This window comes from Acinetobacter sp. YH12200, from assembly GCF_013418175.1.
In the GTDB taxonomy this organism is placed as follows: Bacteria; Pseudomonadota; Gammaproteobacteria; order Pseudomonadales; family Moraxellaceae; genus Acinetobacter; species Acinetobacter pseudolwoffii.
Genome location: NZ_VPCO01000025.1, coordinates 1 through 41,861, shown reverse-complemented (window position 1 = coordinate 41,861; position 41,861 = coordinate 1). Strand labels below are relative to the sequence as shown.

General features: G+C 45.1%; 34 protein-coding genes and 1 pseudogene. 10 read left to right on the top strand and 25 right to left on the bottom strand.

What is annotated here, in order from left to right:
* On the bottom strand, positions 1-923 hold a 923-nt coding region (locus tag FTU90_RS13760), incomplete at its 3' end, for an ISNCY family transposase (protein ID WP_180072887.1).
* A gap of 800 nt (positions 924-1,723) precedes the next feature.
* Here FTU90_RS13760 and FTU90_RS13755 point away from each other — a divergent pair.
* Entirely contained in the window at positions 1,724-2,593 is an 870-nt protein-coding gene (locus FTU90_RS13755) for an SDR family oxidoreductase (protein ID WP_074382801.1), read from the top strand.
* Positions 2,594-2,777: 184 nt separating this feature from the next.
* Positions 2,778-2,948 carry a hypothetical protein gene (locus FTU90_RS13750; RefSeq protein WP_005096870.1) on the top strand — a complete coding sequence of 57 codons (171 nt, stop codon included), beginning with the start codon at positions 2,778-2,780 and terminating at the stop codon, positions 2,946-2,948.
* A gap of 89 nt (positions 2,949-3,037) precedes the next feature.
* Here the strand turns inward: FTU90_RS13750 and FTU90_RS13745 are convergent, their stop codons facing one another.
* The 6 genes from FTU90_RS13745 to FTU90_RS13720 all read right to left on the bottom strand — a co-directional run bounded on the left by FTU90_RS13745 (position 3,038) and on the right by FTU90_RS13720 (position 10,267).
* Positions 3,038-4,099, bottom strand: coding sequence for an enoyl-CoA hydratase/isomerase family protein (locus FTU90_RS13745; RefSeq protein WP_005096872.1), 1,062 nt, complete (start codon positions 4,097-4,099; stop codon positions 3,038-3,040).
* A 20-nt stretch (positions 4,100-4,119) separates the two neighbouring features.
* The gene (locus tag FTU90_RS13740) at positions 4,120-4,893 is read right to left on the bottom strand and encodes an enoyl-CoA hydratase (RefSeq protein WP_005096874.1); all 774 of its coding nucleotides are present in this window, start codon (positions 4,891-4,893) and stop codon (positions 4,120-4,122) included.
* 19 nt (positions 4,894-4,912) lie between these two features.
* A complete protein-coding gene (locus FTU90_RS13735) occupies positions 4,913-6,040 on the bottom strand; it encodes an acyl-CoA dehydrogenase family protein (protein WP_180072885.1) in 1,128 nt (375 codons plus the stop codon).
* A 59-nt stretch (positions 6,041-6,099) separates the two neighbouring features.
* On the bottom strand, positions 6,100-7,749 hold the full coding sequence (locus tag FTU90_RS13730) for an AMP-binding protein (RefSeq protein WP_180001365.1): 1,650 nt from the start codon (positions 7,747-7,749) through the stop codon (positions 6,100-6,102).
* Between the two features lie 86 nt (positions 7,750-7,835).
* Positions 7,836-8,726, bottom strand: coding sequence for a 3-hydroxyisobutyrate dehydrogenase (mmsB, locus tag FTU90_RS13725; RefSeq protein ID WP_180072883.1), 891 nt, complete (start codon positions 8,724-8,726; stop codon positions 7,836-7,838).
* An 11-nt stretch (positions 8,727-8,737) separates the two neighbouring features.
* Positions 8,738-10,267 (bottom strand): CoA-acylating methylmalonate-semialdehyde dehydrogenase, encoded by a 1,530-nt coding sequence (locus FTU90_RS13720; RefSeq protein WP_180072881.1) that lies wholly within the window; start codon positions 10,265-10,267, stop codon positions 8,738-8,740.
* A 176-nt stretch (positions 10,268-10,443) separates the two neighbouring features.
* Here FTU90_RS13720 and FTU90_RS13715 point away from each other — a divergent pair, with 176 nt between their 5' ends.
* Together FTU90_RS13715 and FTU90_RS13710 are read left to right on the top strand one after the other, a co-directional pair.
* A complete protein-coding gene (locus FTU90_RS13715) occupies positions 10,444-11,328 on the top strand; it encodes a LysR family transcriptional regulator (protein ID WP_005096883.1) in 885 nt (294 codons plus the stop codon).
* Between the two features lie 168 nt (positions 11,329-11,496).
* Complete coding sequence (locus FTU90_RS13710) at positions 11,497-12,174, top strand: type 1 glutamine amidotransferase domain-containing protein (protein ID WP_180049442.1); 678 nt, start codon at positions 11,497-11,499, stop codon at positions 12,172-12,174.
* An 86-nt stretch (positions 12,175-12,260) separates the two neighbouring features.
* Here FTU90_RS13710 and aliA read toward each other — a convergent pair whose 3' ends face one another.
* The 4 genes from aliA to badH all read right to left on the bottom strand — a co-directional run bounded on the left by aliA (position 12,261) and on the right by badH (position 16,751).
* Entirely contained in the window at positions 12,261-13,916 is a 1,656-nt protein-coding gene (aliA, locus tag FTU90_RS13705; protein WP_180072879.1) for a cyclohexanecarboxylate-CoA ligase, read from the bottom strand.
* A gap of 52 nt (positions 13,917-13,968) precedes the next feature.
* Entirely contained in the window at positions 13,969-15,126 is a 1,158-nt protein-coding gene (aliB, locus tag FTU90_RS13700; RefSeq protein WP_180072877.1) for a cyclohexanecarboxyl-CoA dehydrogenase, read from the bottom strand.
* Positions 15,127-15,138: 12 nt separating this feature from the next.
* Positions 15,139-15,921 (bottom strand): 2-ketocyclohexanecarboxyl-CoA hydrolase, encoded by a 783-nt coding sequence (gene badI, locus FTU90_RS13695; protein WP_005096888.1) that lies wholly within the window; start codon positions 15,919-15,921, stop codon positions 15,139-15,141.
* 62 nt (positions 15,922-15,983) lie between these two features.
* Positions 15,984-16,751, bottom strand: coding sequence for a 2-hydroxycyclohexanecarboxyl-CoA dehydrogenase (gene badH / locus FTU90_RS13690; RefSeq protein WP_180072875.1), 768 nt, complete (start codon positions 16,749-16,751; stop codon positions 15,984-15,986).
* Positions 16,752-17,176: 425 nt separating this feature from the next.
* Between badH and FTU90_RS13685 the strand changes: the two genes are divergently transcribed.
* The gene (locus FTU90_RS13685; RefSeq protein ID WP_180072873.1) at positions 17,177-17,665 is read left to right on the top strand and encodes a MarR family winged helix-turn-helix transcriptional regulator; all 489 of its coding nucleotides are present in this window, start codon (positions 17,177-17,179) and stop codon (positions 17,663-17,665) included.
* An 81-nt stretch (positions 17,666-17,746) separates the two neighbouring features.
* On the opposite strand, the gene FTU90_RS13680 is transcribed toward FTU90_RS13685, so the two are convergent.
* Positions 17,747-19,018, bottom strand: coding sequence for an MFS transporter (locus FTU90_RS13680; RefSeq protein WP_180072871.1), 1,272 nt, complete (start codon positions 19,016-19,018; stop codon positions 17,747-17,749).
* 332 nt (positions 19,019-19,350) lie between these two features.
* On the opposite strand from FTU90_RS13680, the gene FTU90_RS13675 reads away from it, so the two are divergent.
* Positions 19,351-20,574: a CaiB/BaiF CoA-transferase family protein gene (locus FTU90_RS13675; RefSeq protein WP_005096893.1), complete on the top strand. Its 1,224-nt coding sequence runs from the start codon at positions 19,351-19,353 to the stop codon at positions 20,572-20,574.
* Positions 20,575-20,652: 78 nt separating this feature from the next.
* Here the strand turns inward: FTU90_RS13675 and FTU90_RS13670 are convergent, their stop codons facing one another.
* From FTU90_RS13670 to FTU90_RS13635, 8 genes are all read right to left on the bottom strand, one after another.
* The gene (locus FTU90_RS13670; protein ID WP_180072869.1) at positions 20,653-22,335 is read right to left on the bottom strand and encodes an AMP-binding protein; all 1,683 of its coding nucleotides are present in this window, start codon (positions 22,333-22,335) and stop codon (positions 20,653-20,655) included.
* Between the two features lie 76 nt (positions 22,336-22,411).
* A complete protein-coding gene (locus FTU90_RS13665; RefSeq protein WP_005096896.1) occupies positions 22,412-23,908 on the bottom strand; it encodes an NAD(P)/FAD-dependent oxidoreductase in 1,497 nt (498 codons plus the stop codon).
* 15 nt (positions 23,909-23,923) lie between these two features.
* Positions 23,924-24,763 (bottom strand): alpha/beta fold hydrolase, encoded by an 840-nt coding sequence (locus FTU90_RS13660; protein ID WP_005170949.1) that lies wholly within the window; start codon positions 24,761-24,763, stop codon positions 23,924-23,926.
* A 135-nt stretch (positions 24,764-24,898) separates the two neighbouring features.
* A complete protein-coding gene (locus tag FTU90_RS13655) occupies positions 24,899-26,701 on the bottom strand; it encodes an acyl-CoA dehydrogenase C-terminal domain-containing protein (protein WP_180072867.1) in 1,803 nt (600 codons plus the stop codon).
* Positions 26,702-26,911: 210 nt separating this feature from the next.
* The gene (locus FTU90_RS13650; RefSeq protein WP_005096900.1) at positions 26,912-27,892 is read right to left on the bottom strand and encodes a nitronate monooxygenase family protein; all 981 of its coding nucleotides are present in this window, start codon (positions 27,890-27,892) and stop codon (positions 26,912-26,914) included.
* Positions 27,893-27,903: 11 nt separating this feature from the next.
* Positions 27,904-28,692, bottom strand: a complete 789-nt coding sequence (locus tag FTU90_RS13645; RefSeq protein ID WP_005096901.1) for an enoyl-CoA hydratase-related protein — start codon at positions 28,690-28,692, stop codon at positions 27,904-27,906.
* A gap of 34 nt (positions 28,693-28,726) precedes the next feature.
* Positions 28,727-29,650, bottom strand: coding sequence for a glyoxylate/hydroxypyruvate reductase A (locus tag FTU90_RS13640; RefSeq protein WP_005096902.1), 924 nt, complete (start codon positions 29,648-29,650; stop codon positions 28,727-28,729).
* Positions 29,647-30,402, bottom strand: coding sequence for a class II aldolase/adducin family protein (locus FTU90_RS13635; protein WP_180072865.1), 756 nt, complete (start codon positions 30,400-30,402; stop codon positions 29,647-29,649). Before FTU90_RS13635 ends, FTU90_RS13640 begins: the two co-directional genes overlap by 4 nt.
* Before the next feature lie 110 nt (positions 30,403-30,512).
* Here FTU90_RS13635 and FTU90_RS13630 point away from each other — a divergent pair, with 110 nt between their 5' ends.
* Positions 30,513-30,950 carry a PaaI family thioesterase gene (locus FTU90_RS13630; protein ID WP_005170934.1) on the top strand — a complete coding sequence of 146 codons (438 nt, stop codon included), beginning with the start codon at positions 30,513-30,515 and terminating at the stop codon, positions 30,948-30,950.
* A 126-nt stretch (positions 30,951-31,076) separates the two neighbouring features.
* Here FTU90_RS13630 and FTU90_RS13625 read toward each other — a convergent pair whose 3' ends face one another.
* Genes FTU90_RS13625 through FTU90_RS13615 form a run of 3 tightly spaced genes read right to left on the bottom strand, consistent with a single transcriptional unit; the run spans position 31,077 to position 34,610 of the window.
* The gene (locus tag FTU90_RS13625; RefSeq protein WP_159138115.1) at positions 31,077-32,288 is read right to left on the bottom strand and encodes a 3-oxoadipyl-CoA thiolase; all 1,212 of its coding nucleotides are present in this window, start codon (positions 32,286-32,288) and stop codon (positions 31,077-31,079) included.
* A gap of 25 nt (positions 32,289-32,313) precedes the next feature.
* Complete coding sequence (locus FTU90_RS13620; protein ID WP_100535109.1) at positions 32,314-33,834, bottom strand: 3-hydroxyacyl-CoA dehydrogenase; 1,521 nt, start codon at positions 33,832-33,834, stop codon at positions 32,314-32,316.
* A gap of 2 nt (positions 33,835-33,836) precedes the next feature.
* The gene (locus FTU90_RS13615; protein WP_005170924.1) at positions 33,837-34,610 is read right to left on the bottom strand and encodes an enoyl-CoA hydratase; all 774 of its coding nucleotides are present in this window, start codon (positions 34,608-34,610) and stop codon (positions 33,837-33,839) included.
* Positions 34,611-35,057: 447 nt separating this feature from the next.
* On the opposite strand from FTU90_RS13615, the gene FTU90_RS13610 reads away from it, so the two are divergent.
* The 3 genes from FTU90_RS13610 to FTU90_RS13600 all read left to right on the top strand — a co-directional run bounded on the left by FTU90_RS13610 (position 35,058) and on the right by FTU90_RS13600 (position 39,066).
* A complete protein-coding gene (locus FTU90_RS13610; RefSeq protein WP_005170921.1) occupies positions 35,058-36,356 on the top strand; it encodes an MFS transporter in 1,299 nt (432 codons plus the stop codon).
* A 227-nt stretch (positions 36,357-36,583) separates the two neighbouring features.
* A complete protein-coding gene (locus tag FTU90_RS13605) occupies positions 36,584-37,849 on the top strand; it encodes a DcaP family trimeric outer membrane transporter (protein WP_005170918.1) in 1,266 nt (421 codons plus the stop codon).
* 17 nt (positions 37,850-37,866) lie between these two features.
* A complete protein-coding gene (locus FTU90_RS13600; protein WP_005170915.1) occupies positions 37,867-39,066 on the top strand; it encodes an MFS transporter in 1,200 nt (399 codons plus the stop codon).
* Positions 39,067-39,090: 24 nt separating this feature from the next.
* Here FTU90_RS13600 and FTU90_RS13595 read toward each other — a convergent pair whose 3' ends face one another.
* Entirely contained in the window at positions 39,091-41,676 is a 2,586-nt protein-coding gene (locus tag FTU90_RS13595; RefSeq protein WP_180072863.1) for an EAL domain-containing protein, read from the bottom strand.
* A 57-nt stretch (positions 41,677-41,733) separates the two neighbouring features.
* A pseudogene (locus tag FTU90_RS13590) lies at positions 41,734-41,861 on the bottom strand (IS481 family transposase); the annotation flags it as partial.

Below are 41,861 nucleotides of genomic sequence, written 5' to 3'. Positions count from 1 at the left end.
GATTCGGTTAATGGTCGATGCAGGTTCTTTGAGTTTCGCGCACATTTGGCGAACTTCTGATTGAACTGCTCAATAAAGCAGGGCAACCAGGCATTTGCTTCTGCAATCGAACAGATGCCTTCCAGGCGCATCTCCTTGATCAAACGGTCCTGAAGGGTTCTATTCGCTCGCTCTACGCGACCTTTGGCCTGGGGTGAATTGGCGAAGATAATATCAATGTTTAACTCATTCAGAATCCGCCCAAATTGCGTGATCTCGCTGTCCTGGCTCGATTTCTGGTTCATTCGGAATACCGAATGTTTATCGCTATAAAAGGCCAGAGGCTTACCGTATTGTTCAATGTAGGCTCGGGTTGAAAGCATATAGTCAAAGGTCGTTTCCGCCTCACAAAAGCGCAGATGCAACAGCTTTCCAGTGGCATCATCGATATAAACCAACAAGCAGCATTTGGGGGCTCGACCTTCAAACCAGTCATGATATGAGCCATCAATCTGGATCAGCTCACCGAAGCAATCACGGTTATAGCGTGGCTGATATGGGCGTTTAAGGCGCTTGGATCGCGGAATCCAGAGGTCATTTGCAGTCATCCAGCGCCGAAGCGTTTCTACCGGGATATTCAGGTCAAATATGCTGCTGAGCTTCTCATGGGCCAAGGTGGGTCCAAATCCAAGCAGATGTTCAGAAATAATGGAAAGACATTTTGATTTTAATAAATCATCATGGCGACGATGACCTGGTTGACCACGACTGGCATGCGCCATACCTGAGACACCATCTTGATTGAGCTTTTGTAATAACCGGGTAATTTGACGGGTTGAAAGATTGAGGATTTCAGCAGCACGGACTTGGGTAATACGTTGATCTCGAACGTCTTGCAGAACAGCAAGACGTTGAATTTCTTTGTCAGACATAGTGATCAGCATCTATATTTCATATCCAGTCCATGATGTTTAAACCATCATAAACTAGACATTTTTATTGGTGAGAATATAGACATTTTGAATGGTGAGTAACAGACTGATTTCGTATAATGTATATTATGTTAAATTGAGTACATGATACTTTAAGTTCATCTATCTTCTACTGTTCATAAAAGTTAATTTTGAAATTTTCAGCTTCATTACTTTTTAATGTCAACAGCTCATTTCTTTATAGAGATATGCCTCAAAATCTTAATGAGGTAAATCTCATATTTCCTTTTTTTCAAATGAAATTTCTCATACGCTATTACGTTAGCTATTACATTTAGTGTGATCATGTTAGTTTGGCTGCTTCAACACCTTCATGTAATTTTACTGGTGTATCTTCTTGCTAATATATTTATTGACCCTGCCAAACTTGGTAAAGGCCTATCCTTATCTAAAGCATTTTTCTGCTATTTATTAATCAGATAAATTTTGATGAATATCATAATTATTAATTTATTCAATAATTTTAGATGCTTAATTAAATCTAGAGCCATATCCTAAAAGGACATAAAAACTCTGATAGAAATGGTTGCTCAAAATGTGAGAGATAGAATGCTGTAAACCATAGGCGGTATTCTGTTCTATTAAGATTTAGACAATGGCGGTATCTAGTTTTACTTAAAATCATGTCAATCACAGCTCTATGAATAATTGATAAATCTCGAATGCATTCTGTTATTAAATGTTGAGACCGAATGCATAAAGCTAGAAAGCCTCTAAGATATTTCTAAACTTTGTACAGAAAAAGGGAAAACATGAATAACTATCCTGAAACCCCTGCTTCAACTGAAACTCAAGATCATCAACCTGGTGTGCAAACCAAAATGGATCCTGCACCGGAAGTCATCAAACCGAATTATAAAGGTAGCGATAAACTTAAAAGTAAAATCGCCCTGATCACAGGTGGCGATAGCGGTATAGGTCGGTCAGTCTCGGTCTTGTTTGCCCGTGAAGGTGCTGATATTGTGATTTGTTATCTGGATGAAGATCAGGATGCTCAAGATACCAGAAAGATGGTAGAGGATGCAGGACGGCGTTGTTTACTGATCAAGTGTGATTTACAAGATCAAGATGAAATCAAGAAAATGGTTGAGCAGACGCTTCAGGAATTTAAAACCATTAATATTCTGGTCAATAATGCCGGGGTTCAATATCCGCAAAAAAGTATTAGCGATATTTCTCCTGAGCAACTTTTTAAGACCTTTAATGTGAATATTCTGTCGATGTTTCACTTGACTCAGGCTGTGATTCCGCACATGCAAGAAGGTGACAGCATTATTAATACCACCAGTATTACCAGTTATCATGGACATGATGAACTGATTGATTACTCAAGTACCAAAGGTGCCATCACCACATTTACCCGCAGTCTTTCCACCAGTTTGTTAAAAAATAAAACCGGGATCCGGGTCAACGGCGTAGCACCCGGCCCCATCTGGACTCCCCTCATTCCAAGCAGTTTTGATGAAGAACAGCTCAAAGAGTTCGGTAAACAGACACCCATGGGTCGGATGGGCCAGCCTAGTGAAGTCGCACCAGCGTATTTATTTCTAGCGAGTGAAGAAGCCAGTTATATTTCCGGTCAAGTCATTCATGTTAATGGAGGCAGTATCATTAACGGTTAATTAGAATTTGAAGATAACAGTCAGTGAGAACCGTTATCTTCATTCATTTATTCTTCAGGTTTTCTATCACTTAAAAGATGCTGGTTTTATAAAATAATTTCAACAAATACATGACAGATATTTACCGCCATAGAAACAGGTTATTGTTATAGTAATTTCAGCCAACCTTGATGAGGACAGCAATATGCCTAGAGGTGACAAATCAGCCTATACCGATAAACAAAAACGGCAGGCCGAACATATTGAAGAAAGCGAAAAAGAACGCGGTCATTCTGAGGAGGAAGCCGAACGTATTGCCTGGTCTACTGTCAACAAGCAAGATGGCGGTGGCAAGAAAAGGAAAAAATCCCATTAAGAATAGAAATTTAGGGTAAAATCCTATGTTGAAAGCTCGGCGAAAAACCCTCTCATTACTGCGTATGAGAGGGTTTTTAATCTGAATCTTTAATATGTATTTTCTACGCGCTGTTGAGTCCAAACCGGCCAGAGTTTTTCCAGCGTTTTTTCAAATTTCGAATTATCGGTTTGCCATTGTGGATTTTTATCTTTATCAATAATCAGTGCACGTACACCTTCAATAAAGTCGCCTTGCTCCAACCAGACATCCTGTAGATCTCGCTCCAGTTGCATACATTTTTCCAGCGATAAGTTTTGTCCGGCCTGCTGTAACTTCAGACTCGTTTGCTTGGCCATGACTGGACGTTGCTGCAAGATGACCAGCATTTTATTGGCCCACTCCTGATCGGTGGCGCTACTTGCATGTGCCAAACTCTGTTCGATCTCATCGAGGTTTGGATGGCCAAAATGCTGACTAATCAGATCTGCACGTTTTTGCAACTCGCTTTCTACCGGATGGGTAATGTACGCACTGATGATTTTTTGGATTTCAATCTGATTTAATACCGGTGCAGCAATCAATGCGGTTTCCAGTTCAGCAAAATTTTCACTCGGTACATGATAATCGACCAGATCCAGATATAGCGCATCACTGCTGCTGATCTGCTCCCCTGTCAACGCCATATAAATGCCTACATCATCCAGTCGGGAGAGAAAGTGGGTGGCTCCCACATCCGGGAAAAATCCAATCGCGGTTTCTGGCATGGCAAAGCGTGATTTTTCACTGCTCACTTTAATATGACAGGCTTGAGCCAGACCAAAGCCACCGCCCAGAACATAACCATCCATCATCACGATGACAGCCTTTGGAAAATTGCGCAGTGTGCTCAGCATGCTATATTCAGTGGCAAAAAAATCCTGATATTGGGTATTGCCTGCCTGATAGCTGTCATACAGATAACGGATGTCTCCTCCGGCACAGAATGCCTTGGGACTGTTAGAATTGATCAGAATCGCTTGCACCGCTGGATCATGGCGCCACTGATCTAGTTGTGACTGAATCCCTTGAATCATCCGCAGGGTTAAGGCATTTAAATGACTGGTGCGGTCCAGGCTGATAATGCCTAAACGTCCTTGTACCCGAATCGCTAAATTATTTTCATCACTCATTTTATTTTCCTATTTTTGTTTTATTGATGGGTGAATTTGGCTGGGCGTTTTTCGACAAAAGCCTGCATGCCTTCCTTTTGATCAGCACCGGCAAAAATGGAATGGAATATCCGTCGTTCAAAGCGTAGACCTTCGGCCAGACTGACTTCAAAAGCCCGATTAATTGATTCTTTAATCATCATCACGGCCGTAAGCGACTTTTCAGCAATTTTTTCGGCAGCTTGCAGAGTTTGTTCTAGTAACTCTTCTTTGGCAAAGACACGTGCCACTAACCCACTTTGCTCGGCTTCTTGCGCGCCCATGTGACGTGCAGTCAGACACATTTCCATGGCTTTGGCTTTACCAATCGCCAAGGTTAAACGTTGCGTTCCGCCAATGCCGGGCAATACCCCTAAAGTGACTTCAGGCAAACCAAATTTTGCATTATCAGCGCAGTAAATAAAATCGCACATTAAGGCCAATTCACAACCACCGCCCAAGGCATAGCCACTCACCGCAGCAATTAAGGGCTTACGGCGCTGGGCAATCCGGTCGGCCAGACTGAAAAAATCATCCAGATAAATTTGCGGAAAGTTTAAATCTGCCATTTCTTTGATATCTGCACCTGCAGCAAAGGCTTTTTCCGAACCAGTGATGACAATACAGCCAATCTGCGGGTCTTTTTCCAGCTGATCCAGCGCCTGATTCACTTCAACGATCAATTGATTATTCAAGGCATTTAAGGCTTGTGGACGATTTAAAGTAATCAGCCCGACCCCGTTACGCTGTTCGAGTAAAATAGTTTGCCATTGCATGATAAAAATCCCTTTAAAATTATAAACTACGTGCAATTACCAGACGCTGAATATCGCTGGTGCCTTCATAAATCTGACAAATACGCGCATCGCGATAAATGCGTTCAATCGGAAAGTCTTTCAGATAACCGTAACCGCCAAAAATCTGCAGCGCTTTGGAACAGATACGTTCTGCCATTTCCGAAGCAAAGAGTTTGGCCATAGAGGCTTCGGTTAAACAGCTTTCACCTGCTTCCTTTTTACGTGCAGCAAAATGGACCAGTTGTCGCGCCGCTTCAATTTCGGTGGCCATGCTGGCCAGCCTGAACGAAATCGCCTGCTGTTCAAAAATCGGTTTGCCAAAGGCCACGCGATCATGTGCATAAACAGTCGCTTCTTCCAATGCAGCGCGGGCCAGACCCACTGCTTGTGCGGCAATGCCGATCCGTCCACCTTCCAGATTGGCCAAGGCAATTTTTAAGCCTTCACCTTCTGCACCGAGTCTTAAACTTTCATGAACGCGGACATCGGTTAAAGCAATCTGACAGGTATCCGAAGCATGCAGACCGAGTTTTTCTTCGACCCGAATCACTTCATAACCGGGCGTGTCGCGCGGCACTAAAAATGCACTCATGCCTTTTTTTCCCGCAGTTGGATCGGTCACGGCAAAGACAATAATCATCCCGGCATTATGACCCGAGGTAATAAACTGTTTGGCGCCATTGATAATGTAGTGATCGCCATCTTTCACGGCCCGGGTTTTAATCGCTGCAGCATCCGATCCGGTATGCGGTTCGGTCAGGGCGAAGGCACCAATCATTTGCCCTTGAGCCAAAGGTTTTAGAAACTGCTGCTTTTGCTGTTCCGTTCCAAACTTCAGAATCGGCACACAACCCACCGAGTTGTGTACGCTCATGATGGCGGACGTTGCACCATCTGCCGCTGCCACTTCTTCGAGGGCCAGTACATAAGCCAGCGTGCCTGTACCTGAACCGCCCCACTCTTCTGGAATCAGCATGCCTAAAAAACCTAGCTCACCCATTTGAGACAAGGTCTGTTTAGGAAATATGCCTTTTTGATCCCACTCGCCGGCAAAAGGTTTAATCTGTTCCTGAGCGAAGCTTTTGGCCATATCCTGAATCAGTTGTTGCTCTTCCGTAAATTGCATGGATGCTTCCTTCAATCTCTTTATTTAATATTTTTATTCAATCTGCTGGCTTTGGCTAGTTATGCGGTCTTTACCTGCTGCTTGTTGATTTCCTGATTACGCAGTAAGAAACGCTGAATCTTGCCACTCGGGGTTTTTGGCAATTCTGTGACGAATTCAATCAGGCGCGGATAGGCATGCGCAGACAAACGCTTTTTCACAAACTGGCCTAGTTCTTCTTCCAGATGAGATGAAGCTGCAAAGTTATTCGCCAGAATCACAAAGGCTTTAATCACTTCGGTACGTTCAGGATCAGGCACGCCAATGACTGCTGCTTCAATCACGGCATCATGTTCCAGCAAGGCACTTTCCACATCAAATGGCCCCACGCGATAGCCTGAGGTGGTAATGACATCATCACTACGTCCAACAAAGCTCATACTGCCATCAGCATGAATTTCCGCGGTATCACCGGTTAAATAGTAATGTCCAACAAAGGGCGATTTACGGCTTTCTTCATAACCCGAGAACCACATCATGGGTGATTGACTGATATCCACTGCCAGGACGCCCGGAACGTCAGCCGTTAATTCATGACCTTGTTCATCGACGACTGCAATCCGGTAACCCGGGCTGGCAAAGCCTGCCGAACCTGAACGGACCGGATGTTGTAGCGCATGATGATTACACACCACCATCCCGACTTCAGTCTGGCCATAATGGTCATAAATTGGCACATCCAGCACCTCTTTAAACCAGCGGATCACTTCCGGGTTTAAAGGTTCTCCAGCACTGCTGACCACGCGCAACTTGCCCCGTAGCTGTGCCATCTGTTCAGCATCTGCTGCCATCATCATGCGGTAAGCGGTCGGCGCACCGGCCAGATTGGTAATACCATATTGCTTGACAATGTCGCAGACACTTTCGGCATTGAAACCACCCTCATAAAACAGGGTCGAGTGTCCGAGCAATAACGGGCCGGTAATCCCATAGTACAAACCATAAGCCCAGCCCGGATCAGCAATATTCCAGAAAGCATCATTTTCGGTTAGACCGATGGCATTGTGCATATAGCCGGCAAAAGCAATCAGGGCTTTAAGTGGAACTTTTAAGGGCTTGGCCGGTCCAGTGGTTCCAGAGGTAAACATCAATAAAAATGGCTCATCGATACTGAGCATTTCCAGTTCACAACCTTCAGCCTGGCGGTTTAACACCGTCCAAAAACTGAGGTCTTGTGGATAACGCTCTGCCTCGGTTTCGACATGTACAGTGACGATCGTGGGACAAGCGCTAAGATCGGATAGTTTCTCCCGATTCGCCAGATCAGTCACTACCAGCTTGCTTTGCGCCAGCTGAATGCGATGTTCAATAGCTTTGGGACCAAAGGCCGTAAATAAAGGTTGATACACTGCACCAATCCGCCAGGTCGCTAAAATGGTAATGATCAGCTCCGGAGTCCGCGGTAATAATCCGGAAACGCGGTCGCCTTTGCCAATGCCTTGAGATTTTAAGAAATTTGCAAACTGGCTGGAATATTTCTTGAGTTCGCGAAAGCTATACTGTTCTTTACGGCCATCTTTACCGTACCAGTGTAAAGCAATTGCATCGGAATCTGCATGGCGGTCGCAGCATTCATAACAGGCGTTCAGCGCCTGCATCGAACCGGACAGATACTGCTTTGCCACTGCATCTAAATCAAAATTTTCAATTGTTTTTTGATAATCTAACATGTTAAACCTCAGCCTGAATTTATCGTTATTACTGACAAGGTATTGTTGATGAAGCGAATCCTTGCTCCATCTGGATATTTTAAGTATTAAGCATTTGGCGTGGTGTATTGATGCATAATACTGGAGAAGTCCAGATGAGCATCGCCTTCCTGACACAGTTGTTGATAGAGTTTCTGCACTATGCTACCCAGAACCACCGGTTGGTCCACCTGTTGCGCTGCATCGACAGCCAGGCCCAAATCTTTAAGCATCAGCTGTGCTGCAAAACCATCGGTATAACCCCGTGATGACGGTGCATTGGCACAGATATCCGGCCAAGGATTATAGATTTCAGAACTCCAGCAACGTCCGGTGGAACTATTGATTACCCCGGCTAGTGCTTGCGGATCAATTCCCAGTTTGGCTCCAAGTGCCATGCCTTCTGCAACGGCGGTCATGGAAATACCCAGAATCAGGTTATTGCAGATTTTTGCGACCTGTCCTGTTCCTACAGCGCCACAATGCACCAGATTTTTGCCCATACAGTTGAGGACCGGTTTTACGGCCTCAAAGGTGGCATCGTCTGCACCCACCATAAAGGTCAAAGTTCCGTCTTTGGCGCCCAAAGTCCCGCCAGAGACTGGCGCATCACAGACACGAATTTGTCTGGCCTGCGCTGCTGCAGCAACCTCCTGAATGGTTTGCGGGTCAATGGTACTGCTGTCGATACACAAACTGCCCGCTTGAAGCACGTTCAGAATACCGTGCTCACCAAGATAAACTTCACGTACATGCTTGGCTGCAGGCAACATGCTGACCACAATATCTGCCTGTTTTGCGGCAGCTTGTGGACTGTCACAAACGATACCGCCCGCTTCGGCAAAATGCTGTAAAGCGACTTCACTCAAGTCATAACCAAAAACCTGATGCCCTGCCTTGAGCAGGTTCTGCGCCATCGAGCCGCCCATGTTGCCCAAACCAATAAATGTAATCTTCATGCTGATGCTCCTTAGCGCAGGCTAATCGTGGTATTGACGCCTGTGGTTTCCTGATCATCTTCAAACCAGCGGCTGGTAATGGTTTTGGTCTGGGTATAGAACTGCACTGCCTGCTTGCCATAAGGACCTAAATCCCCCAGTTTTGAACCACGCGAACCGGTAAAGCTGAAGAACGGCACAGGTACAGGAATTGGAATGTTAATGCCGACCTGACCGATATCAATCTGGTGCTGGAATGTGCGTGCAGTATTGCCATTTTGAGTAAAGAGTCCAACGCCGTTACCGAATGGATTGGCATTAATCAGTGCAATGGCTTGTTCTAAAGTATCAACATGTATGATCGCCAGTACCGGACCAAATACTTCTTCCTGATAAATGCGCATATCGGTCGTGACCTGATTAAAAATCGTTGGTCCGACAAAATTGCCTTTTTCATAACCCTGAACATTCACATCACGACCATCCAGCAGCAGTTCAGCGCCTTGTTCAACACCACTATTAATCAGATCGATGACACGCGCTTTGGCACGGGTCGAAATCACTGGCCCAACATCAGTATTCGGTTCATGGCCTGCATTAACTTTCAAAGTTTTGGTTTTATTAACCAGTTCATCGACCCAGTGCTTGGTGTCCCCGACCATCACGGCCACCGAAAGCGCCATACAACGCTGACCGGCTGCACCAAATGCTGCACCCACCAACGCATTCAGGGTTTGTTCTTTACTGGCATCCGGCATCACCACGACATGGTTTTTCGCGCCCATCATCGACTGTACACGTTTACCGTGCTGGCCGGCCAGATTGTAGACATGCGTACCGACCGCGGTTGAACCGACAAATGAAATGGCTTTGATGTCACGATGGGTACACAGCAGATCCACCACTTCTTTACCGCCATGCACTACATTCAGCACACCAGCAGGTACGCCTGCCTCAATTGCCAGTTCCACCAGCATCATGGTCGATAGCGGATCCTGTTCCGAGGGCTTTAAGACAAAGGTATTACCGCAGACAATCGCCATCGGGAACATCCACAGTGGAATCATCGCCGGAAAGTTAAACGGCGTAATTCCCGCACAAACACCGAGTGGTTGCTGCAAGGTATAGGTATCGACCCCACGTGCCACACCTTCAACATATTCACCCATTTGTAGTGAACCAATAGAACAGGCATGCTCCACCACTTCTAAGCCACGCTGAATGTCACCTTCGGCATCAGCCAGGGTTTTGCCCTGTTCCGCCGTTAATACTTGGGCAATACTTTTTAAGTTAGTACGAATCAGATCCTGCAGCTTCAACATAATCCGCATACGTGCCTGAATCGGGGTTTGGCGCCAGCTGGCAAAGGCATTTTGTGCGGCAGCAATCGCGGCATTGACTTCTTCTGCAGTTGCAAATGGCACCTGACCCAAAACTTCTTGAGTGGCAGGGTTGATAATATCTTGCCAATGACTGGTTTTTGATTCGACAAATTCACCATTAATGAGGAGTTTTGCGGTGGTGAATCCGGTACTTTGCTGTGGATGATGAATGGCGTTCATGGTCGCTCCGTGCTGGTTTGTTATTGTGGTTGTGTCTGCCTTTACTGGCTGTTTTAAACGTATTATTTTTACGCTGTTTCAGCAGACTAACAAAGAACACTTTGACCACCAATAGAAATTGATGCACGATAGATGTGCAAATATGCACAGGGATTTAACAGGATGTTAAATAGAAGATGAAAGTAGATTGGGATCATTTACGTTTCTTTTTGGTTTTGGCACGTGCCAAAACGCTCACCAATGCAGCACGCTTGATTGGGGTGGAACACAGTACCGTGGCACGGCGGATTCAGGCGCTGGAAAATACCCTCGGCACGCAACTGTTTAAACGCGAAGCGACAGGGTATGAGCTGACCTCGGAAGGTCTGGCCTTGGTGCCGCGTGTGGAACTGATGGAACAATCCTTTATCCAGATTGACAAACGCAACGATCCCTTGCAAGGCCGGGTGCGGATTGGTGCACCAGAAGGTTTTGGTACGGCATTTTTAGCGCGCTTACTTGCCGAGTTCTCCCAGCACTACCCTTTACTGACCATTGACCTGATTCCGGTGCCGAAAGCGATCAAACTTTCGCATCGTGAAGCCGATATTGTAATTGCGATTGACCGGCCCAAATCGGGCCCCTATATCATTACCCGTCTGTCGAATTACTGTCTAAAACTGTATGGCAGTCAGCATTATTTACAGAAAAATCCGCAAATTAAAAAACTGGAAGACCTCAAGCAGCACCGTTTTGTCGATTATATTGATGATCTGGTCTATAGCTCGGCCCTGTATTCGCTGGAACGTTTACCGCTGCAATTGACTGCCTGTTTTCGCAGTAACAGTATTCTGGCCCAGCAAATTGCGGTCAGTGCCGGTGCCGGGCTAGCTATTTTACCGAAATTTTTGGCCCATGATAAAAGTGAACTGCAACAGGTTCTGGGCGATCAGGTCAGTTTTACCCACACTTTCTGGATGCTGACGCTGGTTGATCTGCAACACGAACCGAAAATTAAACTGGTCTGGGATTTTCTGCGTAAACAGGCGGACCTTCAGCAAGACCTGTTAATGGGCAGATAATTGCGCTTAAAAAACTGTTCGCTTCATAAATACAGCCTTAAGTTAATTCAACTCAAACACAAACGTATCGATACAGCAAATGAACGTATCACAACATTCCTGATGCCCGCGACTTGTTAAATTAACAAGCAGCCATTCGCAATATTTAATGAGATACAGGAAAATAACATGAAAATTCTGATCGTTCTGACTTCACATGACACGCTTGGCGATACCGGCAAGAAAACCGGATTTTGGCTGGAAGAGCTGGCTGCACCTTACTATAGCTTTGTTGACGCAGGTGCAGAGCTAATTCTGGCTTCTCCTGCGGGTGGCCAGCCGCCCTTAGACCCAAAAAGTAACGAACCGGATGCACAGACTGAAACCACCAAACGTTTTGAAGCAGATGAAGTGGCCATGCAGCAGCTTGCCAATACATATAAATTAAGTGAAGTCTTAAATCAGGATTTTGATGCCGTGTTCTATCCCGGTGGTCATGGTCCATTATGGGATCTAGCCGAAGACCAGAACTCTATTTCCTTGATTGAGCAGACTTTGCAGGCCAATAAACCTGTGGCATTGGTTTGTCATGCGCCGGGCGTACTTCGTGATGTTAAAGATGCTGAAGGTCGTTCGATTATAGAAGGCAAGACAGTTACTGGCTTTAGTAATAGCGAAGAAGACGGCGTGGGCCTGACCGCTATTGTGCCATTTTTAGTTGAAGACATGCTCAAAGAAAAAGCTGGCCAATATTCCAAAGCTGATGATTGGCAGGCTTATGTCCAAGAAGATGGTCTGCTCATTACCGGACAAAATCCTGCCTCTTCGGCTGCGACAGCTGAAGCTTTATTGAAGTTATTAAAATAACGCGATAAATCAATTTAAGGTTTGGCTTCCCATTTCAATCTATAGCAAAAACTCCTGAATATATTTCAGGAGTTTATCTTTAACGATCAATTGGCTGAGGCAAGATGACTGGCCAGCAGTTCACGAAGTTTAAACTTCTGGATTTTTCCAGACGGCGTCATTGGAATATCTTCCCAAATCTCCAGGCGTTCTGGAATATATTGCATCGCGAGATTATGGGTTTTTAAAAAGTTGACGATATCATTCAGTTCTAATGGCTGACTTGGATCTTTAAGCTTGATAATCGCACAGGCTCTTTCACCAAGTCGTTCATCGGCATAAGCCACCAGCGCCACGACGGCGATATTCGGATGCTTATACAGCAGAGATTCAATTTCTGCGACCGGAATATTTTCTCCACCGCGAATGATTACATCTTTTTTACGTCCCCATATCCGGATATAGCCTTGCTCATCCTGATAGGCAATATCTCCGGTATCAAACCAGTCATCTGCATCGGTATCATTTAAATGTGCACGTTTTAAATAACCGCCAAAACTTGAACAGGCACGAATCATTAAGCGTCCCGGCTCATTCAGCGGTTTAATTTCTCCCGCTTTATTGACGATTTTGATCTCTACACCGGGCAAAGCAATCCCATCCGTATTAAAGGAACGTTCATCCTCATCTTCAGGTCGTGTGGTGGTAATTGCGCCGCACTCGGTCATGCCCCAAGCAGAAATCACTTTGACACCTAAGGTTTCCCGTGCTTTTTGTACCAATGAGCCTGGAATCGGTGCACCTGCACACAAGAAGGTTTTCAGGCTGCTGACCTGATTCTGCTGCTCCGCAACGGTGGTAGACAGGTCATTCAGGAATGGTGTGGACGCCATGGTGAAACTGACCTGATGCTGGTGAATTAAATCGACAGCTTGTGACACATCCCAGACATCTTGCAACACCACTTTGGCATTCAGTTCAATCGGCATCATCAGGCCATACATAAAGCCGGTTTGATGCGCCATCGGTGAGGCCATGAGTACCACATCATTTTGATTTAAATGTAGCCGTTCTGCATAGGGAACAATATTGGAAAATAAAGTGTTGGCGGTATGCATCACCCCTTTCGGCTCACCGGTAGTGCCTGAGGTAAAAATCAGCTGGGTAATATCATCAGGACGAGCTTCAAGCTGATCTAGGTTTGTAACGGCGGAAGAATCTTGCTCAAGACCATGATTGACCAAAACGCGATCAAAATTATTCTCTTCAAGACCATTGACCACCACCACATGTTGCAAGGTCTCAATTTTAGTCTTTAAGCGATTTGCCAGCTGTTCATGATCAAAATTACGGAAGCTTTTTGGTACGATAAATACTTTGGCTTCACCATGTTTCAGCATGAATTCCAGTTCCCGTTCTCGGAAAATCGGCATCAATGGATTCAGTACGGCGCCGATGCGGCTACAGGCCAGATACAGCAAGGTAAATTCCCACCAGTTCGGCAACTGACACGAGACCACATCATTTTTAGCCACACCCAATTGCTTTAAACCTAAAGCAATTTTATTGGTCATGTTCCAGAGATCCTGATAGCTAAACACTTGCTCCGTTTGATCTTCCACTTTAAAACTGACCAGTGCGGTTTTATCTGGATTCTTGTCGATGGTCTGACGCAGAGAATCAATAATGGTTTTATTTAACCAGTAGCCATCTTTCAGCATCTTCTCTTTTCTGGAAGCTATAAGAACCGCATCGAATTCCATTCGTTCACTCCTAATTTTAATTATATGGGCTGAGTCTTTACTGAATAATGCACTAAGCCGGAACAGCCTTTCGACCTGCTTTTTTACGCGCAATAATAGTTTTCATAATTTGTGCAGTACCATCGCCAATCTGGAAACCCAGTACATCGCGCATGCGCTGTTCCATGACACCACGATCATATCCGGCATGACCAAAGGTCAGCAAACATTGATGAATTACATCATAGGCCAGCTTCGGTCCCCACCATTTACACATTCCAGCCTCGGAGGTGTGTGGCAGATGATTGTCTTTCAGCCATAAGGTTTGCAGACAGAGTAAACGTGCGGCTTCTACCTGAGTTTCATACTCGGCCAATGGATGTGACACCCCTTGAAAAGCGCTTAAGGGCTGGCCAAAGGCTTCACGTTGCGCTGCATATTCCCAGGCTTCATCCAGACTGACACGAGCCACGGCCAAAACCTGTAAACCAATCAAGGCACGTGAAAAGTCAAAGCCTTGCATGACCTGCACAAAGCCTTTGTTTTCATCACCGAGACGATGATTGACCGGTACACGGACATTATCAAAGAAGATTGAACCGCGACCAATGGCACGTTGCCCATGACAATCAAAACGCGTGGTGCTAATGCCCGGTAAATCCATTGGAACCAGAAGTGCTGTCACGCCATGTGCGCCGTCTTCATTGGCACCGGTACGGCCAAATACCACCGATGCATCGGCCTGATCGGCAGCCGAAATCGAAGTCTTTTCGCCATTAATGATATATTCATCGCCGTCACGTTCGATTTTTAAACGCAGGTTGGCAGCATCTGAACCGCCACGCGGCTCGGTCAAGGCAATCGAAAAAATTGCTTCACCGGCGGTCAGTTTCTTCAGCCACGGTTCAACCACTTCGGGTTGACCATGTTCCGCCAGAATCTGGCCATTTAGCGAAGCGAGCAGATTGATATAGGAAAAACTTAAATCCGCTTTGGCTACCGCTTCATGAATAATGCCTGCTGCCAGACGTCCCATGCCTTGGCCGCCATATTGTTCCGGAAGTTCCGGTGCAATAAAGCCCATCTCTCCCATTTTTTTGACCAGATCACGATCAAACACCCGACTTTGATCGCGTTCTAAAAAACCGGGGGCAATATATTTTTGCGCAAACTTTTCAGCAGTTTCTGCTAAAAACTCTAAGTCTTCCGTAATATAAGGATTTTTAGTCATGCTGTATCTTCCTTATTTATAAAATTTACGAAATTCAGGCTGGCGCTTTTCTTTGAGTGCATTGACGCCTTCACGCGATTCTTCCGTGTCGTAATACAGTTTTAGTGCATACATGCCCATGCCGGCAATCCCCGCCTGATGTGCGGTATCCATATTGAAGCTACGTTTGGCAATGGCGATGGCTGTCGGACTACGCCGACAGATTTCTTCGGCCCAAGCCTGTACTTCAGCATCAAGTTGATCGGCAGGCACACATTTATTGGCAAGACCCATTGCAACCGCTTCTTGGCCCGTATAGCGACGGCACATATACCAGATTTCACGGGCTTTTTTCTCACCGACTACACGTGCTAAATACGCTGTGCCATAACCCGGATCGACTGAACCCATTTTCGGGCCCACCTGACCAAAAATGGCATTCTCTGAACAAATGGTCAGATCGCAAATGGTGGCTAATACGTTTCCACCACCTATCGCATAACCTTGTACACGAGCGATCACCGGTTTAGGCACATCACGCATTGCCGTATGTAATTCTTCCATCGGCAAACCAATGGTGCCACGGCCATCATAGTTTCCATCATGCGCGGATTGATCCCCGCCGGTACAGAAAGCACGATCACCGGCGCCAGTCAGTACAATCGCACCGACTTCACGGTCATAGCCGGCCTTGTTTAAGGCTTTGATTAATTCATCACAGGTCGTACCACGAAAGGCATTCATTTTTTCTGGACGGTTAATCGTAATCCATGCCACACCGTTTTTTACTTCGTATAAGATATCTTCAAAAATCATTGTTATTACTTCCTGTATTTCTCTGTCTGACTTTATTTTCCATATTTTCTAGCAGTTTTTGCTTAACCACTCATGGTTAAACCACCCGAAACACTGAGTACTTGTCCAGTAATAAAACTGGCATCATCACTTAAAAAGAAGGCAATCGAAGAGGCTAAATCTTCAGGTTGACCTAAACGACCGAGTGGAATAGCACGAGTGAAAGCCTCACGTAATTTTTCTGGATTCGATGCACCTTCGGTGACACCTGCCAGTAAGGCTGTATCGGTTGGTCCCGGACAAATCACATTAATTTTAATGTTATGACGAGAATGTTCACGGGCCAGTGTTTTTGAGAATGAAAGCAGTCCGCCCTTACATGCAGCATAAACCGCTTCACCTGAAGAACCGACTCGGGCAGCATCAGAGGCAATATTGACAATACTGCCAGAATTGCGCTCGACCATACCTTTCAGAACGGCAAAGTGCATATTCAGCATACCGACCAGATTGATCTGAATCAGTTTTTCCCATTCTTGCGGATTGGTTTTGATAAAAGGTTTGAAAATATCCCAACCGGCATTATTGACCAGTCCATCAATCGGCCCAAGCTCGGCTTCTACTTGCTGTACAGCCTGCTCGACCACATCGCGATCGGTAATATCACACTGCACCGCCAAAGCTTGATTATTGTGCTGATTAATGTCCTGAGCCAACTGTTCAGCGGCTGCAATATTCATATCAAAAATCGCAACTTTGGCACCTTCTTCCGCCAGACGGCGACAGGTTGCCGAACCAATTCCACCTGCGCCACCAGTCACGATGATTACTTTGTCCTTTAAGCCTTTCATTTAGCTCTCCCTGGTATATTTTTATCTGATTCTGATTAACTATTGTTCATATATCGCCTGTTCTCACTAAAATAGGATTAGAATATTTTTATGTCAATATATTTACATAAATTAAAATTAAATATTTATTTAATCATTTAATATCAATAAATTAATTTTTTAATAGAATAAATACATTGACATATATTGGCTTTGATCTTAACGTTTAGCATTAAAACACAGGCATGCGACAGCATAAAGAAAGATGTTAGAACGCTTACAAAACCCAGAGAATGGAATGCTAAAAATGTAGACAATAAGCAACCTAAGCCTATATCGAACGTCTCCTCATCATAGAGCGATATAAACCGGAATTTGATTTCTAGCAGATACCTTTTAGGTATAATGCTTCTTATTTAAACGCTTTGATCAGGGTGATCTTTAAAATGAGTGCTGCTCTACCAGGTAATTATGATCAATCTTTGTACTCTGCCCACAATAGACTTTTTTTTAGACTGTTTCAGGTGGGGAATACGCTGGATCGCAAATGCTCGAATGAACTGGGAATTTCTCCTGTGCATTGGGCGGTATTGGGTGCCTTGTCTCGGCCACGAGTGCAATCCGGAATGTCCTTTTCTGACCTGACCGAATATCTTGGCGTGAGTCGTCAAAATCTGGATGCTGTTCTAAAACGGCTGGAACGCGATGGGCTGGTGCAACGCATTATTAGTGAACATGATCGACGTGCAAAGAATGTCGCCCTGACCAGCGAAGGCCTTAAAACCTGGGATAGTCTGCAAGATGATTTCTTTAATTTTTATGGACAGGCATTAAACACTTTAGCTTTTGATGATGTCATTACACTGATTCATCTTCTCAATAAAGTAAATGATGGTTTAAAAAGTATTTATCTGCATCAACAAACAGATCAATAATAAAAAATAGAAATACGGTTTTAAAAGATGTAGATAAAAATGAGCCTGTATCCAGGCTCATTTTTTTGCATTTAAATTAATTTAGGCCTTTTGAGGATCGTATTGACGGTCTTTGATAAAGATCCCGGATACAGCACCACATAAGAAATATGCACCGCCCATAATCAGGAAGCCCAAACCGATAGAGCCACCACTTGCAGCCGCCCCGATAATTGCAGGTGCAAACATGGCGCCAATACGCCCGGCATTATAAGCACCACCAACCGCAGTACCACGAATCGGGGTTGCAAAGCTTTCGGTCATGTAGGTGGCATTAATCGCATAAGGAATACCGTACAGGAAACCAAAGAAAATCAGCAGATAGGCAATATTGTCAGGGCTATTAAACAGTACAATCACCGGCAGGAAGATCGCTGTGCCAATAGCACCAAAGGCAAAGACAAAACGGCGTCCTAAACGGTCTGCTGCAAAGCCAGCCAGAACCTTGCCGAAAATCATGGCGACATAAGTCCCAATCATATAACCTGCCATCGATTTAAAATCCATATGTAATTCAGATTCTAGATAGGCCGGCATCCAGTTGTTGACGCCGTAATAACCAAACTGTAAAAAGCCAGCGGTTAAAATCCACAGGATAAACATTCTGCGGTTTCTAGGATCGGCAAAAATTTCCTTGGTGGTACTTTTTTTAACAGGTCGATTTGCCGTTACATCTGCAGGCGCATATAAACGTTGCAGTCTGGCCCGCTGCCAAGACTCTGGTTCTGGCACCAGTTTCTGGATAAAAAATGCCATGGCGGCTGGAATAATCGCGACAAAGAACAGCATCCGCCAGCCGTAGTCTGGAATAATCCAGCCAGCAAGCAAGGTCGCCACAATATAACCGACTGTCCAGCCTGCCTGTAAGGTTCCCAAGACTGTTGTCCGATATTCAGTAGGTACATATTCTGCCATCAATGTATTGGCTGCAATATATAAAGCGCCAATTCCGAATGCAGACAGAAAGCGTAATAGCGCGAACTGTTCAAAATTCTGGGTAAAACCCAGTGCCGCAGTCAATGTAGAAAAAATCAGGATGGAAATGACCACGGTGCGTACCCGGCCTAAATGGTCACAGGCCCAACCGCCCATAAATCCGCCAATGGCCATCCCGGCCAAAGTGAAACTTCCCAGTGCTCCTGCCTGTAAATTGCTTAAGCCAAACTCAGCTTTGAGACTGTTCAAGCTAAATGACAGCAATAACATGTCTGCGCCATCGACCAGTAAGGCCAGAAAAGCAAATATAAAGGCAATTTGCTGGGTTCTTTTGGTCGTGGGCTTGATTTTTCCTAATTCTGTTGCGAGATCCGTCATTGTAAATATCCTTGTTATTGCTTATTTCGTATTGATGTTTTAATTGCCATCTTGCACATAGACGGGTTGCTACAAATGCAATCCTGACAATTTTTAGCTCCTGTTTTTCTTGGTTTCTCTGAGAGATTTTCAGATCTCCTTTTATTTTTGCTGTTCCTGTCGAGCCCAATCAAGGTAATTAAGATAAGTTGAATTTTCAACAATATTTGATATTAAGTTTTGTTATACGAAATTAGTTATCGCTAATTTGATTATTAAATCATTTTAAGATATTTTGATATGAGGATTAGAAATTAGATGATATTGAATACAATAAAACAGGGAGTGTAAGGATGGGTGCTTTAACAGGCTTTCGCGTACTGGATTTAAGCCGTATTTTAGCCGGCCCGTGGTGCAGTCAAATTTTGGCCGATTTAGGCGCCGAAGTGATTAAAATTGAAAAACCTAATCACGGGGATGACACGCGAATCTGGGGCCCGCCCTGGCTAAAAAATGACAAGCAGGAAGATACGCATGAATCGGCATATTATCTTTCTGCCAACCGCGGTAAACATTCAGTTGCCGTGGATCTGTCTACGCCTGAAGGTCAAGAGATCATTAAAAAAATTGCCCAGCAAAGTGATGTGGTCATCGAGAATTATAAAGCGGGTTCTCTAAAAAAATATGGTCTGGATTATGAAAGTCTGAGTCAGTTAAATCCGCGTCTGGTGTACTGTTCAATTACCGGCTTTGGTCAGAACGGCCCACGTGCACACGAACCAGGTTATGATTTTATTATTCAGGGCATGGGTGGCATGATGAGCGTCACCGGTGAACGCGATGACTTGCCGGGAGGCGGCCCGCAAAAAGCCGGTCTGGCTTTTGCTGACCTGACCACCGGTTTATATTCTGCAATTGCCATTCAGGCGGCATTATTGTCGCGGGAAAAAACCGGTGAAGGCCAGCATATCGATATGGCACTGCTGGATACCCAGGTGGCTTCCCTCTCCGTTCTGGCAATGAATTATCTGACTTCAGACAAAGTGCCGGGCCGCTTTGGAAATGCGCATGCCAATATTGTGCCTTATCAGGTGTTTAAGGCACAGCAAGGTGAGTTTATTATCGCCTGTGGCAATGACCTGCAATTCAAGGCCTTGTGTCAGGCAGTGGGCTTGGCTGAGGTCGCCGAAGATCCTCGTTTCCTAAAAAATTCAGGACGGGTGATGCATCGTGAAGAGCTGACCACAGTGCTACAGGCACATTTCTATAAGCAACCCGCACAAACCTGGGTGGATCTGATTCATGCAGTCAAAGTTCCGGTTGGTATGATTAATAACCTGAAGCAGACTCTGAAAGAAGAACAGGTATTGGCACGTGAGATGGTCATCCAGATGCCACACACTTTACGTGAAGATTACACCTCGATTGGCTCACCGATTAAACTTTCCAAGACCCCGGTAGAGTATAAAAAAGCGCCACCCTGTTTAGGTGAAGATACCGATGTAGTCTTAAGCCAGTTTTTAAGCCCGGATGAAATAGATGAGCTGAAAAGCAAAAAAGTCATCCAGCAGCGATAAGCTAGCAAGCAATAAAAAAGGAATCTTTATGATTCCTTTTTTATTTTCACCGTAATTAGCCAGATTTTCTATTCTTTTTTAACAGGCTTTGGTATTGGGCTGAACAGTTCGAGGCAGTTCACGACGCAAAATTTTGCCGACCGTAGACTTTGGCAATTCAGATACGAATTCTATATATTTTGGCATTTTATAACTGGTCAGTTGCTGTTTCAGGAAAGCCATGACCTCGTCCTGAGTCAGGTTGGCGTCCTGTTTCACAATAAATGCCTTGGGTACCTGTCCGGATTTTTCATCCTCAATCCCGATCACGGCACATTCCAGTATTTTGGGATGTTTGGACAGTACGCCTTCCAGCTCATTCGGATAGACATTAAAACCGGAAACCAGAATCATGTCCTTTTTACGGTCTAGAATGGTGATATAACCCTGCTCATCCATACAGCCGATATCGCCTGTCAGAAAGAAGCCGTCTTTCGTAAATGCCTGAGCCGTTGCTTCCGGTTGCTGCCAGTAACCTTTCATCACCTGAGGTCCTCGAATGGCGATTTCTCCAGCCTGCTGAAACTCAACCGGCTTGGCCTCATCGTTTAAAATCAGGATTTCAGTTCCTGCCAGTGGCAAACCAATGGTGCCACTAAAGCGTCGGCTCAGCGGTGGATTAAAGGTCGCAGTAGGTGATGTTTCAGAAAGTCCATAACCTTCATAAATCTGGCAGCCTGTGATTTCATGCCATAACTCGGCAGTGCTTTTTAAAATAGACGATCCACCACCTGTGGTGGTTTTAAGACGTGAATGATCCAGCTCACGAAATCGAGGATGATGTCCCAGCGCGTTAAACATGGTATTCACGCCCGGAAAAACAGTCGGTGGGTGTTTCTGATATTGATCCAGCAAAGCATCCAGATCTCTCGGGTTCGGAATCAGGACATTGGCGAAACCGCGACTCAAACCATAACTGAACAGGCAGATAGTAAAACCATAAATGTGATACAGCGGTAAGGCACAGAACACATATTCATCTTCGGTAGCATAGCGATCTCCGAAATGACTGATAAAGACCGTACTGTTCTGCGCGATATTAAAAAGAATATTGCGATGGCTCAGTTCAGCACCTTTGGATACACCCGTTGTTCCACCGGTATATTGCAGAATGACCGTATCTTTCTGATGCTGTACAGGCGTCTTGAAATCGATCGTTTCGACTTGATCAATCGCCTGTTTAAAGTCAAAAAACCGTTTATCTGGATATTCTGCAGCCTGACGAGAAACTGTCACGGGCTGATCCTGAATAAAATCCATCGGATGCGTTGAAATCACATATTTGAGTGCAGGACATTCATCTAGTGCTGTTAATTGCTCCAAAGTCTGTCCCAGAATAATCAAGGCTTCTGCCCCTGAATCCTGTAGCTGATGATACAGCTCGCGCTGAGTGTACATCGGATTGACATTGACCAGCACATAACCGGCACGAATAATGGCAAAGGTCGCAATCGGGTACTGAATAATATTCGGCAACATTACTGCAATACGGCCACCAGCTGCCAGCCCCAACTCCTGCAAATAGGTGGCGAATTTCTGGCTATATACGTCGATGTCTTTATAGCTGAACTTGCGATTCCGATAGATAAATGCAGTTTTATCCTGAAATTTAACTAAATTATCAGCAATCGTCATGCTCAGGGTTTTCTCGGGATCTGGCCGGGTAAATTCCGGATTGATATTCCACTTTTTATATTCTTCCATCCATAGCTGATTTTTCATTACAGCACTCCTATCTTTGCTTTAAATTTATTTCGTATTGTTAAAACTCTAAGGTTTCAATTTTCCTAGCAGGCTTTTACACCAGTTTTTGCTGCATTTGCTCCAGATACTGGTAGTGATAACCGCTACGAATAAAATGCTGATTTTTATTTCTGAATGAATGCGCATAATCTGGCCAGACCAGAGTCAACTTGCGGCTGACCGGATCCAGATACCAGCTTTTACAGCTTTCCGATAGCCAGACACTGCCTTGAGACAGTTGCTGCAGCTCCTGCATATAACTATTTTCAGCATGCTGATCAGCCTCGAAAACCTGAATCTGATTCAGCTCAAAAAATTGCAAGGCATCCAGCACCAGATCAAATTGGGTTTCCAGAAAATAAAGCGCTGAATTATGACCACTGCCGGTATTGGGTCCATTCAGGATGAACAGGTTTGGAAAATTATGTACGGTCGTTGACTGATAGCCCTGCATGCCGCTAGACCATTGTTGTTCCAGACTTAGGCCATGTTTACCGACGACCTTTGCCGCATAAGGTGGACGTGCTGCTTCAAACCCAGTGGCAAATACAATGATATCTGCAGGAAATTCATGGCCGGATTTGCTTATTACGCCATCTTGGCTTACTTCTGCCAAGGCCGAGTCTTCAAGCGTGACATGCGCTTTTAAAAAGGTTGGATAATAATCATTAGAGAGCAATAAGCGCTTGCAACCCGGCTCATAATGCGGAGTGAGTTTATGCTGTAACTCAGGGTCTGAAATCTGATGTTTTAAAAATTGCAGACAATTTTTCTTGACCCGCTCGATCTGGCTTTTCAGATTACGACGCTGGGCAAAATTGTATTCATTGCCCCAGAACAACGAGTGTCTGAGTGCTGACATACTGTCCGGATCTTTGCGGAAAAGCTGTTTTTCTGACTCAGAATAAGCCCGGTCTGGCCGCGGTAATATATATGGCGCACTACGTTGCAAGACGGTCAGGCTTTTGGCCATTTTGGCAATTTCCGGCACAAGCTGAACTGCTGAAGCTCCAGAACCGACCACAACCACGCGCTGATTATCCAGATTCAGCTGATGATTCCAGCGCGCGGAATGCATGACCTGGCCCTGAAATTCTGCCAGACCCGGAATTTGCGGGAGATGTTCATCCGCAAGATGTCCGGTTGCTGTGATTAAAATTTCTGCCTGATACAGACCTTGAGAAGTCTGAATTTCCCAGATACGTGCTTTGGCATTCCAGCTAGCTTTTTCCAGTTGAGTTTGAAAGTCGATATGTGGCCGGATATTTTCCTGATCACAGCACTGGATTAAATAACGCTGAATTTCTGCTCCTTGCGGAAAGACACGCGACCAGTCCGGATTTTTAATAAAAGAAAAAGAATATAAATGAGATGGCACATCACAGGCGACACCGGGATAGGTATTATCACGCCATGTTCCACCGACTTCTGCGGCACGTTCAATGATTTTAAAGTCGTGAATGCCCTGCTGTTTCAGACGGATTGCCATGCCCAAACCACCGAAACCGCTGCCTACGATTAAAATCTTGCTGCGCTGTACTGGAGCTTGCATTATTTTTCTCCTGTTTTAAGGCATCGACGGCTGGATTTTTTGATTTGCCGGATACTGCTGTGGATGCTGGCTAAACTGGTTCACCAGTTGCAGCACTTCTGCAGGCGCTTCGATATACAGTGCGTGTCCCGACGCAATTTCGATATAACGACTGTCCTGTATTGAGGCAAACAGCAGCTTTGCTTGAGCCAGAGGTATCATGCGGTCTTCATGGCAAGCGACGATTAAGGTCTCCGCACAAATGTCCGGCAAGATCGAGGTAATATCAATGCGATAATTCAGTTCACGTTGTTTGGCTGCATCTTGGGAAGGTTTAACAAAGCGTGCCAGATCAAGCACCTGTTGTTCGCTACGGGCACATAGATAATCATCGCTATACAGGCAATAATTGACAAAATGCGGCAAGGCAGCGGATTGTTCATTAAATAACTGTTGCCAGATGCTTGTCCGCAGTTGCTGCACCGAGCTGGTCTTTGCCCAACCGGCTAACAGAATCAAGCGCGCTACGCGCTGTTTGAGACTCGCGGCGACTTGTGCAGCAATCACGGCACCGAGTGAATAACCTACGACTGTAATAGTTTCATCTTCTGCAACTGCATGCTGAATCAGTGCTTCGACCTGCTGGCTGAAATCGCTAATCGCCAGATCAGCTTTATCAGGTGTGTGCAAATCAATTGATAACACCCGCTGATGCATGCCCAGCATCGGAAAAATATAACTAAAATGCTTGTCGGTATTTCCACCTGTGCCATGAATCAGAATAATGCTGGGAAATGCAGAACGCTGTCCGACTTCGTGATAGTTAAGTTGCAAATCAGCATAAGGAAACTGTCGAGTAATCACGTCTAAATCCATATAGACTCCTGATCTTGTTGTTTTATAGTCTGTTCAACCGCAGAGAAAAAAACTGATATTGAATACAGTTGAGATGCAAAACGGGTTATTAAAAAAAGACCCACGATCAAGAGAGGCGATCGTGGGTCAAAAGGTTTAATCGAATTTGAACTCTTCAGCTTCAAGCAGGAACAGGCTTTCACCACCCGCTAGAATATTGGCAGTATGCGTTGCAGTTCTTGGTAAAATCCGTGCAAAGAAGAATTGTGCAGTTTTGATTTTTGCTGCATAGAACGGATCGGTATGACCTTGTTCAATTTTCTGCTGTGCCGTAATCGCCATTTTTAGCCATAAATAAGCCGACACCACATAACCGGAGAAATATAAATAATCGACTGAGGCCGCACCAATTTCATTGACAGACTGTTGTGCCTGAGTCTGAATGGTTTTGGTGAGCTCCAGCCACTGTTCGGTTAGCTGGCTGACTTGTGCAACTTGCTGGCTTAATTGGGCATGTTGCTGATGATCTTTCACATAAGCCTGAATCTCATCGGTCAATGCAGTCAGCAAGCCAAGCTTTGAACCCAGAACTTTACGCGCCAATAAATCAATCGACTGAATTTCAGTGGTGCCTTCATAAAGGCTGGCAATACGTGCATCACGGGCAATCTGCTCCATGCCATGCTCGGTAATATAACCGTGACCACCGAAGACCTGCATACCATGCTTCGCCGCTTCCACGCCTGTTTCAGTCATGAGTGCTTTGGCAATTGGGGTGAGTAATGCCAGACGGTCTTCAGCTGCTTTTTTCTCATCGGGATTATCGGTTGCTTCAGCAATATCGGCATAGGTCGCCAGATAATAGGCCAGCGCACGTGAACCTTCTGCAAATACCTTTTGAGTCAGCAGCATGTTACGTACAGCCGGATGCACAATAATTGGATCTGCTGGCTGGTTGGGCGCCTTGGCACCTTCCAAAGAACGCATGGCCAGACGGTCTTTGGCATAAGCCAATGCGCCCTGATAAGAAGATTCTGCTGCTGCCAGACCCTGAATCGCTGTACCAATACGCGCCGAGTTCATAAAGGTAAACATGCAGTTCAGGCCGCGGTTTTCAGGCCCGATCAGAAAACCTTTGGCATTGTCAAAATTCAGTACACAAGTCGCATTCCCGTGAATCCCCATTTTGTGTTCAAGCGCGCTGCAGACCACGCCATTACGCGAAGCCACATTGCCCGCTTCATCCAAATTGTATTTCGGCACGATAAACAGCGAAATACCTTTGGTACCGGCAGGCGCATCGGGTAAACGTGCCAGTACGATATGTACAATATTTTCAGCCAGGTCATGTTCACCGGCAGATATAAAGATTTTCTCACCGCTGATGCTATAGCTACCGTCTTCATTTGACACAGCTTTGGTACGAATCAGGCCAAGATCAGAGCCGGCATGAGATTCAGTCAAGCACATGGTTCCAGTCCAGCGGCCTGCAATTAAAGGTACCAGGAATTTCTGTTTCTGTTCATCGCTACCGTGGTGCTCTAAAGTACGCATGGCACCATGGGACAGGCCTGGGTACATGCCCCAAGACCAGTTCGTTGCGGTAATAATTTCAGAAATGGCAATACGGTATAAGGTCGGGAAGCCCTGACCGCCATATGCTTCGTCACCAGTTAATGAGGTAAAGCCGAGTTCTACATATTTGTCATAAGCTGCTTTAAACCCATCCGGGGTGGTTACGACGCCATCCTGCAAACGGCAACCCTGCTGGTCGCCTGTCGCATTAATCGGTAGAAGTTCGTTTTGGCAAAAGTCCGCAGCGACTTCCAGATATTGCTCCATAATATCCATAGAAACCTTGTCTGCGAATTTTGCATAGCCCTGATATTTCTGTTCAACGTTTAACAGGTCTTTCAGGACAAACTTCATGTCTTTTAATGGCGCAATATAATTTCTCATCGTAATTCCCTTGTATGAGTTCTAATTTGTATATTTATGACAATTAATTTCATAATACGAAATTATGTTTTAAATCCACTATAATATAATTTAAAGAATAAAATCTAGTCATTCGATGAAATTTCCCATTTAAAAATAAAAAATATACAGGATGAAAAAAGCCATTCATGGTGGAATGGCTTTTCTATTCAGCGACTTCACTAAAGTTGATTAACGTGGAAAAAATTGAGCTAAACGTTGCTGAACAATCTGCTCTGCCTCCTGCATGATATTTTCGATCAGCGCCTGACAAGTCGGAATGTCATGAATCAATCCCATCACTTGACCTGCAGTCAGTACACCAGCATCAATATCGCCATTTTCTAAAGCGAGCTTGCCTTTTAAACCGCTGACATAGGGACGAATCTGTTCAAATTGCAGGTTTGGATCTTCACTCATTTTCACCACAAGATCAGATACCGCATTTTTGGCAACACGGGCAGTATTCCTGAACTGTCGATACAGCAGATGTGTCGCCCTTTCATCATTATCGACATAGAACTGTTTGATGTTTGAATGGATCGGCGCTTCCTTAGTGGCACAAAAGCGTGTACCCATATTGATGCCTTCAGCACCTAAAGCCAAAGCTGCGACCAGACCACGGCCATCAGCAAAACCGCCACTGGCCACAATCGGCACAGTAAGCTGATCCGCAGCGGCAGGAATTAAAATCAGGCCAGGAATATCGTCTTCACCCGGATGGCCCGCACATTCAAAACCATCAATCGAAATGATATCCGCACCGATTCTTTGTGCTGAAAGCGCATGACGGACGGAAGTACATTTATGAATGACAATAATGCCGTGTTGCTTAAACGCCTCAATATGTTCATGTGGCTTGTTGCCTGCTGTTTCTACGATTTTGATACCGCTTTCAATGATCGCCTGTCGGTATTCTGCATATGGCGGCGGATTCACAGCGGGCAATAAAGTCAGATTGACCGCAAAAGGCTGATCGGTCATTTCTCGGCAGCGGGCAATTTCCTTGACCAAGGCTTCAGGCGTCGGTTGAGTCAATGCCGTTAATGTTCCCAAGCCACCTGCATTAGATACGGCACTGGCCATTTCTGCGGTACCGACCCACATCATGCCGCCCTGAATAATTGGATAGCGAATGCCTAAAAGCTCGGTAATACGGGTCTGAATTTTCATAAATGCTCTCCTTAGCATCCGGTAAATTGTGCAGGGCGTTTTTCGACAAAAGCCTGGACACCTTCTTTATAGTCCTGACTGCTCAGAGCTAGATATTGCAGGTTTTGTTCCAGCTCCAGTTGCTGGTCTATGTTATTTTCAGCACTGCGTTGCAAGGCCTGTTTGGTTAAAGCCAGCGCATAAGTCGGCTGTTGAGATAATCGGTGTGCAATGTCGTCGATATAAGCATCAAATTCTGTATCTGGAAGCATTTTCCAGATCATGCCCATTTCAGCGGCCTCTTTGGCATGCACCGGTTCCCCCAGAAAAGTAAGTGCCATGGCACGTGCATAACCGATTAAACGTGGCAACATCCAGGTGCCACCGGCATCAGGAATCAAGCCAATTTTAGAAAAGGCCTGAATAAATCGGGCACTTTCCTTGGCAATGACCAGATCACAGGCCAGCGCGATATTGGCACCTGCACCAGCAGCCACACCATTCACTGCTGCGATTACCGGTTTGGGACTCTGGCGGATCAGATTAATCAAGGGATTATAGTATTTGGCCAGCGAGCCTTGCGGTGGCAAAGGCACATTGCCGAGCTGTCCAGCACGTTCTTTTAAATCCTGTCCCGCTGAAAATGCCCGGCCATTACCGCGAATCACAATTACCCGAATATTCGGATCTGTATTCCAGTTTTTCAGCACCTGTTGCACTTCCTCATGCATTTGCTGGTTAAAACTGTTGAGTGAATCCGCGCGGTTAAAGCTTAAGGTTGCGACGCCTTGCTGAACCTGAGTTTGAATCGTTTTCCACATCATCAATTTCCTTATTTTTCCGGTATCCCTACAATTAATAGCCTTTATTAACATCTACCTGATGGCATAAATCCAGCCCGAGATTTAAACGTCGGTCATTTTCTAGAATCTGTTCCACCACCACAGACATGGGTGCATGTGAGGCAACATGTGGTGTAACAACGATCTTTTCATGCTGCCAGAATGGATGTTCAGCAGCTAATGGCTCCTGTTCAAATACATCGACAATTGCACCACGTAACTGGCTGGAATCTAATGCATTTAATAAATCTTGCTCAATTAAATGCTGACCCCTCCCGACATGAATTAATGCCGCCTGCTCAGGCAACCGCTGAAATAATTCAGCAGAAAGAATGCCGGTATTTTCTTCAGTGAGTGGCAGCAGGTTAATCAGAATCTGACTTTGAGCCAGGAATTCGGAAAGCTGTTCTTGGCCTACATAGCTTTTAACTTGATTAATGTCTTTTGGGGAATTCGACCAACCAGAGACTTGATAGCCCATGTCTGCGAAACGTTCTGCTACGTATCCACCCATATGCCCCAGTCCCATAATTCCGATCTGGATATGATGGCTATAACTTTGACGATACTGTTTCCATAGCTGCTGCTTTTGCTGCTGGATCATGCAGTCAAAATAACGCTGGAAATACAGCACGCCCCAGAGCAGGTAATCAAGCATGCCTTTTTGATGATGTGGATCCAGTACCCGGCAGACTGACTGGTCAGCTCTAATCTCGTTTAAATTTAAATGTTCGACCCCTGCAGCAATCGAATGAATTAGACCAAGTTCTGGAAGTTGCCGAAGTTTTTCCAGATCTGGAAACCACGAAGCTGCTGTGGTCGCCTGTTCAGCTTCCGGGCTGTCCACTGTACAGAAACTGCCAGCAGGCGCATATTTCTGAAAAGACTTGACCAGAATCGCCTCAATATTCGGCACAGTACTGGAAATCACAATCATGATGCATACTCCGTATATTGATGCTCAATCAGGGATAATGCAGCCTGCCAGGCACGCTGTAAAATCGGTTCAACTAAAGGACTGGCGAACTGCTTGGCAGTTTTAATTCGGACTTCTTCTGCTGGATAATGCAATTCAGCACCACCGCTTAAGGCCTTCACCTGTGCCTGACAGGCACGCTCCAGAAAATAAATTTCATGAAAAGCCCGTGCAATGGTTTCGCCAGCCGTTAATAGGCCATGATTACGTAAAATCATGGCACGATGACCAGCTAAATCCTCAATCAGGCGTTCCTGCTCATCTGTTGACAGTGCCACGCCTTCATACTCGTGATAGGCCAACTGCTGATAAAATTTCAGCGCATGCTGGGAAATTGGCAGAAGTCCATGTTTCTGGGCAGAAACGGCTATCCCATCTGCGGTATGTGTATGAATGACGCAATTCAGATGAGGATGTGCTTCGTGAATTGCGGAGTGGATCACGAAGCCAGCCATATTCACCGGCTTGTCCTGTTCATAGCTTTCTACGACCTGTCCTGCATGATTGATCTTGACCAGCGTTGAGGCACGCATTTTTTCAAAAGCGACGCCATACTGATTAATCAGAAAGCAGTCTGGCTGATCGGGCACTCTTAAACTGATATGGGTATCAATCAGGTCGGTCATCCGGTAATGCGCAATAATGCGATAAAGCGCTGCAAGCTCACAACGTGCCTGCCATTCAGCATCTGTAACCAGAGTTTTTATTGTCATGATTCCATCCTGGAAAAATATAGCATTTTGATCACTATCTGTTATATCATAATTTTAGAAAAACAGAATATTATTTCATAAGGCGAAATAAATCATTACAAGGAGTTGCTATGCCAACATCACAATTAAACGGACTTGAATATCTCACTGCCATCAAGAATGGGGAAATTTCCAGTTCAGCCATGAGTGAAATTATTCCCATGCGTCTAACGTTGGTGCGTGAGAACTATGTGGAATATGAAGTACGCCCCGATCAGCGCCATTACAATTTACAAGGTGGGATTCATGGCGGTTTTTGTGCAACGGTTTTAGACAGTGCGACCGGTGCTGCCGTGCATACGACGGTTGATGCCGGGGTAAGTTTTTCGACCATCGATCTGAATGTGAAAATGCTGAAAGCCATGAAAAGTGGTGAAACCTATACTGCCATTGGTGAAGTCATCCGGATCGGACGTAATGTACTCACTTCAGAAGGCCGGATTGTCGATAAAGAAGGTAAAGTTTATGCCTTTGGTTCAGCGACTTTATTGGTGACTGGACGCAAATAGTCTTTGAACTGATTTAAACATTCCCTGCATGTGCAGGGATTTTTATTTCTCTATCTATATAAATAGCGCAATAAAAAATGCCATGCATATCATCTATACATGGCATGAAGGTGATAACTCAAGCGGTTAAGCTGCTTCAGGGTTTTCAATCACCATTGCCAAGCCTTGACCCAGACCAATACACAGGCTGATCACGGCATATTTTTTACCGGTACGCTGTAACTGACGCGCAACGGTTAAAGCCAAACGCGCACCCGAACAGCCCAGTGGATGGCCAATCGCAATTCCGCCACCATTTGGGTTGACACGCGGATCATCAAAAGCAACATCCAGACCTTTCAGGCAAGACAATACCTGACTGGCAAATGCTTCATTGATCTCGATAATGTCCATATCGTCCAGCGTTAAGCCTGCACGTTTTACGGCTTTTTTGATTGCTTCAATTGGACCTGCACCCATGATGCGTGGCTCAATCCCAGCCGCGGCTGAAGACAGGATCCGCGCCAGAGGTTTTAAGCCGTACTGTTCCTGAACTTTTTCACTGCCGATCATCAGTGCTGCAGCGCCGTCATTGATACCTGATGCATTCCCCGCAGTCACCACCCCACCTTCAAATAGCGGTTTTAACTTGGATAATGCTTCAAATGTTGAAGAAGCACGTGGATGCTCATCTTCAGTGACCTGTTTAGGCGGCAATTTTCGTCCTTGAGAAACTTCAATTGGAGTAATTTCACCTGCAAAGAAACCTGCTTCTTTTGCTGCCTGATATTTTGCCTGTGATGCAGCGGCGAAAGTATCTGCCTGTTCACGTGAAATACCAAATTCTTCAGCCACATTATCACCAGTTTCCGGCATGCTGTGTGCGCCAAACTGTTCAGTGAATTTACGGTTCGGAAAACGGGTACCAATGGTCGTATCATAAATTTTGGCCTCACGTGAATACGCGCTTTCTGCTTTACCCATCACAAAAGGCGCACGTGACATGCTTTCTACACCACCGGCAATATACAGCTCACCTTCGCCTGCGGTAATCGCGCGCGCCGAATCAATCACTGCCCCTAGACCCGAAGCACATAGACGGTTGATGGTCTGTCCGGGCACAGTGACCGGCATACCGGCTAACAATGCTGCAAAACGTGCCACATTACGGCTATCTTCACCGGCCTGATTGGTGCTGCCAAAGATGACATCTTCTACATCTGCTGCCGGAATACCGGTTTTTTTCAGCAGATTTCTAATTACGGTTGCTGCCAGATCATCTGGACGGACACTTGCCAGACTTCCTGCATGGCGACCAATTGGTGAACGTAACCCATCATAGATATATGCATTTAACATGAATGTTATTCCTTTAACTTTTTAATTAATGTGTGCTATGGACAAGTGCTAAACCGAGCTGAACACGGCGACGCAGCCAAGGACTTGGACGGTAGCGCTGGTCACGGGTAATCGCGGTCATGCGATCCAGAATTTTCAGGATTTTTTCAGCACCCAATACATCACCCCATTCAATTGGGCCATGCGGATAACCGAGGCCTAATTTCACGGCAATGTTAATGTCTTCTACCGTAGCTACGCCTTGCTGGGCAATATCACAACCAAGGTTCACAATCATCGCCAAAGCACGCTGCGCCACAAAGCCGACACTTTCCTGAATTGTGCTCGCAGTCACGCCATCCAGATTAAAAATCGATTGTGCGGCATGAGTCAGTTCAGGCTTGGTCACAAGAGTTGGCATTAAAGTGCGATGTTTATTCAGACCATAGAGCAGGTCGATGCAGACCACTTGCTGAGGTGTCACCTGATAACGGACAGCGGCTGAAGTTGCATCTTCACCATAAGTGGCAATTAAGATTAAGGCATCTGCCGAAGGTGTTTCAGTTTGTTCGATCTGAATATTGAACTGTTGCAGATACTGCTCAAGCGCCTGACGATCTTCACTATATTCTGTGCCTAGCCAGACTGCTGGATAGTGATCGAGCTTTTCAACCAGTGTTGGAGCCACATCACCTACTTTGCTACCTGAAGTGTAATCATAGAAGCCTTTACCGGTTTTACGACCGAGCTGTTTGGCAATAAAGCGTTGACGGGTAATCACACTTGGACGGTAACGTGCTTCTTCATAATACTGGTGATAAATCGATTCACTCACCGGATGCGATACATCCATACCGGTCAGATCGCCTAGCTCAAAAGGTCCCATTTTAAAACCGATCCCATCGCGGTAAATCCGGTCAATCTCATAAAATGGCGTGACATTTTCATTCAGAATGGCATAGGCTTCACTGCCAAAGGCCCGACCGGCATGGTTAATGATAAATCCTGGGGTATCTTTGGCTTTGACCGGGCGATGTCCCATCTTGGTAGATAATTGAGTCAAGGCTTGCACAATATCAGCGCGGGTATTGAAGCCTTCGATCACTTCCACCACTTTCATCAGTGGTACCGGATTAAAAAAATGATAGCCGGCCACACGTTCCGGCTGACTGCAATTGGCAGCAATGGCACTGATCGATAATGAAGAGGTATTCGATGCCAGAATGGCTTCCGGTTTTACAAGCGCTTCCAGTTGCTGCATCAGCTTTTGCTTGATTTCCAGATTTTCGATAATCGCTTCAACAATCAGATCACAATCTTTCAAGTCTTCTAGCTGCTGCGCGATTGATAAATGGGCAATATCTTCAGCTGCTTTTTCGTGGCTAAACTTGCCTTTATCGGCCAGTGTATTCAGTGTTTTAGCCAGTTTTTCCTGCGCCTGTTCGGCTGCACCGGCTTTGGCATCAAATAACACCACATCATGCCCAGACTGAATGGCAATCTGGGCAATGCCTGCACCCATGGTGCCGACACCAATAATACCGATTTTCTGAATTTGAATGCTCATGCTTATCGTCCCTGATAATTCGGTTTACGTTTTTCAATAAAGGCCTGCATGCCTTCTTTCTGGTCTTCTGAAGAAAACAGCATCTGGAAAGACTTACGTTCCAGGCTAAGTCCGGCATTGAGCGGCACATCTTCGGCCAGTAATGCCACTTCCTTGATTTGCTCCAAGGCAATTGGCGGTAATTTTGCCAGACCTTCGGCCATCTTGATGGCAGTGGCAAGGGTTTCATTGTCCTCGGTCACTTGAGAGACCAGGCCAATTTGATAAGCTTCCGGCGCAGGTACCAGACAACCGGTCATGATGATGCGCATGGCATGAAATTTACCCACTGCACGGAATAAACGTTGAGTGCCACCTGCACCCGGCATCACGCCAACTTTCACTTCCGGTTGACCGAACTGGGCACTTTTTCCGGCAATAATAATGTCAGCATGCATTGCCAGTTCACAGCCACCCCCCAGTGCATATCCGTTTACAGCGGCAATCACCGGTTTTGAACACTGGGCAATAGCCTGCCAGTAACGTTCAGTACGGCGCTGCATCATCTGGATAGTTTCAGCAGTCGCTAATTCTTTCAGGTCGGCCCCTGCGGCAAAGTCTGTTTCGCCCCCAGTGAGAATAATGGCACGGATATTTTCATCATCATTGAGCTGTAGAAAAGCAGCAGCAAGTTTCTGACGTACTTCTGTATTCAAGGCATTTTTTGCTTCAGGCCGATGAATTTTAACCATCGCCACATGCGTCGAGATTTGCTCTATTTGAACGACCTGTTCCATTATAATCTCCATTTATTTTGTATAGCGAAACTTTATTTTGTATAAAACATATGATTTTTAGGTCATTAAATCAAGTTTTTTTAGTCCATAAACTCTAATAAGTTATTTTTTACTAAAAATAGAGTAAAAACTCTTGTTTGGCTAGTAATTTTATGATTAATTGATTTCGCAATACGGAATTAAATATTTTAAATGTAATTTGGTTGTTTATTTAAGTAAAAAATAACCACAGAGCAAAACTAAATATTGATTTGTGAAACATAAATCCTCAGTAAATGCTGATTTTTCAGCCTGGAAATTGAAAAAATCACTGCAGCCGGATGGTGGATACGGCTCAGGCAAACAGAAGCAATCTCCTTAGATCAAGGAAAATACGTTTCCGTGAGGAATAAAATAGATGTAGTGGCAGCATAGGAATGCTGTTTTTAATAAATAGAGGATATAAGAATGACAAGCGACACGATCGTCACAGGAGACAATAAAACACCTGTCTCTTCCGAGGACACCATTAAACAGGCACCAAAACGCCTGTGGATTACAGCTTTTATCTTTGCTTTCCTGATCTTGCTGTGTGACGGTGCGGATATTGGTATTTTGGCTTTCAGCCTGACTAGTTTAAAAGCAGAATGGGGTTTAAGCTCGATGCAGGCGGGTGCTTTAGGCAGCTGGTCTTTATTGGGTATGGGGATTGGCGGGTTTGTCGGTGGATGGGCCTGTGATCGATTTGGACGGGTTCGTGTGATTGTACTGGCAACCATCACCTTCTCCCTACTGTCTGCCTATTCAGGTTTTGCCCAGTCTTATACTGAATTTGCAATTTTGCGTACGCTTTCATGTCTGGGTTTAGGCTGTTTATATATTGCCTGCAACACCTTGATGTCTGAATATGTGCCAACCAAATACCGTACCACAGTATTGGCCACACTCATGACCGGTTTTACCTTGGGCTCGCTGGTGATTACCCTGCTGTCTGGCTGGATTATTCCCGAGTTTGGCTGGCGTATGCTGTACTGGATTACCATTGCACCACTGGCACTGGGTGTCTTGATGCACTTTATGGTGCCTGAGCCAGAATCATGGAAACGTGTCCGTGAAATGAAGCGTACGGGTCAGATCGTGGATAATGATGCCAAAAAAGGCAATCCATATGTCACCATTCTGAAAGACAAGACCCATGGCAAAATGTTTATCTTGTGGTCTTTCAGTTCCGGTTTCCTGCTGTTCGGTTATTTTGGAGTAAGCAACTGGTTACCGACATATCTGGAAGCTGAATTAGGCATCAAGTTCAAGGAAATGGCCCTTTATATGGTCGGTACTTTCCTGACCATGATCTTTGCCAAAGTGATTGCCGGCTATGTGGCAGATAAAATTGGCCGCCGCATCGTATTTGCTTTTGGCACCATGGGCACCGCGATTTTTATTCCAGTGGTGGTATATCTGCATACCCCTGAAAATATTGGTGTCTTAATGCTGATCTTCGGTTTCCTGTACGGTATTCCTTATGCCATTAATGCAACGTATTTAACTGAAAGCTTTCCGACCGGGGTGCGCGGTACTGCTGTAGGCGGTGCATTTAATATTGGCCGAATTGGTGCTGTTTTTGCTCCAATCACCATCGGTTATCTGGCGATGCATGGTTCAATCGGAACCGGCCTGATGGTGATGGGTGCAGCTTATTTCCTGTGTGGCCTGATTCCTGCCCTGTTTATTAAAGACCGTTTATACGATCCACAAAAAGCAGAATAACTGACCACCTGGAGGGCGGCTCAACAAACCACCCTCCTCACACTTCATCTTTTTTGACCTTGCAAGCCAATATCTGTTGTTAGCTGAACAGAATATTGCTCATTTGACGAGCACGATATTCATGCTTCGAAAGTCAAAATCACCTTTATTTAAATTTAAAAATTAAGGCAATCAAAAGGAAAGCGCTTTCCTTATTTACATCTGAAAATTTCTTTAGGGATTAAGAAATGAAAAAAATAGTATTAGTTACGCTGTGCAGTATCGCATCAGCACAGGCATTTTCAGCAGAGGTTTCTCCTGATCGTATCGAGTTTTTAGAAACGCAATTAAAGCAAATTCAGGCTGAGCTGGAACAACAAAAAGCAGCCCAGTTGTCCTTAAAAGCCCAACAGGAACAAACTAAAACTGCAGACTCCAAGACTTTAGGTTCAATGCTTGATAATGTCGATGTTTATGGCTTGATCCGTCTGGATGGCGCAGTAGATTTTAAGAGCACTACCGAAACGCGTGGCCGTACCATTAACCAGATCAATAAAGTACCTTTTACTGAACCGGATTCGGTACGTTCAGATTTCACTTTAGCAGCCAGCCGGATTGGTTTTCTGGCCAAAGATATTGGCGGTAATCCAAATGTATCGGCACGTGTAGAAGCTGACTTCTGGACCAATAATGGTAAAGGTGATGGCGGATTACGCATTCGTCATGCCCATTTTAAATATTATAACTGGACTTTTGGTCAGGCCTGGTCACTGATGTCTACACCTGAAATCAGTACAGAAGCAGTAGACTACAGTTTACTGCTCGGCGGTTCGGTTCTGCGTACGCCTCAAGTCAGTTATGCTTTCAAACTTGATCCGGAAAATACCTGGAATGTCGGCCTGGAATATATGGCAAGTGGCGACCGCTCATCTGCCTTACCGGCATTCACCAGCAAATATGTGCATCAGTCTGGTCCCTTACATTTATTGGCACAAGGCTTTGTCAATGAAAAGCAGGCTCAAACGGATACAGGTGATATTAATAAAATCGGCTGGGGCGTGGGCGTTGGTGGACGCTATCTTATTGATGATAAAAACTCGGTTCAGGGCAATTATTTTCATATCGTCGGGGATCAGCGGATTGCGGCCTATTTAGTTCAGGGCTCGACCGCCGATGGCGCAGCCTGGGGTGGTGATTATTCAGTTGATACTGCGAATGATGAACTTTTACTGAATTCATTTAACAGTCTGAATATCGGCTTTACCCATAAGTTCACACCAAAATGGCGGAGCAGCATTTCCGGCAGTCTGGTCGACTTTGATGACTCAAGTGAATATGCAAGAGCAAATCCGGAAAGTAATAAACGCTTAACCGACTATGTGGCCAATGTGATTTATTCTCCAGTTCCGAATATCAATCTGGGCGCGGAATATCATCATGGTAAACGCGAAACCTTTGATGCCAAAGAAGCTGATATTTCACGGGTAAATTTATCAGCGACCTATCGCTTCTAAAGTCTGAGGAGACAAGGATGTCAGCCCAAGGGCAACCCTCACGCCGTTTCATGTTTATGATGGCCATGACCTGCGCGCTCTGCGCAGGTTGTAATTACTTTAACCAGCCCTTAATTTATTCGATTGCCCAGGACTTAAATATAAGTGTGGCGCAGTCTGGCTGGACAGTGGTCCTGACTCAGATTGGCTATGCAGCCGGTCTGTTTTTGTTTGTGCCTCTGGGTGATTTATTTGAAAAGCGTTTATATATCTGTAGCCTGATGTGCTGTACCGGCCTGGCACTGATCGGACTGTCTGCCAGCAGTAATTTGCAGATGCTGTATGGCTTTACCCTGCTTGCCTCATTTTGTTCTATTAGCACCCAGATTCTGATTCCTTTTGCCGCCAATTTATCGCAGCGTGAAAAAAGTGCCGAAGTGGTGGGTCTGCTGATGAGTGGTGTTCTGGTCGGTATCCTGTTTGCCCGAACTGTATCAGGAATGATTTCTACCTTATGGTCCTGGCATGCCGTGTACTTATTAAGTGGTTGCGCCATTTTACTTTTAAGTATTGCGATGTGGTATCAGTTACCCAAAGCGAAAAGCCAGTTACAGATGAGCATTTTACAGATCTATTATTCCTTATTTACCTTTGCCAAGACCGAACCGATGTTGATGCGACGGAGTCTTATCGGCGGTCTGGGTTTTGGAATGCTGAGCATCATTTTTACCACCATGACTTTTATTCTGGCAGAAGCACCCTACCATTTTAATGACTTCCAGATTGGTCTGATGGGCGTCGTGGGGGTAATCGGGATCTGGTCTTCACAATGGACGGGGAAAATGATTGGCCGCCATCGGGAGAAGTGGCTGGCACAGCTCGCGACAGCTGGACTGATTTTGGCCTGGATTCCTCTGGCTTTTGCACAGCGCAGTTTATGGTTATATATTCTGGGCCTGATGATTGCCTATTTTGGCATTTCATCTTTACATGTACTCAACCAGAATCTGGTCTATCGGCTTTCAGTCCAAGCCCGCTCGCGTATTAATGCCATCTACATGACCTGTTATTTTTCTGGTGCCGGGCTTGGTGCATTTCTGTCTTTAAGTTTATGGAAAATCTATGGCTGGCCGGCCTGTGTAGCACTCGGTTTTCTATTTGCCTTGCTGATGTTTGTAATTAATTATTATGACCTGAATCAAAAACACAATTTGGTGAATATCCAGCCCAGACCTTAATCACTGTACTTTCACCTTGAATTTTTAATTTCTTTGCGGATGATCAGATTCCATGGATAAATAAAGAGGCTTTAATTCAGTTAAAGGCGCAGGTTTCGCATAAAAAAAGCCTTGTAGTAAATCACAGCCTTGTTGATAAAGTAATTGGGCTTGATTCAAGGTTTCCACACCTTCAGCCACAACATCTAAATCAAGCTGATGGGCCAGATGAATGATGGATTGAACAATTGCAGCATTCTGATCATCCAGTGTCAGTTCCTCGATAAAACTCCGATCTAGCTTGATCTGGTTGATCGGTAGGCGCCGTAGATAACTCAGGCTTGAATAGCCGGTCCCAAAGTCATCAATCGCGACTTGAACACCTAAAGCACGTACCGTTTTCAAAATTTCAATGGTGCGATCTGCGCCATTAATAATCACCCCTTCGGTAATCTCAATTTTGAGCAGTTCCGGAGGCAATTGACTGCTTGCAAGGACATGTTTAAGTATTTGCAGGAAACCTGCCCTGCGGAATTGGAGCGGAGAAATATTGACCGATACGGTGATCTGACGATTGTGCTGCTTGTTCCATGCAGCAATATCTACGCAGGCTTTTTCCAGAACCCACTGGCCTACACCGATAATTTGCCCTGTTCGTTCTGCAAGCGGAATGAAAACCGCAGGAGAAATATAACCCTGCTGCGGGTGCTGCCAGCGAATCAGAGCTTCTACGCCAGTCACCTGACCATTTGCAGGATTAATAATCGGTTGATAGAAAAGATTAAACTGTTTCTGGTTGATCGCTTGCATCAGTTCCATACGCAGATTTGCATAATCTATTTCTGGTGCAGGTTTCATATTGGTTTTTTCATACCATTGCCAGATATTTCGGCCTTGTCTTTTGGCTTCCTGCATCGCCAGAACAGACTGATAAATCAGCTCAGAAGAATGCTGAATCGAACTGTCATCTGCAACAATACCAATACTGGCACTTAAATGAATCTTGTATTCATCCACGATAAAAAGCTGGGACAGCAGCTCCAGCATTTTTTCAGCAATAGCCTCGACTTCACTTTGCGCATACTCACCTGACATGAGTAAAATAAATTCATCTTCGGCAAAGCGGCATAGCACATTGTTTTCCTGAGCGAAACCCTGCAAGCGCTCACCCACACTTTTCAGAATCTGGTCACCGACCAGATGTCCCAGACTATCATTAATATTTTTAAAGTCATCCAGATCTATATACAGCAGGATTAAAGGCTGTGCGCTATCGTGCCGCTGTGCAAAAACCTGCTCTAGAATCTGCTTGAAAGCATGCTGATTCGGCAAGCCGGTTAAATGGTCATGAGTGTGCTGATGCTTGATATATTCTTCATGAATACGCTGCTGGGTAATGTCTTCCTGAATCCCCAGAAAATGGGTGCAGTTTCCGTTTTGATCAAAAATCGGGCCAAGGGTCAAACGGTTCCAGAACCAGCTGCCATCCTTACAATAATTTTTGATGGTTACCTGCGCTTCTTGTTGTTGTTTTACTGCTTGCTGGAGTAACAAAATCTGATCTGCTGCCGTATCCGCTCCATATAGGAAAAAGCAACTTCGTCCCAGAACTTCCTGTTCGGTATAACCGGTGAGTTTCAGAAAAGCCGGGTTGACATATACCATCGACATTTTTTCCGAAACATCGGTGATAAAAATCCCATTTGGACTTGCCTCGACCCCACGCTTTAATAATCGTAGAGCTTCCTTATTTTTACGGCGTAAAGTAATGTCTCGTGCAATACCAATCACACCGGTAACTTTCTGGTTCTGGATAATCGGCAAATTGGTTAAATCCAGCCAGATAATATCTCCCTGAACGTTATAAATCGGAAGTTCATAATGTTGTGCTTTACCTTGCAGCGTTTCTGAAAATGAAACATTGGCAAGTTCCTGGAATTCGGTAGGTATAAATGCACAATAATGCTGGTTTTGAATTTGCTCCTCGGAAAAACCTGTAATTTCCTGGCAGGCAATGTTGGTATTAAGCACATAGCCCTGTAAATCCAGTTCAAAAATGATATCGGGATGATAGGTATAGAAAGAACAGTACTTTTCATTAATTGCCTGTCCTTTCTGCCGTTCATGATCAAGCTCGATCGCGAGTGCAACCAAATTCGCAGCTTGCTGTAACAGCCGGATATGAGACTCTGTCGGTATTTTAGGCGTTCGATAGTAAGTTGCAAAAGTGCCGTATAAAACATCCGATGCGCTAATGATCGGTGTTGACCAGCAGCTCGACAGTTTTTCTGCATTGATCAAAGCACGGTAAGACCTCCAGTTGGGATCTTTCATCAAGTGTGGACTAATGACGAGCTGACGCAAAAAGGCAGCCGTACCGCAAGTGCCTTGATCTGGCCCGATTTTTAAATCCTGGATTGCGCTGCAATATTCTTTTGAAAAGTGCTGTTTACCACTGATAAAGCTTAAGGTTTGCGTGTCTTCTTTATAGAGCATGATGGTGACAAACGCATCTGGAATACGCGATTCAAGCCACTGACTGATGATATCGAGAATAGGTTTAAGCTCGGTATGGCGGCCAATCAGGTTGAAAATATGAAAAATATCTTGTTCATCACAGTTACTATCCATGCAGAATATCACCTTCCTTAGCTTGCTAATATTCTAGACTTATTTTTAAAACAATCATTAGGTGTTTAGTCCCGGCATTTGATGGATCGGATCAATCTTAAAAAGTTCAGGTTCATCTGTCCACTGTTTGCAGATGAATTCGTAGGGAGTCAGGCCCCTGAGTGTTTTGAGTCTGCGGCCGAAGT

Coding starts and splice junctions, on each gene's coding strand:
- FTU90_RS13615 (WP_005170924.1), bottom strand. CDS start 34,610: ATGGAACAGGTCGTTCAAATAGAGCAAATCTCGACGCATGTGGCGATG.
- FTU90_RS13730 (WP_180001365.1), bottom strand. CDS start 7,749: ATGTTAGATTATCAAAAAACAATTGAAAATTTTGATTTAGATGCAGTG.
- FTU90_RS13680 (WP_180072871.1), bottom strand. CDS start 19,018: ATGACGGATCTCGCAACAGAATTAGGAAAAATCAAGCCCACGACCAAA.
- FTU90_RS13650 (WP_005096900.1), bottom strand. CDS start 27,892: ATGAAAATTCAGACCCGTATTACCGAGCTTTTAGGCATTCGCTATCCA.
- FTU90_RS13620 (WP_100535109.1), bottom strand. CDS start 33,834: ATGAGCATTCAAATTCAGAAAATCGGTATTATTGGTGTCGGCACCATG.
- badH (WP_180072875.1), bottom strand. CDS start 16,751: ATGAAAGGCTTAAAGGACAAAGTAATCATCGTGACTGGTGGCGCAGGT.
- FTU90_RS13675 (WP_005096893.1), top strand. CDS start 19,351: ATGGGTGCTTTAACAGGCTTTCGCGTACTGGATTTAAGCCGTATTTTA.
- badI (WP_005096888.1), bottom strand. CDS start 15,921: ATGATTTTTGAAGATATCTTATACGAAGTAAAAAACGGTGTGGCATGG.
- FTU90_RS13660 (WP_005170949.1), bottom strand. CDS start 24,763: ATGGATTTAGACGTGATTACTCGACAGTTTCCTTATGCTGATTTGCAA.
- aliB (WP_180072877.1), bottom strand. CDS start 15,126: ATGACTAAAAATCCTTATATTACGGAAGACTTAGAGTTTTTAGCAGAA.
- FTU90_RS13625 (WP_159138115.1), bottom strand. CDS start 32,288: ATGTTAAATGCATATATCTATGATGGGTTACGTTCACCAATTGGTCGC.
- FTU90_RS13635 (WP_180072865.1), bottom strand. CDS start 30,402: ATGACAATAAAAACTCTGGTTACAGATGCTGAATGGCAGGCACGTTGT.
- FTU90_RS13665 (WP_005096896.1), bottom strand. CDS start 23,908: ATGCAAGCTCCAGTACAGCGCAGCAAGATTTTAATCGTAGGCAGCGGT.
- aliA (WP_180072879.1), bottom strand. CDS start 13,916: ATGGAATTCGATGCGGTTCTTATAGCTTCCAGAAAAGAGAAGATGCTG.
- FTU90_RS13595 (WP_180072863.1), bottom strand. CDS start 41,676: ATGGATAGTAACTGTGATGAACAAGATATTTTTCATATTTTCAACCTG.
- FTU90_RS13655 (WP_180072867.1), bottom strand. CDS start 26,701: ATGAGAAATTATATTGCGCCATTAAAAGACATGAAGTTTGTCCTGAAA.
- FTU90_RS13610 (WP_005170921.1), top strand. CDS start 35,058: ATGACAAGCGACACGATCGTCACAGGAGACAATAAAACACCTGTCTCT.
- FTU90_RS13710 (WP_180049442.1), top strand. CDS start 11,497: ATGAAAATTCTGATCGTTCTGACTTCACATGACACGCTTGGCGATACC.
- FTU90_RS13630 (WP_005170934.1), top strand. CDS start 30,513: ATGCCAACATCACAATTAAACGGACTTGAATATCTCACTGCCATCAAG.
- FTU90_RS13640 (WP_005096902.1), bottom strand. CDS start 29,650: ATGATTGTGATTTCCAGTACTGTGCCGAATATTGAGGCGATTCTGGTC.
- FTU90_RS13715 (WP_005096883.1), top strand. CDS start 10,444: ATGAAAGTAGATTGGGATCATTTACGTTTCTTTTTGGTTTTGGCACGT.
- FTU90_RS13605 (WP_005170918.1), top strand. CDS start 36,584: ATGAAAAAAATAGTATTAGTTACGCTGTGCAGTATCGCATCAGCACAG.
- FTU90_RS13735 (WP_180072885.1), bottom strand. CDS start 6,040: ATGCAATTTACGGAAGAGCAACAACTGATTCAGGATATGGCCAAAAGC.
- mmsB (WP_180072883.1), bottom strand. CDS start 8,726: ATGAAGATTACATTTATTGGTTTGGGCAACATGGGCGGCTCGATGGCG.
- FTU90_RS13670 (WP_180072869.1), bottom strand. CDS start 22,335: ATGAAAAATCAGCTATGGATGGAAGAATATAAAAAGTGGAATATCAAT.
- FTU90_RS13685 (WP_180072873.1), top strand. CDS start 17,177: ATGAGTGCTGCTCTACCAGGTAATTATGATCAATCTTTGTACTCTGCC.
- FTU90_RS13720 (WP_180072881.1), bottom strand. CDS start 10,267: ATGAACGCCATTCATCATCCACAGCAAAGTACCGGATTCACCACCGCA.
- FTU90_RS13645 (WP_005096901.1), bottom strand. CDS start 28,692: ATGTGGAAAACGATTCAAACTCAGGTTCAGCAAGGCGTCGCAACCTTA.
- FTU90_RS13740 (WP_005096874.1), bottom strand. CDS start 4,893: ATGCAATGGCAAACTATTTTACTCGAACAGCGTAACGGGGTCGGGCTG.
- FTU90_RS13755 (WP_074382801.1), top strand. CDS start 1,724: ATGAATAACTATCCTGAAACCCCTGCTTCAACTGAAACTCAAGATCAT.
- FTU90_RS13745 (WP_005096872.1), bottom strand. CDS start 4,099: ATGAGTGATGAAAATAATTTAGCGATTCGGGTACAAGGACGTTTAGGC.
- FTU90_RS13600 (WP_005170915.1), top strand. CDS start 37,867: ATGTCAGCCCAAGGGCAACCCTCACGCCGTTTCATGTTTATGATGGCC.
- FTU90_RS13750 (WP_005096870.1), top strand. CDS start 2,778: ATGCCTAGAGGTGACAAATCAGCCTATACCGATAAACAAAAACGGCAG.